At 48.9% G+C, this 57,671-nt stretch carries 48 protein-coding genes, 1 tRNA gene and 1 other RNA gene (2 of these 50 running past the window's edge); 17 read left to right on the forward strand and 33 right to left on the reverse strand.

Features of this window, described 5'->3' with window-relative positions; all coding sequences use genetic code 11:
* Positions 1–721, reverse strand: the 5' portion of a protein-coding gene (locus tag ACO05Z_RS17320; RefSeq protein ID WP_421903432.1) for an SLC13 family permease. Its footprint begins 470 nt before the window's first position; only the first 721 of its 1,191 coding nucleotides appear in the window; it begins with the start codon at positions 719–721; its stop codon lies beyond the left edge, outside the window.
* 202 nt (positions 722–923) lie between these two features.
* Here ACO05Z_RS17320 and dnaE point away from each other — a divergent pair, with 202 nt between their 5' ends.
* From dnaE to ACO05Z_RS17365, 9 genes are all read left to right on the forward strand, one after another.
* On the forward strand, positions 924–4,454 hold the full coding sequence (dnaE, locus tag ACO05Z_RS17325; RefSeq protein ID WP_421903433.1) for a DNA polymerase III subunit alpha: 3,531 nt from the start codon (positions 924–926) through the stop codon (positions 4,452–4,454).
* Between the two features lie 11 nt (positions 4,455–4,465).
* A complete protein-coding gene (queD, locus tag ACO05Z_RS17330; RefSeq protein ID WP_421903434.1) occupies positions 4,466–4,852 on the forward strand; it encodes a 6-carboxytetrahydropterin synthase QueD in 387 nt (128 codons plus the stop codon).
* Position 4,853: 1 nt separating this feature from the next.
* A complete protein-coding gene (gene dtd, locus ACO05Z_RS17335; RefSeq protein ID WP_421903435.1) occupies positions 4,854–5,321 on the forward strand; it encodes a D-aminoacyl-tRNA deacylase in 468 nt (155 codons plus the stop codon).
* A gap of 136 nt (positions 5,322–5,457) precedes the next feature.
* Entirely contained in the window at positions 5,458–5,886 is a 429-nt protein-coding gene (locus tag ACO05Z_RS17340; RefSeq protein ID WP_421903436.1) for an ATP-binding protein, read from the forward strand.
* Positions 5,871–6,200 carry an STAS domain-containing protein gene (locus tag ACO05Z_RS17345; RefSeq protein ID WP_421903437.1) on the forward strand — a complete coding sequence of 110 codons (330 nt, stop codon included), beginning with the start codon at positions 5,871–5,873 and terminating at the stop codon, positions 6,198–6,200. The genes ACO05Z_RS17340 and ACO05Z_RS17345 overlap by 16 nt, the downstream gene beginning before the upstream one ends.
* Positions 6,201–6,229: 29 nt before the next feature.
* On the forward strand, positions 6,230–7,342 hold the full coding sequence (locus tag ACO05Z_RS17350) for a FapA family protein (RefSeq protein ID WP_421903438.1): 1,113 nt from the start codon (positions 6,230–6,232) through the stop codon (positions 7,340–7,342).
* 7 nt (positions 7,343–7,349) lie between these two features.
* The gene (locus tag ACO05Z_RS17355) at positions 7,350–8,105 is read left to right on the forward strand and encodes a motility protein A (RefSeq protein ID WP_421903439.1); all 756 of its coding nucleotides are present in this window, start codon (positions 7,350–7,352) and stop codon (positions 8,103–8,105) included.
* 15 nt (positions 8,106–8,120) lie between these two features.
* Positions 8,121–8,867 (forward strand): OmpA family protein, encoded by a 747-nt coding sequence (locus ACO05Z_RS17360; protein WP_421903440.1) that lies wholly within the window; start codon positions 8,121–8,123, stop codon positions 8,865–8,867.
* Between the two features lie 9 nt (positions 8,868–8,876).
* Positions 8,877–10,547 carry a CgeB family protein gene (locus tag ACO05Z_RS17365; protein WP_421903441.1) on the forward strand — a complete coding sequence of 557 codons (1,671 nt, stop codon included), beginning with the start codon at positions 8,877–8,879 and terminating at the stop codon, positions 10,545–10,547.
* A gap of 68 nt (positions 10,548–10,615) precedes the next feature.
* Here the strand turns inward: ACO05Z_RS17365 and ACO05Z_RS17370 are convergent, their stop codons facing one another.
* The 10 genes from ACO05Z_RS17370 to rfaE2 form a co-directional block, all read right to left on the reverse strand.
* Entirely contained in the window at positions 10,616–10,825 is a 210-nt protein-coding gene (locus tag ACO05Z_RS17370; protein ID WP_421903442.1) for an FmdB family zinc ribbon protein, read from the reverse strand.
* A gap of 262 nt (positions 10,826–11,087) precedes the next feature.
* A complete protein-coding gene (locus ACO05Z_RS17375; protein ID WP_421903443.1) occupies positions 11,088–12,719 on the reverse strand; it encodes a CHASE4 domain-containing protein in 1,632 nt (543 codons plus the stop codon).
* A gap of 194 nt (positions 12,720–12,913) precedes the next feature.
* On the reverse strand, positions 12,914–14,371 hold the full coding sequence (gene cysS / locus ACO05Z_RS17380; RefSeq protein WP_421903444.1) for a cysteine--tRNA ligase: 1,458 nt from the start codon (positions 14,369–14,371) through the stop codon (positions 12,914–12,916).
* Between the two features lie 9 nt (positions 14,372–14,380).
* Complete coding sequence (locus ACO05Z_RS17385; protein WP_421903445.1) at positions 14,381–15,268, reverse strand: hypothetical protein; 888 nt, start codon at positions 15,266–15,268, stop codon at positions 14,381–14,383.
* Between the two features lie 9 nt (positions 15,269–15,277).
* A complete protein-coding gene (gene ispD, locus ACO05Z_RS17390; RefSeq protein ID WP_421903446.1) occupies positions 15,278–16,471 on the reverse strand; it encodes a 2-C-methyl-D-erythritol 4-phosphate cytidylyltransferase in 1,194 nt (397 codons plus the stop codon).
* 64 nt (positions 16,472–16,535) lie between these two features.
* Positions 16,536–16,901, reverse strand: an RNA gene (gene rnpB / locus ACO05Z_RS17395) — RNase P RNA component class A.
* Between the two features lie 64 nt (positions 16,902–16,965).
* A complete protein-coding gene (locus ACO05Z_RS17400; protein ID WP_421903448.1) occupies positions 16,966–17,721 on the reverse strand; it encodes a zinc ribbon domain-containing protein in 756 nt (251 codons plus the stop codon).
* 124 nt (positions 17,722–17,845) lie between these two features.
* Positions 17,846–18,655, reverse strand: a complete 810-nt coding sequence (locus tag ACO05Z_RS17405) for a Nif3-like dinuclear metal center hexameric protein (RefSeq protein WP_421903450.1) — start codon at positions 18,653–18,655, stop codon at positions 17,846–17,848.
* 210 nt (positions 18,656–18,865) lie between these two features.
* Positions 18,866–18,941, reverse strand: a tRNA-Ile gene (locus ACO05Z_RS17410).
* A 134-nt stretch (positions 18,942–19,075) separates the two neighbouring features.
* A complete protein-coding gene (gene rfaE2 / locus ACO05Z_RS17415) occupies positions 19,076–19,576 on the reverse strand; it encodes a D-glycero-beta-D-manno-heptose 1-phosphate adenylyltransferase (protein WP_421903451.1) in 501 nt (166 codons plus the stop codon).
* Between the two features lie 154 nt (positions 19,577–19,730).
* On the opposite strand from rfaE2, the gene ACO05Z_RS17420 reads away from it, so the two are divergent.
* A complete protein-coding gene (locus tag ACO05Z_RS17420; protein WP_421903452.1) occupies positions 19,731–20,381 on the forward strand; it encodes a CPBP family intramembrane glutamic endopeptidase in 651 nt (216 codons plus the stop codon).
* Positions 20,382–20,529: 148 nt separating this feature from the next.
* Here ACO05Z_RS17420 and ACO05Z_RS17425 read toward each other — a convergent pair whose 3' ends face one another.
* The 3 genes from ACO05Z_RS17425 to ACO05Z_RS17435 form a co-directional block, all read right to left on the reverse strand.
* Entirely contained in the window at positions 20,530–21,300 is a 771-nt protein-coding gene (locus ACO05Z_RS17425; protein ID WP_421903453.1) for a YkgJ family cysteine cluster protein, read from the reverse strand.
* 20 nt (positions 21,301–21,320) lie between these two features.
* Positions 21,321–22,979 (reverse strand): glycosyltransferase family 2 protein, encoded by a 1,659-nt coding sequence (locus tag ACO05Z_RS17430; RefSeq protein WP_421903454.1) that lies wholly within the window; start codon positions 22,977–22,979, stop codon positions 21,321–21,323.
* A 123-nt stretch (positions 22,980–23,102) separates the two neighbouring features.
* Positions 23,103–23,537, reverse strand: a complete 435-nt coding sequence (locus tag ACO05Z_RS17435; protein WP_421903455.1) for a PACE efflux transporter — start codon at positions 23,535–23,537, stop codon at positions 23,103–23,105.
* A gap of 98 nt (positions 23,538–23,635) precedes the next feature.
* Here ACO05Z_RS17435 and ACO05Z_RS17440 point away from each other — a divergent pair, with 98 nt between their 5' ends.
* Positions 23,636–24,532 (forward strand): LysR family transcriptional regulator, encoded by an 897-nt coding sequence (locus tag ACO05Z_RS17440; RefSeq protein WP_421903456.1) that lies wholly within the window; start codon positions 23,636–23,638, stop codon positions 24,530–24,532.
* A 4-nt stretch (positions 24,533–24,536) separates the two neighbouring features.
* Here the strand turns inward: ACO05Z_RS17440 and ACO05Z_RS17445 are convergent, their stop codons facing one another.
* From ACO05Z_RS17445 to ACO05Z_RS17460, 4 genes are all read right to left on the reverse strand, one after another.
* Positions 24,537–26,612, reverse strand: a complete 2,076-nt coding sequence (locus tag ACO05Z_RS17445; RefSeq protein ID WP_421903457.1) for a glycosyltransferase — start codon at positions 26,610–26,612, stop codon at positions 24,537–24,539.
* 76 nt (positions 26,613–26,688) lie between these two features.
* Positions 26,689–28,470, reverse strand: a complete 1,782-nt coding sequence (locus ACO05Z_RS17450; protein WP_421903458.1) for an amino acid ABC transporter permease — start codon at positions 28,468–28,470, stop codon at positions 26,689–26,691.
* Between the two features lie 82 nt (positions 28,471–28,552).
* On the reverse strand, positions 28,553–29,374 hold the full coding sequence (locus ACO05Z_RS17455; RefSeq protein WP_421903459.1) for a transporter substrate-binding domain-containing protein: 822 nt from the start codon (positions 29,372–29,374) through the stop codon (positions 28,553–28,555).
* A gap of 158 nt (positions 29,375–29,532) precedes the next feature.
* The gene (locus ACO05Z_RS17460; protein WP_421903460.1) at positions 29,533–30,261 is read right to left on the reverse strand and encodes an amino acid ABC transporter ATP-binding protein; all 729 of its coding nucleotides are present in this window, start codon (positions 30,259–30,261) and stop codon (positions 29,533–29,535) included.
* Between the two features lie 462 nt (positions 30,262–30,723).
* On the opposite strand from ACO05Z_RS17460, the gene ACO05Z_RS17465 reads away from it, so the two are divergent.
* A complete protein-coding gene (locus ACO05Z_RS17465; RefSeq protein WP_421903461.1) occupies positions 30,724–32,151 on the forward strand; it encodes a sigma-54 dependent transcriptional regulator in 1,428 nt (475 codons plus the stop codon).
* Positions 32,152–32,163: 12 nt separating this feature from the next.
* On the opposite strand, the gene ACO05Z_RS17470 is transcribed toward ACO05Z_RS17465, so the two are convergent.
* The 4 genes from ACO05Z_RS17470 to ACO05Z_RS17485 all read right to left on the reverse strand — a co-directional run bounded on the left by ACO05Z_RS17470 (position 32,164) and on the right by ACO05Z_RS17485 (position 36,415).
* Positions 32,164–32,526 (reverse strand): hypothetical protein, encoded by a 363-nt coding sequence (locus ACO05Z_RS17470; RefSeq protein WP_421903462.1) that lies wholly within the window; start codon positions 32,524–32,526, stop codon positions 32,164–32,166.
* A 116-nt stretch (positions 32,527–32,642) separates the two neighbouring features.
* The gene (locus tag ACO05Z_RS17475; protein WP_421903463.1) at positions 32,643–33,698 is read right to left on the reverse strand and encodes an ABC transporter ATP-binding protein; all 1,056 of its coding nucleotides are present in this window, start codon (positions 33,696–33,698) and stop codon (positions 32,643–32,645) included.
* A gap of 29 nt (positions 33,699–33,727) precedes the next feature.
* Entirely contained in the window at positions 33,728–35,443 is a 1,716-nt protein-coding gene (locus ACO05Z_RS17480) for an ABC transporter permease (protein WP_421903464.1), read from the reverse strand.
* Positions 35,444–35,446: 3 nt separating this feature from the next.
* The gene (locus ACO05Z_RS17485; RefSeq protein WP_421903465.1) at positions 35,447–36,415 is read right to left on the reverse strand and encodes an ABC transporter substrate-binding protein; all 969 of its coding nucleotides are present in this window, start codon (positions 36,413–36,415) and stop codon (positions 35,447–35,449) included.
* Between the two features lie 502 nt (positions 36,416–36,917).
* On the opposite strand from ACO05Z_RS17485, the gene ACO05Z_RS17490 reads away from it, so the two are divergent.
* Positions 36,918–38,720 (forward strand): methyl-accepting chemotaxis protein, encoded by a 1,803-nt coding sequence (locus tag ACO05Z_RS17490; RefSeq protein WP_421903466.1) that lies wholly within the window; start codon positions 36,918–36,920, stop codon positions 38,718–38,720.
* A gap of 72 nt (positions 38,721–38,792) precedes the next feature.
* Here ACO05Z_RS17490 and serS read toward each other — a convergent pair whose 3' ends face one another.
* Both serS and ACO05Z_RS17500 read right to left on the reverse strand, forming a co-directional pair.
* The gene (gene serS / locus ACO05Z_RS17495) at positions 38,793–40,070 is read right to left on the reverse strand and encodes a serine--tRNA ligase (protein WP_421903467.1); all 1,278 of its coding nucleotides are present in this window, start codon (positions 40,068–40,070) and stop codon (positions 38,793–38,795) included.
* A 115-nt stretch (positions 40,071–40,185) separates the two neighbouring features.
* Positions 40,186–40,593 carry a hypothetical protein gene (locus ACO05Z_RS17500; RefSeq protein ID WP_421903468.1) on the reverse strand — a complete coding sequence of 136 codons (408 nt, stop codon included), beginning with the start codon at positions 40,591–40,593 and terminating at the stop codon, positions 40,186–40,188.
* An 87-nt stretch (positions 40,594–40,680) separates the two neighbouring features.
* Here ACO05Z_RS17500 and ACO05Z_RS17505 point away from each other — a divergent pair, with 87 nt between their 5' ends.
* From ACO05Z_RS17505 to thpR, 3 genes are read left to right on the forward strand one after another with little or no spacing between them, the layout of a single operon-like run.
* On the forward strand, positions 40,681–41,160 hold the full coding sequence (locus ACO05Z_RS17505; protein ID WP_421903469.1) for a CinA family protein: 480 nt from the start codon (positions 40,681–40,683) through the stop codon (positions 41,158–41,160).
* A 6-nt stretch (positions 41,161–41,166) separates the two neighbouring features.
* A complete protein-coding gene (locus ACO05Z_RS17510) occupies positions 41,167–42,408 on the forward strand; it encodes a carbohydrate porin (RefSeq protein WP_421903470.1) in 1,242 nt (413 codons plus the stop codon).
* A gap of 23 nt (positions 42,409–42,431) precedes the next feature.
* Positions 42,432–42,989 (forward strand): RNA 2',3'-cyclic phosphodiesterase, encoded by a 558-nt coding sequence (gene thpR, locus ACO05Z_RS17515; RefSeq protein WP_421903471.1) that lies wholly within the window; start codon positions 42,432–42,434, stop codon positions 42,987–42,989.
* A gap of 37 nt (positions 42,990–43,026) precedes the next feature.
* Here the strand turns inward: thpR and ACO05Z_RS17520 are convergent, their stop codons facing one another.
* The 3 genes from ACO05Z_RS17520 to ACO05Z_RS17530 all read right to left on the reverse strand — a co-directional run bounded on the left by ACO05Z_RS17520 (position 43,027) and on the right by ACO05Z_RS17530 (position 47,965).
* Positions 43,027–44,373, reverse strand: coding sequence for a trypsin-like peptidase domain-containing protein (locus ACO05Z_RS17520; protein ID WP_421903472.1), 1,347 nt, complete (start codon positions 44,371–44,373; stop codon positions 43,027–43,029).
* Between the two features lie 308 nt (positions 44,374–44,681).
* A complete protein-coding gene (htpX, locus tag ACO05Z_RS17525; protein WP_421903473.1) occupies positions 44,682–45,530 on the reverse strand; it encodes a zinc metalloprotease HtpX in 849 nt (282 codons plus the stop codon).
* Between the two features lie 113 nt (positions 45,531–45,643).
* Positions 45,644–47,965, reverse strand: a complete 2,322-nt coding sequence (locus tag ACO05Z_RS17530; RefSeq protein WP_421903474.1) for a cache domain-containing protein — start codon at positions 47,963–47,965, stop codon at positions 45,644–45,646.
* 253 nt (positions 47,966–48,218) lie between these two features.
* Between ACO05Z_RS17530 and ACO05Z_RS17535 the strand changes: the two genes are divergently transcribed.
* Positions 48,219–52,754: a hypothetical protein gene (locus ACO05Z_RS17535; protein ID WP_421903475.1), complete on the forward strand. Its 4,536-nt coding sequence runs from the start codon at positions 48,219–48,221 to the stop codon at positions 52,752–52,754.
* A gap of 49 nt (positions 52,755–52,803) precedes the next feature.
* Here the strand turns inward: ACO05Z_RS17535 and ACO05Z_RS17540 are convergent, their stop codons facing one another.
* The 6 genes in view from ACO05Z_RS17540 to ACO05Z_RS17565 are tightly spaced (at most 38 nt apart) and all read right to left on the reverse strand, a layout consistent with a single transcriptional unit that may run on beyond the window.
* A complete protein-coding gene (locus tag ACO05Z_RS17540; protein ID WP_421903476.1) occupies positions 52,804–53,064 on the reverse strand; it encodes a hypothetical protein in 261 nt (86 codons plus the stop codon).
* Positions 53,061–53,306, reverse strand: coding sequence for a hypothetical protein (locus ACO05Z_RS17545; RefSeq protein WP_421903477.1), 246 nt, complete (start codon positions 53,304–53,306; stop codon positions 53,061–53,063). Before ACO05Z_RS17545 ends, ACO05Z_RS17540 begins: the two co-directional genes overlap by 4 nt.
* Before the next feature lie 30 nt (positions 53,307–53,336).
* Positions 53,337–54,674, reverse strand: coding sequence for a tetratricopeptide repeat protein (locus tag ACO05Z_RS17550; protein WP_421903478.1), 1,338 nt, complete (start codon positions 54,672–54,674; stop codon positions 53,337–53,339).
* Between the two features lie 38 nt (positions 54,675–54,712).
* Positions 54,713–55,465, reverse strand: coding sequence for an MBL fold metallo-hydrolase (locus ACO05Z_RS17555; protein ID WP_421903479.1), 753 nt, complete (start codon positions 55,463–55,465; stop codon positions 54,713–54,715).
* Between the two features lie 22 nt (positions 55,466–55,487).
* Positions 55,488–56,369, reverse strand: coding sequence for a signal peptide peptidase SppA (gene sppA, locus ACO05Z_RS17560; RefSeq protein WP_421903480.1), 882 nt, complete (start codon positions 56,367–56,369; stop codon positions 55,488–55,490).
* A protein-coding gene (locus ACO05Z_RS17565) for a 30S ribosomal protein S1 (RefSeq protein ID WP_319777994.1) crosses the window boundary here: on the reverse strand, positions 56,356–57,671 show its 3' portion. It continues 430 nt past the right edge of the window; only the last 1,316 of its 1,746 coding nucleotides appear in the window; its start codon lies beyond the right edge, outside the window — the gene reads right to left on this strand; the stop codon is at positions 56,356–56,358. Before ACO05Z_RS17565 ends, sppA begins: the two co-directional genes overlap by 14 nt.

Raw genomic sequence — 57,671 nt, forward strand, 5'->3', positions numbered from 1 at the left:
GTACCAAATCGCGCAGCCGCAACATCCCGCTTCCAAACACATAACCACAGAAAGCTAAACAAAAAGCCATTGCTGCCAACGGATCATACGCTCTATACGCAGGAAACATTTCAACCAGAATAGATACTCCACTCCAGAAGAGTGCAAACAAACCAAAGACATAAAACCCTTTCCGTTGCCTTGGCAGCAAGAGAGGGACCTTATTACCGTGAACGATTGCTTCTCCGTTAGAAGGAAGGGAAAAACGCAAAACGAACCACGCCAGTAACAACATAAGGACGACCAGCGGCAAGGCCCACTCAAACCAATTAAAAAAGGTAATGCTTTTGCGGCCGGCTATATCGAATAAATCAAGTGCTCCGATGAGCAGCAAGTTGGCAGGACTACCAATAAGCGAACCCATACCACCTATGTTTGCCCCATATATAATAGAAAGAGTCAGTGGTGTGGTCATGTATTCAAGCTTATCATCAAGCTTGCGGATTACCGGGATCATTGCCAGCACGGTAACGGCATTAGGGATAAACATGGACAGCAGCGCCGCTACCCCCATCAAGGCAAGCAGCAGATAATCAGCACGGCCCCGACTGAAATGTACAGCTCTAGCGGAAATATATTCAGGCAACGCCGCAGATGCGGTCACCCGGTATAGTATATACCCGGTGACGAAGAGTAGGATCAAAGGAAGCCTATCATATATATAAGTAACAGAGAGTTCCATGTTCAGTTCACTATTTTTGATTAATCATAAATTTTCTTGCACGGGAGTTCTGTTTCGTCAACGGTCCGGTAATCCGAAATATTTTGTATACTCTCAGCTGAAAAACAGTTTGTGAACCCTTTCCCGCCTATTGCGTTTGACCCTAAAAATAAATACTAACTTCCTTTATCCAGAATCTATTTCGCCATCAGGAATAATATATATGTCAGAATTTGTTCATCTGCACGTCCACACAGAATACAGTCTGCTGGATGGAGCCATCCGTATCAAAGACCTCTGCCAGCAGGCCAAGGACTTCGGCATGCCTGCGGTCGCCATCACTGACCACGGCTCCATGTTCGGTGCTGTTACCTTTTATATGACCGCCATGGATATGGGTATCAAGCCCATCATCGGCTGTGAGGTTTATGTTGCACATGGCGACATAGATGACGAGTTGGCCCACACGCGTAAAGATAAGAAAGGCCGCTACCACCTGGTATTGCTGGCAAAGAACCAGCAGGGCTACAAGAACATCATTAAACTCTGCTCCCTAGGTTTCCTTGAAGGTTTCCATTACAAACCGCGAGTCAGCAAGTACCTTCTCAATAAATACAGCGAAGGAATCATCGCGCTTTCAGCATGTCTTGCTGGTGAAGTTCCCCGCGCCCTGATGAATGAAGGTCTTGAGGCCGGGGTTGAGATGGCCAAGACCTACGAGTCTATTTTTCCCGGCAACTTCTATCTGGAAGTACAGGCCAACGGACTTCAGGAGCAGGAAGACCTCAACAACCTGATGTACAAATGTGCGGAACAAACCGGACTGCCACTGGTCGCCACCAACGACTGCCATTACCTGACCAAAGAAGACTACGAAGCCCACGATCTGCTCCTCTGTATCCAGACTCAGACCACCGTCGATGCTGAGAAGCGTTTCCGCATGGGTACTGACCAACTTTACTTCAAACCGCAGGAAGAGTTTGAAGAATATTTCTCCCATGTGCCGGAAGCCATCGCCAACACCCAGAAAATTGCCGAGATGTGCAACCTCGAGATTGAGCTGGGCAACTACTACTTTCCGGAATATGAACTCCCAGCGGGCATGACCATTGAGACCGAGTTTGTAAAACTCTGCAAGGAAGGTCTGCAAAAACGCATTGAAGCCGCCCCCTATGACATCGACGAGAAAGAATATTGGGAACGTCTTGATTACGAACTGGGCGTCATTAACGAAATGGGTTTCCCGGCATACTTCCTCATCGTTCAGGACTTCATTAACTGGGCCAAGGACAACAAGATTCCGGTTGGTCCGGGCCGTGGTTCGGCGGCGGGATCTATCGTTGCATGGGCATTGAGGATTACCAACCTCGACCCCATCCCTTACGACCTGCTCTTTGAAAGATTTCTTAACGTTGAACGTATCTCCATGCCTGATATCGATGTCGACTTCTGTGAACGCCGTCGTCTGGAAGTAGTTAAATACTGCTCCGATAAATACGGCTGGGATCACGTTGCCCAGATCACCACCTACGGAACCATGAAAACCAAGGCGGTTATCAAGGACGTAGGCCGCGCCATGGGCATGCACTTTTCCGAAACCGATCCCATCGCCAAGCTGGTTCCCGATGATCCGGCTGTCATTGCGCAGGGATTGGGGGTCAAAAAGGCCAAAATCACCGTTCCCAACGCGGTAGAAGCCATTCCCGAGCTTAGCAACATGGTTGCCACCGATCCCAAGATCGCCAAGCTTATGGATATCGCTACCCGTCTGGAAGGCATGTCACGCCATGCATCGACTCACGCAGCCGGGGTTGTTATCTCCGACAAGCCCATGACCCATTACCTGCCACTCTACAAAGGTAAAAAGGGCGAAATCGTAACCCAGTACGACATGAAAAAGGTCGAAAAAGTCGGCCTGATCAAATTCGACTTTCTGGGACTGCGCACCATGACCGTTATCGAGGACTGCCTCGATATCATCCGCTTGCAGGGCAAGGAAGCCCCGGATCTCGACACCCTCACCCTCGATGACCAGGACACTTTTGATATTTTCTGTAAAGGGGATACCGACGGGGTCTTTCAGGTTGAATCTTCGGGTATGCGTAAATACCTGCGCATGCTCCGCCCCAGTTGTTTTGAAGACATTATCGCGATGCTCGCCCTTTACCGTCCCGGCCCACTGGGTTCCGGTATGGTTGATGAGTTCATTAAACGTAAGCATGGCGAGATCGAGGTAACCTACCTCTGGCCAACCCTTGAGCCAAGCCTCAAGCCCACTTACGGAGTCATCGTCTATCAGGAACAGGTTATGGGCGCGGCAATGACCATCGCCAACTACTCACTTGGTGAGGGTGACCTGCTTCGTCGAGCCATGGGTAAGAAAATTCCTGAAGAAATGGCCAAGCACAGGGTACGCTTTGTTGACGGTGCCAGGGAAAACGAAATTCCAGAACAGACCGCCAACGACATCTTCGACCTCATGGAACAGTTTGCGGCCTATGGTTTTAACAAATCTCACTCCGCAGCATACGCACTAATTTCGTACTACACGGCGTACCTGAAAGCACATTTCCCGGTGGAATTCATGGCAGCACTCATGAGTACTGAAATGAACAACACCGAAAAGATCATCATGTATATTAACGCCTGCCGCGACATGGACGTTACTGTACGCCAGCCGGACATCAACCTCGGTGTAGCCCGCTTCTCGGTGTACGAAGGCGACATCATTTACGGTATGGCCGGGATCAAGAACGTTGGTGAGGAAGCGATTGATGAAATTGTCGAAGAACGCCAGAAAAACGGTAAATTCAAGGATTTCATTGACTTCATCACCCGCGTCAACCTGCGCCGGGTTACCAAACGCGTAATCGAATACCTAATCCGTGCCGGAGCCTTTGATTCCATGGGGCTGACCCGTTCCGGCCTCATCGCTTCGCTGGACAAAGCTGTTTCCTACGGCCAGAAAAAGACCAAGGAAAAGGAATCCGGCATGATCAACATGCTCGATATGCTCGGCGGTGGCGGCGGGGAAGCAGAAGAGCCGGCAGCAGTCAGCTTTGAAGAATTCAGCATGCCGGAAATGGAAGACAAGGAAATGCAACGCTTAGAAAAAGAAGCCCTCGGCTTCTACCTGACCTGCCATCCCCTGCTTTCATACCGGAATGAAATGAGCCGCCTCGGTTTGCAGACCATTGAAAACTGCCCGAACATGGCCCACGAAGCCACGGTTAAGCTGGGTGCCATCATCACCGGCTACAAAGAGATCATCACCAAGAAGTCCGGCAAGAAGATGGCCTTTGCCACCATTGAAGATATGACCGGGTCCGGGGAACTGATCATTTTCCCAAAGACCTATGAAGAAGTTCACCAATACCTCGGACAGGACATCCCCTTGCTGATCAAGGGCAAGGTTGATAACCCTCCCCCGGAAGAGGGACAGGAGGAGGCTCCTCCGGAATCCAAGGTTATGTGTGATGAAATTTCACCGCTGGAGAATGCACAGGCCGGATGTAACGAGGCAGTACCGCTTTCCGTGCACCATTCCCTGTGCTCCGAAGAAGGCATTGCGGAACTGAAAGCAATCCTTGCCGGATATCCCGGTTCTGCTCCGGTGACTCTACAGATGTTTTTAGCCGATTCCATCTGCACCTTACGCCTCGGGCACGGTTACAATATCAAGCCCAATGGGGATTTCTGGAAAGAATTCAACCAGTGGCGTAAGAACGGAAACGGCAAAGCAAGATTACAATAGGAGAAAAATATATGTCTAAGGGAAAATGGAGACTCAAAGTAAAGAACGATTTCAGTTCAGCACACCAGCTTCGCAATTACGGCGGCAAGTGCGAGAACATGCACGGCCACAACTTCGGTGTTGAGGTGGAGATTGAAGGCGATCATCTTGATCAGAAGGTTGAAATCCTCATGGACTTCAAGGCCCTTAAAAAAGAACTTTCCGCTGTTCTGGACTCTCTGGATCACAAACATTTGAACAGCCTGGAATATTTTGAACACCGCAACCCTTCCTCTGAAAACATTGCCCGTTATATTTACGAGGAAATGAAGAAGCGTGTTAATAGCGAACACGTCCGCATGGTCTTTGCTTCAGTTTCCGAGAAAGAAAGTTCCGTAGCAACATACTTCGAGGACTAGAATGAAACTGGTCATTCAGAGAACAAGCGGCGGAAAAGTTGAAGTAGAAGGGAAAGCCGTGGGCGAAATCGGCCCCGGCATTATGGTTCTGGCAGGCTTCGGTAAGGACGATACTGAAAAACTTCCTGAATCCAAAGTCTGGAACACGCTGATCGATAAAATGCTCGGCCTGCGCATCTTTGAAGATGAGGAAGGTCGCATGAACCGTTCTCTTGAAGATATTAGGGGAGATGTGCTGCTGGTATCCCAGTTCACCCTTTACGCATCTTGCAAAAAGGGCCGCAGACCTTCATTTACAGGTGCTGCCGCGCCGCAGTTAGCCAGCGACCTTTTTGATAAACTGGTTGCTGAAGTTAAGCAAAAAGCACCTGCTAAAGTAGCTACCGGACAGTTCGGAGCCATGATGAATGTAGATTTCGTCAACTGGGGTCCGGTCACAATCATACTGGATTCTGAGGATTTTATCTAAAATTTCGGGTTTTACCTTGACTTCCTTTGCGAAAAAGGGAGGATTAGGTATATTAAAAGTTATCCATTACGGCAGCCAGAAGTTGTAACGTCTGACGGAACAATAATTTACGTCTGACAGTAAACATGGAGCATTCATGCATCGCTTTGTGCTGGAAGCAATTCCGACTCCTGAAGAAAGCAGGGAAGTAGCCCGCAAGGCAATCATCATTCTTAAGGATTTTGTTGCGGATGAGAACCTCCTCCACGACATGGATCTTGTCCTTACAGAAGGCTGCTCCAATGTGGCTCGCCACGCCTATGACAAAGTCAAAAAATGCAACAGACTTGAACTAACTATCAAAATACAGCCCGGTGAGCAGATCATCTTTGAGATTGCAGACTGGGGCAAAGGACTCTGTTCAAAATCAATCGATTTTTCCATGCCCTCCCCGGAGGCTGTGGGAGGAAGGGGCATGTTCATCATGTCAGAACTAATGGATTCCTTTGAGTTAATTAAAGAAAACAGTAAAAACATAATAAAACTCACCCGCAAGTTAAAGGAAGATCAATGGCGGAAGAAGTAATAAAAATTCAAGATGGGATTCTGACCCTAAAATGTGGAAAAGAAGTCACCATTGAAACCATCTACGCATTCAAAGAACAGGTAGAGCATGACAGTGAATCTTCTGAAGTTGAAGCTGTTGTTGCCGACCTTTCTGAAGCGCGCTTTCTTGACAGTTCAGGGATCGGATTCCTTGTTTCGCTGAATTCAAGGCTTAAAAGCAATAACAAAAATATGTATCTTCTGCGTCCCAGTGAACAGATCTGCAAGACTCTTGAACTGGTAAGACTCATCTCTTTTTTCACTATCATTGAAGACGAAATGGAAATTCCCTAACCGTCCTGTGCTTTTACCGGAGCATCCGCATGCCCTGCCTCAAACACTATTTTGATCCTGACTTCGACTACACAGACCTTAAACCGGTAGAAAAAAACGACGGAAGCGTAGACTATTACAACATGGGCTACGTACAAAGCGTAATTGTCGGTCAGGTCCTTGCCCAATGGGAAGACCCCGGCGAAGACGGCAGCTGCCCTCTGGGACAACGTCATTACCCGGAAAAGAAATTCCCACGCGGCCCCAACACGAAAATCAATCCCGACAATACTGATCAGCTGATTGCAACCCGTAACGGCTATGTCTTTTATAATGAAGAAGGCTTGATCACTGTAAAAGAATTGCTCAACGTACGTGGAGATGTAAACCTTTCCACCGGAAACATATTTTTTGTCGGTGACATGGTTGTTCACGGCTCAATCAAATCCGGTTTGGATGTGAAAGCCAACAACATCAATGTCAAAGGGGTTATTGAACAGGCCAATGTACATGCTGCCGGATTCCTCAAATGTGATGGAGGCATAAAAGGCAACATCAAAGGACTGGTTGAATCCAAGCAAACACTGCGCACAAGTTTTTGTGAGAATGCAACTCTTGTAAGCAGCGGTAATATTATCATTGATAAAAACTGCATGCACACTACAGTGTACTGCGAAGGAAAGTTCGCGGTAAAGGGACGCTTTGCCGGCGGAAGGTGCTATAGCGACCAGATTGTATTCATCGGTGAACAACTTGGGGGCGGACTAAGTGCTGCTTCACAGGTCATTGTTGGCTACAACCCGCTGCTGCTCCTCCAGATCGACAAAATTTCTACTCAAATTTCTGTTTTGGAAAAGCAAGTAAAAGACCTGCAGAAAATTATGAGTAACGGCGCCTCAACCACTGCTGAATTCACTGCTAAAATTGAAAAATGCGAAATGAAAATTCGCTTTTTGAAGAACAAGAAAAAGCAGCTTTGGGGTAAAATCCAGCAAACTGAAAAACTGGAAAGTTGTAGAATTATGGTTCAGGGCATTGTAAAATCGGGAGTGGAAATCAGCATCGGTCCCGCATACATGCAGGTTGATGAACCTTTGGAAAATGTTTTTTTCTACTATGAAAACAACGAAATCAAAGTGGGCTCTCCCGCATTAAAGAAATAGAGCAAATATGGATATTGCAACTTTAATAGGAATTGTCGGCGGTTTCGGTCTTATCGGGGCAACCATTGTCATGGGTGGTAATGCAGCCGGTTTTGTGGACCCTCCATCAATGGTTGTTGTTTTCGGGGGGACATTTGCCTCCTGCTTCATCATGTTTCCCATGGGCGTTGTTCTCAAAGCGTTTAAAATCGCTTTAAAGGGCTTCTTTGCCAAATCCGAAGACCCCAAAATCATGATTGACCAAATCGTAGCTCTTGCTGAGACAGCACGCAAAGAGAGTCTTGTTGCACTTGAAAAAGTTGCCATAGACGACGAATATCTCAAAAAAGGGGTCATTCTGGTTGCCGACGGCACGGATGGAGACCTAGTCCGGGCCATTATGGAATTTGAAATTGACGCCATGAAAAAGCGACACTTTCAAGGACAGGCAGTCATGAAGGGTATGGGAGCCATGGCCCCGGCATTCGGAATGATCGGTACGCTGATCGGTCTGGTACAGATGCTTTCAAACCTCAGTGACCCTGACGCCATCGGCCCTGCAATGGCGGTGGCATTGCTGACCACTCTTTACGGCTCCATTCTGGCCAACGTCGTTTTCCTGCCCCTGGCCAAAAAGCTTGAAGAACGTTCCATTGAGGAAGCTTCATACATGGAAATCATGGTTGAAGGTGTTGTCGCCATCCAGAAAGGAGAACATCCCTCCATCGTAAAAGAAAAACTGCAGGCCTTCCTTGCACCCACCCTGCGTGACGCTGCGGCATAATTAAAGGGTCGCCCCATGGCTAAAGTAGTTATCATCAAACCGAAGAATAATGATCCGCCGCCGGAAGAAGGGCTTCCGCCGTGGATGGCTACATTCGCGGATATGGTAACCCTTCTGCTCTGTTTCTTTGTCCTGCTGCTCTCTTTTGCGAACAATGACCTTGAAAAATTTAAGGAATTGCTTGGTTCCCTTAAAGACGCCTTCGGGGTGAAAATTGAACGTAAGGAAGATGACCACCTTGCCCTGACCCCCTCCGACCTGAAGAGGAAGGAAGTCAAAATGGACAGCAACGACAAACGGTTGCTCGGTCTGGTCCTGCGCATCAAGGCTTTATTGGATGAAGATGATGCGACTCGCAAGTCTTCCGGGGTAAAAGCAGATCAGGATGGTGTTCTGGTTAATACAGACTCGGCTACTCTTTTTAAACCGGGATCTGCAACCCTAAGACCTGATGCCCATAAGGTGCTGGACAGGGTCGTCAGTATCCTAAAAGACCACAATTACAACCTTGTGGTCCGCGGACATACGGACAATTCGGAAATCCGCTCCAAAAAATTTCCCACCAACTGGGAGCTTTCCTCAGCAAGGGCCGCAAGCGCCCTGCGTTATATTGTGGAAAAAGGAGGGATAGCTCCTAAAAGACTTAAAGCTGTAGGCTATGCCGACACCCAACCGCTGGTGAAAAATGACTCTCCTGCCAATAAGCGCAAGAACAGGAGGCTTGAATTCTTCTATCATAAACCGGCCCGGGACTCGTGGTAGGTAATTTTAATGAGCACAAATTACATTGCAGAAGCCATCCGGGACGGAGATGTTCTTACTGATATCTGCATCACCGCAGACGGCAGAAAAAAACACATGTGGGGAAAATACGGATTGCGCCGGGAAACAGACCTTGCCGCGCAGCTGGATGAGAACAAAATTCCCCTCTTGGTCGGTTCCGGCATCGGCTTGGCCGCACAGGAACTTCTCAAACAAAATGACCGTCCCCTGCTCATCCTTGACTGTGAAACCGAGATTCTAGCTGCCAGCGGATTGGAAGAAGAACTCCGCAAGAATCCCAGAGTAATCTGGATCAATACCAGCTCCCCCCAAAATGCAGCAGCACATATCATGGAACTGGAATCCATTTCAGGAGAAAAAGTCCAGCTGCTCAAAAATCCTTTTTACCTGCGCCTATCCCCCTTATATGTCCAGACAGAAAAACTGCTCATCGAGCAGGAAGGCAAGCCTGTTGAATTTCCGGTCTGGCCCAAATTCCAGAATGAAAAGCCAAGAATTCTGCTGCTGACCAGCCAATACTTCCTCATGGGCGAGATCGTGGCCGCATGCCAGCGTCAGGGTGTGCCGCACATGTTCATAAACATGGACGCCAAAGAGATGGAACTGGAGCAATTCGTGGCCCGGGTTTCCACGGCCATCAACACCTTCAGGCCCGACTTCGTGCTCACGGTAAACCACCTTGGCGTAGATCAGGAAGGTGTACTCAACACCCTGCTCCATAAATTTCAATTGCCTCTAGCCTCGTGGTTTGTGGACAATCCCCTGCTAATCCTGCCCCTCTATCAAGCGCAGGCCAATGAAAATACCACTATCTTCACTTGGGATGCAGACCGCATGGACTCCCTGAAAGAAATGGGGTTCAGCAAGATTTTCCACCTGCCGCTGGGAACGGACCAGACCCGCTTCCTGCCTTCAAAGGGCTGCACGGAAGCTAAATGGGCACGGGATATATCTTTTGTGGGTAATTCCATGGTTCACAAGACAGCCAAAAGAATGGAAGTAGCCAGAATTTCTGGACTGCTGGCTGAAAAATATAAAGAAGTTGCCCATGCTTTCGGAGAGGGAGATGAACATTCAGTCGTAAATTTTCTGAAAGCCGACTACCCGGAGCTTGTTCCGGAATACGAAAATCTGGTCATTCCCCACCGCAAACTGGCCTTTGAAACTCTGGTCATCTGGCAGGCGACGCTTGAGTACCGTCTTTCCTGCGTAAAACAAACCCTAGATTTCAACCCCATGATCGTGGGCGATGACGGCTGGAAGCAACTGCTGACAAACGAATCAACATGGGAATACCACAGCGAGCTTTCCTACTACGATGACCTGCCCCGCTTTTATCCCTGCTCCAAGATCAACTTCAACTGCACCAGCCAGCAGATGAAAGGGGCGGTGAACCAGCGGGTCTTTGATGTCCCGGCCTGTAACGGATTCATCCTTACCGACCATCGCTATCAGATGGAAAGATTATTCGAACCGGGCAAGGAGATTGCTGTTTACAATTCATTGGAAGAAATTCCGCAGCTGATCGATAAATACCTGAATGACGAAGCTGCGCGCAAAGAAATAATCAAAGCCGCACGCAAAAGAATACTGGCAGAACACACCTACGACTGCCGGATCAAACACCTGATCAACTGTATGCGCCAAGCACATCAATAACAAAAGTCCCAGATTCGCTTGAATCTGGGACTTTTTTTCAATCTTCCGACCGGAAGAAATTATTAACCTCATGAAAAGCCTGAACTACCGCAGCCTCCGGATGGTGGAGCGGAAGGGACAGGATCGGAAAAAGAAGCTCCTGAGCTAAATGAAGAAAGGAGTTTTTCTGTCTCCGGGCTTTTGCATTCCGGGCATTTAGGATTCTCAGCACTGGATGAAAAAACCAGCTCTTCGAATTCATGCCCACACACGTTACATTTGTATTCATAGATGGGCATCTGCTAATTGCCTCCGCAACCGCCGTCTTTGTCGTTGGAGCCCCCACGGGGTCCCTTACCGATCTGTCACGGAGAAATTCCCATTTTGGGGATCACCACTTTCACGATGATGAAAACGATTGCGAATACTGCAATCAGACCGAGTAAATCTGACATGTAAACCTCACAGGTTATTTATCTACACTTCCTTACCAGTTAAATCCTATATTACCTGTGTCAATAACAGAGCTCAAGAATAATCACATCATCCGATGAATCAATATCAAACTTTGCCCAGATTCACATAAAAACGAAAAGTAGCTCCCTCTCCCACACTGCTGCACACAAAAATTTCCCCGCCCATCATTCCTACTAGCTTACGGGAAATGGGCAGACCAAGTCCCGTCCCTCCATACTTACGGGAAGTGGACGAATCCGCTTGAGTAAAACTTTCGAAAATATGGTTGATTTTATCTGCTGGAATTCCAATCCCTTCATCTTTCACCGCAAAAATAAGCTTACCGTCATCCCAATAAACAGACACAGCAATTGTGCCTTGGCTAGTAAATTTTACCGCGTTACTGATCAGATTATTCAAAACCTGCCTGAGTCTGGTGGCATCTCCTTCCACTTTCTCAGGTACGTCCTTATCAATATGACAAATAACCTTTAAACCTTTACGGGCGGCATCCACGGCAAAAATACCAACCACTCTTTCAAGCATCTCATGAAGCAGAAATTCATATTTCTCTATTTCCAAATGTCCGGCTTCTATTTTCGAAATTTCCAGAACATCATTGATTATCTCAAGCAGATTCTCCCCGGCAGTCCCGGCAATATCCAGAAAATCCTGCTGTTCCTCATCTATTTTTGTTTCTTTGAGCAACTCCACCATTCCAAGAATTGAATGCATGGGAGTCCTGATTTCATGACTCATGTTAGCCAAGAATTCAGTTTTCACCCTATTGGCGGTTTCGGCTTTAGTTTTTTCTTTCTGCAACAAGAGTAAAATTTCATTTATTGACTCAGACAAGTCACTGAGTTCATCATTCCCACTTAATCGAAGCGTCCTCTGCTCAGGGCCGATAAAATACTCCCCTCGCAACTGCCCCTGCAGGACCTTCACCCGGGAAACAAAATACCTGTTAAGCACAAAGGTAGCGCCTACACCAAGAAGCAAAAGTGCCACGCACATGAAAAACAGAAAAACCTTAAACATGGAACTTCCGATTTCATAGGCATCGCGATGCATGCCCAACCCCAAAAGCACCAGAGGTTTGCCGAAAACATCCCGCAGAACCATAAAACCGTTGAGTTTGTCATCACCGCTTTGTGGAGAATCGAAAAAAACGTCCTTGTCAGGAACATCTTTCAACTCCCTGAAAAAGAGATCCATCTGCAAAGCCTTACCCAGCTTGTCCAGCTGGCGGTCACCCAAATAGCGTCCCATGACCATGGTCCCAGCTGGAGCGCCATCCAACTTGCTGTTGAAAATTTTTTGGACACTGACCTGCATCAGCCTATGGTCAATTCTGGCCAACCCAGTTAAGCCTTCGCTTCCGCATTTACGGACTATCTCGTTTCCGTGCCTCCCCTTGGTAGTAAAGCTAAGTTCAATGTCATCTGTTCCTTCGGCAGAATGCGAAAAAAAATATTTTCCCTCATGGTCAAAAAACATAACCAAATCAAGATCAAGGTTGACCAAAATCTCCGGAGTCAAATTTGAAAGGACATACTGTTCGTTGAATTTTTTTACAAAATTATATGTATCATCCCACCATCCCCAGTCACGGCAAAGACGTTTCAAAGCTTGAGAGCTTTCATGCACGGCAAATTCAGCACGACTGAGATTCTCCTCAACGAGCACTTTTTCAACTTTGGATATAGCGCGACTGTTGAGCTTATAAACTAACAAAACACTGCTCACAAAGACCAGCAAGCAAATCAAAGAAACAATTAAATAGCTTTTACCCTTCAACCCAATTCGCATGTACACCTTCAAGAAAGAATAGATTTTCTTTTATCTTACTCCTTTAACAAAAAAAAAGAAACCGGATCGAAATCCGGTTTCTTAAAAATCATTAAGTTATATAAACTTAGAAACAAGAATTAAATAACGGACCAAACCGCTCCCTGCGGAGTATCCTTAACTTCAATACCGAGTTCAATCAGTTCGTCCCTGATTTCATCGGAACGGGCAAAGTCTTTATTCTTGCGTGCTTCCTGACGGGCTGTGACCAGCTCTTCAACTTTTGCCACTTCAATTCCCTTACGCTCAAGCATGCAGAGCTTCAATTCTTCAAGGAATTCCTTGGGATCACGGGTGAAAATGCCAAGCACTTCGCCCCATTTTTTCATATCCTCGAGGATACGGTTCCATGCATCACGCCCGCCCTCGGACTTGCGCCATGCTTTTTCTTCACCAATGCGTCCGGCGAGGCGGATCAAGGTGAACATGTGGCCCATTGCTCCGGCGGTGTTCATGTCATCTTCCATGGCCTCGGCCCAGCCTTTCTCGGCTTCTTCGATCTCAGCCATAACTTCTTCGGGCAGTGCAGCCTTGGACCACTTGGCTTTATTAAGTGCTTCCCCGGTCTGTTCCAGTGCAGAGTACACCCGGCGGATACCCTTTTCAGCTTCTTCGAGAGCTTCAAAAGAGAAATCGAGGGGGCTGCGATAATGCATGGTCAGCAGGAAATAGCGCAGGGTTTCAGGCATGAATTTATCCAGAATATCCCGAATGGTAAAAAAGTTTCCAAGGGACTTGGACATTTTTTCGGAATTAATCTGCACAAAACCGTTATGTACCCAGAAACGGGCCATTTCCTTTCCGGTGGCAGCTTCACTCTGGGCAATTTCATTTTCATGGTGCGGGAAGCTCAAGTCCTGTCCGCCGCCATGAATATCAAAGGGAAGCTCAAAGTATTTTTCACTCATGGCGGAACATTCAAGGTGCCAGCCGGGACGTCCCTGTCCCCAGGGACTTTCCCAGGAAGGTTCTCCGGGCTTAGCAGCTTTCCAGAGTGCGAAATCAAGAGGGTCCTGCTTTTCTTCACCGGGCTGGATGCGCGCGCCGGACTGCAGGTCTTCGATATTTCTGCCGGAAAGTTTTCCATAGTCATCAAAAGAACGGACCTTGAAATAAACATCGCCGGAAGGAGTTGCGTAAGCGTGGTCCTTTTCAATCAGAGTCTGGGTCAGCTCGATCATCTCAGGAATGTGCTCGGTACATTTAGGTTCGATGTCCGCACGCAGAATGTTCAGCTTGTCCATATCCACATAGAATTCACCGATAAATTTTTCGGCAAGCTCAGTGGAGGTAACCCCGGTTTCATTGGCCCGGTTGATGATCTTGTCATCAATATCAGTAAAGTTGCGTACAAAAGTAACATCGTAACCTTTAAAACGCAGGTAACGGACCAGAATATCGAAGACCACGGAAGAGCGGGCATGGCCGATGTGACAGAGGTCGTAAGCGGTGATACCGCAGGCGTAAAGATTAACTTTGTTGCCGTTTAAAGGTACGAACTCTTCCTTCTTCCGTTTGAGTGTATTGTAAAGGCGCATAGCCACTCCTTATTTTCGTGAATAAAAATTTGCCTCGACCGTAATCCCGTAAAGGTCAAGCAGTTCTTCAAAGCTGCGTCCCATAAAAACATAAAGCAGGGGCACAGGTTCGGCCGGTTCTACCCGGACAACCAGCCTCTCAGGATTCTCAATAAATTTAATAAGCTCGGCATAAAAATTCTCAGCATAGCCGTTTCCGAGACTTCTGGCCTCCTGCATTTCCAGTTGCAGGGATTCCCGCAGCCTGTCCCGGTAAGCATCAATCCCGAGCCCTTCACTCTCGGCGGAAAGAGCCACGACTTTATTCGTAAGGGACAGATCCTGCCAGACAAGAGAACCGTCAAGCATGCTGGTTCCGATAAATCCACCGATTCCCGGTCCCCGCAGGCTCACATCGCCGAGATTAAATCCCGCGCTGACCCGGCAAAGATCTGTTCCGTCAAAGTTTATCGACTTTACTGAGAGCCGTTTGGTTTCGTCTTCATAGCTGTAGTCGGCAAAGAGGTCAAAATCCAGCTTTTCATAGCCCATTTTTCGAAAATCACGGGCGAGAGTGCCAAGATTTATAAACTCCACCGGAACCGATACACCCTGAACCCTGCCCCGAAAAAAACGTGGCGGATTGTGTTCATGGTCAAATGAAACAACTTCCAGTTTGCGGACTGTGCAACTCGCACCGCTGATAAAACGGCAATCAAGTCCCCAGACATGCAAAGACTTGTCAAAAGGGTTAAGCAAAGCCCGCTCAAAATCCACCCGGACAAGATCAGCATGCCGGTCCACGGCTTCACGAACCTTGGCAGCGGAAAACTCCTCCAGCTTGAAATATCCTCCTCCAACAACCGCAAGCAGCAAAGCCAGAGTCAGGAATAATTTCAAAAAGGATTTTCCGCTCATGCCGAGACCTTAAATCTTTTTCAGGCCGGTTACCGCGGCCACGGCTTTAATGCCTTTCTTCTCACCGGTGAATCCAAGCTTTTCCTCGGTAGTAGCCTTCACATTGACCTGAGCCTTATCGAGCCCCATAACCGAAGCCACATTCTTGCGGATCAATTCACGGTGCGGGGAAAGCTTGGGAATCTGACTGATAACGGTCAGGTCCACATGAACTATTTCCACCCCGGCTTCTTCCGCCTTGGCCATGACCTCTTTTACGATAATCCCGCTGGACATATTTTCGCAGGCATCAGAAGTGTCCGGAAAATGGTGACCTATGTCGCCGCCACCGAAAAGTCCAAGGATAGCATCAGCCAAGGCATGAAGCAGTACATCACCGTCGGAATGGGCACTGATCTCCGGGCCGCCGGGGATGGGCACTCCGCCCAGCACCATGGGACGGCCATCTTTGACAAATTTATGGACATCGTAACCCCAGCCCACGCAGGGGATGGTCCGCTTATCATCTTCGATCTTTTTCAAATCTTCGGGGTTGGTCATCTTAATGTTGCCCTCTTCTCCCTCACAAATATGAACATCCTTTCCGGCCATTTCCACCATGGAGGCATCGTCGGTTACATCCCAGCCCTCTCCTTCCGCCTGCTTATGGGCAGCGTAAAGAGTAGGCACAGCAAACCCCTGCGGAGTCTGCACGGCTTTCAAGCGGGAGCGAACCAGAGTTTTTTCAACAACTCCCTCTTCCACTTCCTTGATGGTATCGGTCACATCAATTGCAGGAATGACAGCTTCATCGCCAGCCTGCAGGCGGTCAATAATACCGCTGACCATTTTCACCGAAACAAAAGGACGTGCGGAATCATGAACCAGCACATGGGTACACCCAGATGGAAGTTCATTCAAGCCGTTGAATACGGAATCCTGCCTGCGCTTACCTCCGGCAGTAACCTTGAAGCGCATGCCCAAAGAATCAGCACCGTCCAGCTTGGCTACAACCTCTTTCATCTCCTCAACCTGATCGGGGGGAAAGACAAAGATAATGCCGGAAACAGCCGGGGTATTGGAAAAAGTAATTGCGGAATGCCAGAAGAGCGGGAAGCCCTTCCATTCAAGGAATTGTTTTTTGACCCCGCCAACAGCATTCGCCAGACGGGTGCCGCTGCCTGCAGCCAGCAGAACAGCCCACACTTCACCGGATGTACTCATGATTAAATCCCTATAAAAAAAGGGGCAGCCCAAAGGCTGCCCCTTTTTAATCTATACAATATAAAAGAGGAGTCGGACTATAAGCCGGGTCCTGTATCCACCTTGCGGCAGATGATCATCATTCCTCTAGGATGCATGTTACCATACACCTCAAGCAACCTACCCGAAAGCTCGGCCGGGCCGGCCTCAAACACTTCCCTATTTGGTCTTGCTCCGGACGGGGTTTACCTGGCCGGATATGTCACCATACCCGCCGGTGGGCTCTTACTCCACCGTTTCACCCTTACTCCGGTGAATAAACACCGGGGCGGTCTGTTTTCTGTGGCACTTTCCCGGAATCACTTCCGCTGGGAGTTACCCAGCGTCCTGCCCTACGGAGCCCGGACTTTCCTCCCCGACATAAAATCGCGGCGATGATCCGTCCAACTCCTAAGATATCTAACTCTTTTCTATAAGAGTTAAGCCCCCGGCAACAAAACCGAAGGCATTAAATACTATTTTTCGTCTTTCTGGAGAGCCTTGGGCTTTGCAGCTTCAGGAATGTGCTCAATCCAGTAGATGAGACGCTGGCAGTTGGGGCAGCTCAGAATCTGCTTGCCTTCCTGCAGCACGTTGTATTCCTGCGGGGGAATCATGATGTGACAGCCAGCGCAGACAGCATCTTCCACAGGTACGATAACCGGATGGGAAAGACGGGAACGGATGAACTCGTAACGACCAAGAATGGGCTTGGGAACAACTTCACCGGCCTTGTTGCGGCGTTTAGTAAGTTTATCCAGTTCGCCGTTGGCAGCATCAAGCTTCTGCTTGAGTCCTGCACGCTTTTCGTCCAGCTCTTCGTCCAGTTCCTTGATCTTGCCGTCAATGTCAGCCATGAGTTCAGTCTGACGTTCGGTTTCTTCAAGAACGGTAATTTTTTCTTCTTCACGGAGTCTGTTCAGCTTTTCAAGGCTGTCCATCTCACGCATCATGGCGTGGTATTCCTTGGTGGTACCAACCAGCATCAGCTTGCTCTTGCTCTTTTTAACCTTAACGGAATCTTCTTCGATTTCGGTTTCGAGCTTTTTCTTCTGCTCAGCAAGCAGGTCAAGCTTTTCGGTCAGCTGCTGTTTGCGCTTTTCAAGGGATTCCTTGCGGGATTCAAGGGCAGCCACATCTTTGGGCGCCTGATCGATTTCCGCTTCAAGAAGGATGATTTCGTCGTCAACCTTCTGCAAAACAACAAGCTGTTCTATCTGTTTTTCATACATTATTGGGTCCCCTTTTGCGGACGGCCTTTGTAAGGGCCTCCGCCACATCGATGTTCGGAAACTTAAATACAGTCCCGTAAGGCCTCTACGGTCCTGTTAATTCTCTTTTGTCATGACAACCCGGTTAGGGTCTGCGTACGCCTTCCCCCTGCACATGATAGGCGAAGGGATTGCGTCCGCTGAAAAATTTCACTTCCACTTCCTTTCCGAGCTCTTCTCCGAGAAGAACGGAAAAACGGCGCATCATCTCCTCTTCCAGAGAAAAATGCCCCACATCAAGCACTGCGCCCACACTTTCCTGTGCGGGATGGTACTTCACATCCCCGGTAATAAATACATCCGCTCCAAGGCCGAAAGCCTTATCCATAAGCGAAGATCCAGAACCGGGACACATGGCTACACAACCGACCTTTTCAGGTTCCGGTCCGCACAGGGCTACAACCCCGCAACCGGAAAGCTGTGAAACACGCTCCACAAAATCTGCGAAAACAACCGGGCTGGAATACTCGCCGATACAACCGTATCCGAGTATATCACCGGCTTCGTTTTCCGCAACCTGATCCAGCACACGCAGATTCTCAAGTTCCAGCTCACGCCCGAGCCAGGAAACTGCACCCTTGAACTGCACATCCAAAGAGGTGTGCGAAGCAAAAAGGGTCACATCCGCGCAAAAAAACTGCTTCATTACATCATGAAACCAGTCCAGCTTTGCAGGAAGCTTTGCTTCAATGGCCAGCGGATGGTGGGTCAGTACAAACTGCGCGCCCCATTCAAGGGCCGAAGAAACAACCTGCGGTAACGGGTCTAGGGCCACTGCAACCTTGGTTACATCCCTTTCCGGTCCCGCGATTTGAACACCGCAATTATCCCACGGAGCGGCAAACCCCGAAGGAACAAGTGACTCGATCCTGCTGATAACTTCTGCTGTCTTCATAACGGCCACCATTTGCCCTGCGCATGGCTGCTCAATGCCGAACAGGGAAGATGTTCAATTATTTCCGCTCGTAATCAAATTCAACACATCAAAATACAATAAAATAATATGCTCCCGCAAGGGCTGTCCCCCGGGAGCACAACAGCTTTCAAATGCTAGAAAGCAGAAAGAATCTGGATTGTATTTTGATTTGTATCCATATGAAATAAGTGGTGGGCCAACCAGGATTCGAACCTGGGACCATCCGGTTATGAGCCGGGGGCTCTGCCAACTGAGCTATTGGCCCTTTTCGCCAAGCGAGTCGAGCTTAATAGCCCAACAAACATCGACTTGTCAAGAGCAAAACAAAACGCAATTCTTCAAACTAGATAATAACTTCTAGCATAAAAATAAAGCATTTAAAACCAAGGCCGATTCAGCCTATTCGATTTCATTTTCGCGGATATGACGAATTACCCCGGTGGTGGAGTATCCGGGAAGAAGCGGCAGGGACAACACTTCGCCGCCACGGCCCTCAACAATATCCCGGCCCACAATATTATTCACGGACCAGTCGCCGCCCTTGATCAGCACATCGGGCTGAACCTTATTGATCAGGTTGTACGGAGTGTCTTCGTCAAAAAAAATCACATAATCAATGCAGGCCAGCCCTGCGAGGACAAAAGCACGCTGCTGCTGCTTGGTAACCGGACGTTTTTCGCCTTTAATGGAACGTACGGACTTATCGCTGTTCAAGCCCAGCACCAGCAGATCCCCCTGCTCGCGGGCACGTGAAAGCAAGTCTACGTGTCCGGCATGCAAAATATCAAAACAGCCGTTGGTGAAAACAATCTTTTTCCCGCCAAAGCCCGCCTTGATCTTTGCAAATTCGTCCGCAGAGAGTATCTTGGGGCTATTCAATTCTATATTTAATTCAGACAACGTACTGTCTCCAATTTATTTGATGCGCTTCGCGCTTTTTGATGAAAAGAATTCTCTGGACTCTTCAAAAACTTTCAATTTGGCTTCGCCGCTCTAAACGCACAAACCGTCATAAATTTAATCAACAATCCGCTCTTGGCAAGGAGTAATCAGCGTGATCAACAACAAAACCACAATACTTTTTCTCGCTGCCCTGCCATTCTACCTCAATGACTTCAACAACATCTTTATTAAACACGAACTGCTCTGGCTGGCAATCGACTACGGAGCAAAGCTTTTCCCGCTGGGATTCCTGTTTTATCTGCTTAGAAAAGGAACTCTTTCCCGTGCGGACCTCGGCCTTGTCGCACTCCCATTAAATAAATTGATCCTTTGGACCCTTGGAATCACAGCTCTCGGCCTCTGTCTTGATGAACCGGGTTTTGCCCTCTGGTCCAAGCTGCTGCCGTCCCTGCGGCTTGGGTCAATTCCCATTGAAACAGACTCGCCGTTATACATACTGGACATGACCATTGGTCTCGCTCTTGTTGCCATATCTGAAGAAATAACCTTTCGCGGCCTAGCCTTCACAACGCTAAAAAACCGCAACTACTCCATCCCGAAAATTTTCACTATCTCCGCCCTAATATTCGGCATGATTCACTGGTCGCAAGGCCCTGTTGCGATCATGGCAACCATAATCACCGGATCAGGACTCATGATCTGCATGTATTGCACAGGATCAATCTACCCGACCATCATCGCGCATTACGTAATCAATTATCTGTCGTTTTCAGGGAAGGCTGTGGAATTTTGGGGATTGTAAAATAAAAGCCCGCAATATTTTCAAAACATTACGGGCTAATCAAGCACTATTTATAGCCATACGGCGAAACCTAACAAAAAGTTTAGGAGAGTCCAGAGAACCCTTTCCAAAGGGTTCTTTGGTCCCCGAAGGGCCGCCGGAGGCATTCTTATTTCTTAGGCGCTAAATTCTCGGAAGAACCGAGCACGATCAGCTCAACCCAGTCGAGGGCGAAGCTGAGGCATTCTTCTTCGTCGTTGAGGATAGCCTGCTGGCGCTCCTCGGAAATATCGAGACGGGAAAAGACGTTCATGTCCTTGATGAAATTGATGAAATTATCAACTTGGTAAAGGGCGAGAAAAGCCATGTTCAACTTGCGTTCATCAAGAACTACTCCGGCCTGACGGGCACGGTTCATGATACGCATGTAGCGGTCATTTACTTCGTTGTAAGGCTCAAGACCCTGATCTTTCAGCCATTCATCGCTGGTCCATGCTTTGTCTTCTTCAAAGCCACGACAGTGCGGTTCCTGCACGATGAAAAACTGTTCGATGGTTTCGCCGTTCTCGTCCATGCGGGAAGCACGACCGAGGGGATAAGTGCGGCAGGCACCGGGACGGTTTTCGTAGATGGAACACCCTTCTTCACGCACAAAAGGGCAGCTGCGCTTGGCATTGTCGAGCATGCGCAGCTTACACATGGGAAAACCGGTGCCGGGAGTGCGGGTGATGTCCGCGTGGTTGTGGATAAACTTTTTACTGTCGTGACCAAGGCCCTTACGCAGACGTAGCACGTCATAGGGAGTGAGCATGAGGTTGAGGTCACCGCAGCAGGCGTTGAAGCAACGCACTTCAGGATGGCAGGCAAAACCGAAGGTCTTACCGGATTCCAGCTCGGGCAGGTTGTTCAGAAAATCTTGGGTCTGATCGTGGTCGGACATGGCACTCTCCCTGTATTTGGCTATCCGGCCAGAACACCCTTCCGCACCAGATACTGCATCTTTTTCTCAAGATCGGACTGAAGAAGCCTTTCTTCATCAGCCATTATCTGCAGTATTTCGCTGCGCGGATGCATTGACTGCATCTTGTATTTGTTACCCAGCGCATTGCCTTCCTGTGCGGCATTGGTATGGCTGGCAAATCCGGTCCGCTTACGGTGCAGAATGCGCAAATGTCCCTGATAAACAGGAAATTCCCCTTTCAGGCAACTGCGCAGATCATGCTCCAAATCGTCATACTGCGAGGGAGAAAGGAACAGGGAAAAGCCCCCGTTGTCAAGCAGCTTCTGTGTTCTGAACAAATGGCAGCATCCGGTAACAGAACCGCAGGGACGTATAAAATCGAAATATCCGCTATCTAAAAGATGGAGATGCAGATCGGAACAACGGAACGGATTGGGTGCTATCTTGGTCAGGTCTACCTCCGGCCCCTCGCCTTCATCACCTACGGGCTGAATAATATGCAGGTCCACAGACTGCATGACTGAGGGAGCGGCATGATCCAAAACTTTGCAACCCCAGACCCCGGCCTCTGGGTAGGCCTCCACAGCCGCACCAAAACGGGAAATCCAGTCCGGCTCCACTTCCACATCGTCATCAAGGTAGACCGCAAAGGCGCACTCCATGACCTGCGGTTCTTTCATGAGCCAATTGCGGGCTGCGGCTGCCCCAACATTTACGGGCAGGTCAATACGCACCATCTGCTTACCAAACTCATATTGCCACTTGCTTATAACCTCGGCAGTTCCATCGGAGGAACCGTTATCGAGCATAAAAATTTTAGCCCCATGCAAGTCGGAACGGTGCAGGGAAGCAAGGGTGGCATCCAGCTCTTCAGCCTTGTTGAAACAGTAAAGCAAAATGGCCAGACTACCGGGCAAAGGGGAAGTCTTTTCATCCAGACCGCAAGCCATATCATATACACGCATGGCTTCAGACACCCGCCACGGCTGCGCATCAACAGCTCCTGCAAGGATTGATATAGCTGTTTCACGCTCACCAAGTTTCAGGGCTACTGACGCAGCAAGATGGGCCATATTATTCAGTCCGAAAACATCGGAAGCAGACATAAGCAAGGGAAATGCTTCAGCTGCATTGCCGCTCATGTAATGAAAATAGGCTTTAGAAGAATTAATTACCGGAAGAATCTCAGCCGGGAATTCCCCGGACAAAAGTTCCAAACCGAATTTGAAATCGGCAAAGGCCCCGGCATGGACCAATCCCTGCTGTATCCAGAAAAGATTGCCCGGTTCTTTTTCAAGGGAAGAAAGGATATATTTTTTAACTTTTTCAGTATCACGCTTACCGGCAATACGCATGAAATATGAAAGGTTCTCCGGCTGCTTCCAATAGGAAACAATTCCCTTCAGGCAGGAAGCTACAGAGGAAGGAAAAAGCGGAAGCAAACCTTCAACCTGAAGAAGTTGCGCTGCAATACTGCCATCCATAGGACTGGAGTTGTAAGCCGCCAGAAGCAATTCAACACCCAACTGCGGATCAGACTCAAGAGCATGTGCCCCGGCATCAAAAAGGTGCTTCGCACCTACAGAGCCCATCAAGAGCTTGCGGCGTACAGGTTCATGCATGTCGGACCAATAAGTATCGCTGTAGAGTTTGCCCATTTATATTCCCTTCTGATTAACGGATGGATTATTCCAAGCCACGTTAACCAAAAGGAATCCCCTCCACAACTCTTCTTATGAAAACAAAACGGGGCAGAGTTTATAAACTCTGCCCCGGTGATACTATTGAGCGGAAGCAACCGGGAAAGTCCGGTCGTAGATGATGTTAAAAAAGAAGGCATAAACCGGAACAGCCATGACAAACCCCAGATCAAACAACAAGGCCTGCATAAAGGAAAAGCCCAGCATATGCATCACCAAGGGCAAAGAGAACACAAGCAGACACAGCTCAAAGAGAACAGCGTGTAAGGCCCGTAGCTTGGTGCTCCTTTGATGGATTGGCCTGCCGAGCCGCAGCAGGACATGGTCAAAAGCAAGGTTGTAAAAATAGTTAACCACCATGGCAATGAGACTGAGACTTATGGTTATAGCCCCCATAGTGTGCAAAGGCTTGCCCAGCGCCACAGCGAGCAGCGGCCCCACCAACAGAACCAGAACTATTTCGAACAGGATACTATGGCGCAGCCTATCTTTTGGGGAACGTAATGTTGCTTGCATTTTTTTCTCCTTAATTGGGATGTCTAATTCCTCTTTTAATCTAAAATTTAGTTTGATAAAGATAGAATCAATCTTAAATCAAGATAGATGGAGCAAGCATGAGATTTTCCCTTGAGCATTTGGAGGCCTTTGTCACTGCGGCGGATGCAGGTTCATTCTCTGCGGCAGCACGCAGGCTGGGCAAGGTTCAAAGCCAGATAAGTACCGCAATTGCCAGTTTGGAAGATGACCTTGGGCTCACCCTCTTTGACCGTAGCGCTAAATATCCGCAGCTAACGAAAGAAGGGGAAGAACTGCTTTATAAATCACGGGAACTTTTGCGTCGCTCAGAAAATCTGCTCAAACATGCAGACCGTATTGCTTTCGGCGAGCAGACCATGCTCCGACTGGCGCTGGATGAGATCGTGCCCCAGCACATAACAGCACAGGTTTTAGATGAATTCGCGAAAGAATTCCCGAATATTGAACTGGAAATTCTCTGGGGGGCAGTGGGGGATATTCAGAAAAACGTCCGCTCCGGGCAGGCGGACGTAGGTGTGGACATTCCGGTAGACGACATCACATCATCCGGACTGTCCTTTAAAAAATTGTCCAACCTGGAGTTTTGCGCTGTAGTCGCACCTGAACACCCGCTGGCAGGCATAAATAAAATCAGCGAAGAAGAATTGTATCGCCACAGGCAGGCCTTGGGCATGAGTCAGCGTGGCACCCGGCTCCCGGATTCATTCAGGAGGTCCGAAAAGGTCTGGCAGTTTGAGGACAGCAGGCTGGCCCATCGACTGGCACTGACCGGAACAGTCTGGGCAGGCTTACCCCTTCACATGGCTAACGAGGACATTGCAAAAGGCAAACTGGTAGAACTGCCCATAAAACTGGCAGAAAACGAATTGGAAGGAATCTTCTACTACGTCTGGAGTACTGCACACGAGCTGACCCCGGCAGAACAATGGCTCTGCGAGACATTCGGCAAAAAACTGCGCGCAGCTATTTCCTGAGCACTTATTTCCTGATCAGACGGTCGATGTCCGGCAGAGCAGTCTGCGGCTTATCACCGGGAAGTGATGAGTAGACTTTGAGCAGCGCTTGCGCTTTAGCTGTGGAGGACATGAAAGAGCGCACGATCCTGCGGTTCAAGCGGCCCATTTCACTGCGCAATTCACTGTCTTCAATGAGCCGTTTCATGGACTTGGCAAGGGCCTCACTGTCTTCCACTTCGCAGAGCAGTCCGTTAACACCGTCACGGATAAGCTCAGCGGTTCCCCCGGCCTTTGTGCAAATGGCAGCCAGCCCGCACTCGAAAGCTTCAAGCAGGGTATTGGGCATGGATTCCTGCCGCGAGCTCATGACGTAGATGTGTGAGGATGCCAGCAATTTAACCACTTCCTCATGGGGGATGTAGCCGGGACACTCAATACGTTCCAAAGTAGAAGCTGAGGCAATATCACGGTAGGCGGAAAGGTCTTCCATACCCACAGCAATAAAACGCACTCCTTCACACTTATCCTGCGCCAGAAGACGGTCCACCGCCTTGATATACACGTCCGGTCCCTTGGCATGCCCCTCATTGCCCACGTAAATAATGGATGTCTCCGCAGAACGCTTCGGTTTACGCCCTCCGCCCACAAAAGAATTGTAGACCACCTGCGCCCGCTTGGGCAGCACAAAGTGCTTGAGCAGCACTTCACGGCTCTTGGCAGAGTTGCAGATATAGCCATTGCCGATGAGCGAAAAGAGCGGTGCCAGCGGATTGGGTTTGTAGATAACGCCGCGGTTAAAGAAAAGTTTGAACTTGCGGCCGCCGAGCAGAGAAAGCCCCTTGGCAATGCAGCCGATCTTGACCGCACGGTTGTGGTAGGTGTGGACCACATCCACCTGATGCTCTTCGATCACACTGGAAAGGAATCCGGCTGCGGTAAGCATGTTCTTGAAATCGTCCAGAATGACCACTTCCACACCCATCTCTTCCAATTCCGGAATAAGCTTGGAATCGGGACGAAGCACTGCAACCACGCCAACTCCAGCCTGAAGCATGGCCCGCGCGCTGTTGATCAGCTGCCTGCTGCCTCCGGAAAGCTTCTCGGTATCGGTAATATAAAGCACCTTGCCGATATCATTGCGCTTGGTGAAAAATTTGAAGCAAAGCATGGCTGAGGCTTCATTGGAATACATATGCAGACGCTGCTTAATCCATGCGGCATCCTTGCTGGTGCCCACCCCGATGCGGTTGATGCGCATGGGATCAGTGCCGAGCATATTGGCGGAACGTTCAAGAGTGAAGGTTCCGCAGAACCCGGCCGCGGCTGCCTCCTTCATACCGAGATTATCAAAATCCCCCCACGGCCAGCAAAAGAACTGACGACGCGAACCGTTGATCTTCTTAATCTTGTCGAGACAGCGCTTGAAATCATCGCGAATGAATTCACGTCTTTCATCATCAGAACGACGCTTGAAGGTTACCTTTCCTTTACGGAACTGAGGCCAGTAACCATTGTAGGCAAAGGCACTGCCGTAATCATAAGTAGGCAGCTCAGAATTAAATTTGCGGTAAACTCCCCACGTAGACCAATGGGAATCAGCGGAAAAATTGCCCTTGAAACGAAAATCCTTAAAACAACCCTGATGACGGCAGGTATGGGCGTAAACTTCCATACCCCTGTCATGGACCAGAGATTTAAGTTCCGCCTCATTCATGAACTGGGAATTGTCGTTTTCAGAAAGAGCCTTGATAAAGGATTCACGCATAGAAAGCATCTGCGGAACATCTGCCCTGTTTCTGATCTTGCCCTGCCCGATAAAATCACTGACCGCAAAAAAGACCCCGGTCATACCCCGCTCTTCAAGCATGGGAACCACGTTGATCCAGTTGCTGATGTGGCAATCATCAAAGGTGAGCACCACATACTTATCGTCAATGGGCTTGCGACCCATGCAGATTTCATAAAGATGATCGGCGGTGATGGTCTTGAAGCCCATCTCCAGCATCATATCAAGATGGGAAGCAAAGGTGGCGGGGGAATGACCGTCCTCTTCACAGACGGCATGGTAGCAAAAAACAGGAACACTCTTACCGAGCATGAGACAACTCCGAAACGCTTCTATTCAACTACCCTCCCCCTGTAAAATCAAATTTAAACAGGGGGAGGGAGATCAATTACATCTGCAGACGGAAGGTCTCGGTTGAAAGCTTCCGTTCGAGTCGTCTTGCCACGAGACTCATCAGGTAGCAACAAATAAAGTACAAAAATGCTACGGTAGTATAAATTTCAAAGGGATAGATCATGAGCCTGTTGTTCAGTCCCTGAGCAACAAAAGTCAGCTCCAGAACACCGATAACAAAGGCCAGAGAGGTATCTTTAAAGATAGCAATAAACTGTCCGACAATAGCCGGAAGCATCTGCTTCAATGCCTGCGGAAGGATAACCTTGCGCATGGCCTGCCAGTAAGTCAGGCCGGTGGAGACTGCTGCCTCGAACTGTCCGGGAGGCAGGTTCTGGATACCGGAACGGACAATCTCAGCCAGATATGCCCCGGTAAAAACGGTCAAGGCAATGGTCGCTGACCAGAATACGTTCAAGAACTGCCCGGTCAGAATCGGAATAAAAAAGTAAATCCAGAAAATGACCATAATCAGCGGGTTACCACGAATAAGTTCAATGTACAGAGTGGACGGGATCAGAAAGAGCTTATTCTTGGAAGTACGACCGATACCCACAACCAGCCCGATGAAGAAGCTGACCGAAATAGCGATCACCGACATGATGATGGAGAAAGAAAGACCACCAAGTCCCCAGAGGATTTCATTGGGATCGCCTTCGGGAAATCTCCACCAGAGCAGGGTTCCAATGTTGTCGCGGATAACCTCAAAATTAAATTTGGATACGCCGTAAAGGGCGGAAACAAGCAGGAAAGCCAGACAGGCCAGAAAGGTTCCCTTCCAGACGAGTCCGAGAACCTTGGACAGTTTAGCCAGAAAAGCCTTGCGTGCGGCCTGAGCCTTGGAAAGGCTGAAATCGTCCTGACGTCTACGTTTAAAACGGCGGTGCATTTTTGCCAAAAAAGAAAACGGAGCTTCGAAAGGCCAAAAAAGCAGGTGTGCAAACTTATGGCCTAAAGTGCGGTCCTTGACCGGAACGATCTGCAGTTTCCAGTTCACCAGAGTCAGGATTCCGGCAATGGTCAGGGAGAGGGAAAGATAAATTACGGTAGCAGCAGTTGTGGCCTCAAAACCTTTAAAGGTCATGCCCTCGATCTGCTGTGAGGCCCAACACAGTTCCGGCACACCAACAACCATTGCCAGAGAGGAGTTCTTCATATTGTTCAGAAACTCACTGCCCAGCGGCGGGATGATGGCCCGGAAAGCCAGCGGAAGGATAATTTTGGTCAGGGTCTGAAACGGAGTCAGCCCGGAAGAGTAAGCAGCTTCCAGCAATCCTTTCGGGATGGACTGGATACCGGCACGGATAACCTCGGCCATAAAGGAACTGGTGTAGATACCAAGCCCGACGGTAGCGGAGAGCATTTCGAAATTCTGATCAAAGAGAAAATTGCGGATTCCTTCAGGTAACCCCATGGGCAGCGCAAAATACCAGAAGAAGAGCTGCACCAGCAGCGGGGTGTTTCTGAAAAATTCAACGTAACAGGTACAGAAATAGTAAACCGGCTTGAATTGGGAAAGCCTGCCCAGACCAAAAAGGATACCGAGGCCCAGCGCAATGGCCGAACTCATGAGTGAGATGCTGATGGTCAGGTTCAAACCGGTGACGAGCATGCCGCCCAGCACTTCGCCGTATGAGGGGTCTTCTTTGTAAAGAACAGACCAGTCAAATTTGTAACCGAAGTCGAAGACCCAGCCAAAGTAGTAGACCAGTATAGCGGTCACAGTGGCAAGGCATAGATACTGAACCCAAGTTTTTTCCAGATAACGGTTGATCATTGCAGAAACTTTCTCTTTGTCTTCAATTTATAAGGTGGCGGGGTCAGGGGAGACCCCGCCTGTCTAGCAAATCAAATGAAGCCTAAGGCCACATTTCAATTTTTTCGGTAAGGGGGAAGTAGTACTTGGTGTCAGGACCGTACCACTTGTTGTAGATCTTTTCGTAGGTACCGTCTTTCCACATATCCTGCAGTGCGAAGTTAACTGCGTCACGGAGCTTGGAATCATCTTCAACCAGACCGATGCCGTAGGGCTCGTTGGAGAAGAAGTCACCAACCAGTTCGTATTTACCGGGAACCTGTGCAGCGTAGCCGAGCAGGATGGTGGAGTCGGTGGACCATGCATCTACGCGACCCATCTGCAGAGCCTGAAAGCACTCAGATTCTTTCTGGTAGGAGATAACTTTGGGAGCAGCGTCGCCAAGGCTCTTGAGCAGGTTTTTAACGTTCAGCTCAGAGGTGGTACCCTGCATAACTGCAACTCTTTTGCCTACGAAATCCTTGAGGGTGGAGAACTTGCCTTTGGGAGCAAGCATCTTCTGGCCGTCAAAGAAGTAAGTAATGGAAAAATCGATGGATTTATCGCGGGAGCGCTTGTGAGTCATGTTGGAAACGGAAGCGTCAATACGGCCCTGCTGGAGGAAACCGATACGGGTTTTGTTGTTAACGGGAACCTGATCGATTTTAACGCCCAAGCGTTTTGCGATTTCATTAGCGATATCAACGTCAAAGCCAACCCATTCTTTCTTGGCGTTGTAGAATGCACCGGGGATGGAGTCAGTCATGATACCGACACGGATAACCTTGTCTTTCATGATTCTGTCATAGGTGGCACCTGCAAAAGCAGTTGCAGCGAAAGCCATAACCAGAGCGGCTGCGAGAGCCAAAGTCATAAACCTTTTCATTCTTTCCTCCTGCGTGGAAATAGACAAAGAGTATACAAAAGAGCGATCCCCGACACCGGAAACCGCGAGCTTCCTGATACTGGACCTGCAAAAACTAATTTACAGGCAATTACCTCACCTCACTATTTACACCCATCATAAATATGATGGGGAAATCCCTAATGTGAAAGAATCTTGCTCAAGAAGAGCTTGGAACGTTCATGCTGCGGGTTGTGGAAGAATTCATCGGGGGTGTTTTCCTCAATGAGAGTTCCCTCATCCATGAAGATAACCCTATCCGCAACCTCGCGGGCAAAGCCCATTTCGTGGGTTACGCAGACCATGGTCATACCTTCACGGGCCAGAGCCTTCATTACGTCCAGAACCTCGTTGATCATTTCCGGGTCAAGGGCGGAGGTAGGCTCGTCAAATAGCATGATGTTCGGACGCATAGCCAAACCGCGGGCAATTGCCACGCGCTGCTGCTGTCCGCCGGAAAGCTGGGAAGGATAATCCCCGGCCTTGTCCGGAATATTGACCTTGGAAAGAAGCTCCATAGCCAAATCTTCGGCATCCTTGCGTTTCATATTCCGAACCATGGTCGGAGCGAGGATGATATTTTCCAAAACCGTCATATGCGGATAAAGATTGAAGGACTGAAAGACAAATCCGATCTCCGCCCGCAGCAGGGGCAGGTTGACCCTCGAACCGTTCACATCCATATCTTCTACAATTATTTCACCTTCCTGAATGGGTTCAAGACGGTTAATACAGCGGATCATGGTACTCTTACCAGAACCGGAAGGACCGCAGACAACAACCACTTCGCCTTTTTTAATATGAAGGTTGAGATCCCTCAAGGCGTGGTAGTCACCGTAGTATTTATTGACATTGTTAAATTTTATCACTTTTGTACAAATCCCGTAAAAAATTGTTCTTAGCTCGAAAAAAACGGGTACCAAATGGAACAAAATTCGGCAAGCCCATCTCATTTTTGGATGAACTCTTGTTTTTTTAGCGTTTCGCGAATTATCTATCTTGGGAAAAATCATTTTTGTTAAAAACAGGCCTGTTTTTTCCTGCAAAAACCAACTCCACACAATATTGTTGATTTCGTAAATCGAAATTATTTTTAACTTTCTTGCGTTTTGATCATAAATTTTCCTTTCTAATCAATATGAAAGAAAGCTCCCAAACACGCAGCACAGAACTTAAACGGTCATGATTCAAAAGGATTTCACATGTTTTTAACATAAACCCTCCCGAAAAAAGGGATATTTTGCAAACTTTTACAGAATTTACCTTAATTTATCGCCCTTAATAATATATATGTAGTTGAAAAGGTTCTCACTTAGATATATGGAATCTACATGCCTGAGAGTACATTACTATTCATAGCCGAACCCCAATCCGTGACCTCGGTGTTTTCCCCGCTCAAAGAAGCGGGTTTTCAAGCCGGACTAGCCGACAACCTTGCCGGGGCCATCAATTTCATCAAAAAGTCAAAACCGTGTCTGATTTTTACCAGACCGGTCATGCAGGGCTATTCTGCTCAGGCGCTTCTGGCCGAAGCCGTAAATATTGAAGATTTCCCTCCGGTAGTGGTCTTTTCCCGCAACGGCTCCGCTGACGAAGCCCAGAAATTCATGGAACTAGGCGCACGAGATTATTGGCTGGAACCGCTTTCATGGGAAAAGATCAAACTGATGCTTCCTGATGAAAAGCCCTCATCCATGCCCTCAGCTGAACAGCTCAGTGCTCCGGATAAACCGGCCGCACCAGAGCAGAAAGGCACTCAGGGCCGCTACCAGATCATAGGACAGCACCCGGCCATGGCCCGCGTTCTGGGCCTTGCCAAGCAGGTTGCCAAGTCCAAAGCTACCGTACTAATTTCCGGTGAATCAGGCACAGGTAAAGAAATGTTCGCCCGCTTCCTGCACCACCATTCGGACCGCAACGATAAACCTTTCGTAGCCATCAACTGCGCTGCACTGCCCGAACATCTGTTGGAATCAGAACTTTTCGGACATGAGAAAGGCGCATTTACAGGGGCCATCAACCGCAAACTCGGTAAATTTGAGCTGGCTTCCGGAGGAACCATCCTCCTTGATGAAATCACAGAAATGGAACTCGGCTTACAGGCCAAGCTGCTCAGGGTTTTACAGGAAGGTGAAATCGACCGCGTCGGCGGTGTGGAAACCGTAAAAGTTGATGTACGCGTATTGGCAACCACCAACCGGGCAATTGAGGAAACTGTAAAGGAAGGCAAATTCAGGCAGGATCTTTTCTACCGCTTGAACGTCATCCCGCTCAAGCTCCCGGCACTCTCCCAGCGTGGTGAAGATATCCTGCTGCTGGCAAAATTTTTCGTTAACAAATACTGCACTGAATACGGGTTGAGCTCGCTGGCTTTTTCCGAGGAAGCAACAAAATGGCTACTGGGTTACGAATGGCCCGGTAACGTCCGCGAACTCCAGAATCTCATGGAAAGAGCAGTACTGCTCGCCGGAGCCGGTCCCATTGAATCCAAGCATTTCCTCAATGATCCTGATGCATGGATGCCGGATGAAGCTCACACCGAAGGCGCTGCTCCTGCTGAAGAACAAGCTACAGCCGCAGACGGAGTTGCTGCTGAATTCGCAGTCATGCCCATTTCTGAAATGGAGAAAAAGCTTATCATCAAGAGCCTCGACCAGACTTCGGGCAACCGGACCAAGGCTGCCGAACTGCTGGGCATATCAGTACGCACCCTGCGCAACAAGCTCAATGACTACAAAAAACAGGGACTGGATCTTTAGAAAGTCGCAAAACTAGCGACATCCTTTCTTACAATTCTCATAAGCAATATGGCATTGCTTCGGGCTTCTTTTTGTTATCAAACACTGGCGGTTTTGTGAGGCACATTGCGAAATACACCTGCCACGCTGGTAGCCGGTCATGGCGTTGGCCGCAGTGCCTGCCGCCGGCAATGTATTCTCCCCGACCAAAGGCGGCATACACTGACTCTCACACCTTTCAATTGCATCCTTAAGTCGCTCGGGATCACCGGCTTCAATGGCCGGTTGCAGACATTTCTCCATGCACTCACCTGAACGATCTTCAGCACACAATGCAGTGGAAGCCAATCCGCAAACTAAAGCCAACAAGATTAAAAACATTACACATTTTTTCATAAATTCCCCTCGCAAATAGTATTTAGCACTCAATCTAATACATCCGCGTGGATTTCGCAAAAAAAAGAGCAGCCTGAACGCAAGCTGCTCTTTTTAAATCAATAACACCATAAATATTAAGCTATAAACCACCCGTCAGTTATCTCGACCTGCAACTTCTCACCGCTCTCCATATGCGCAAATCCGGGTAAACAAAGATTTACGGGCTCGGAAAGCTCTCCGAGACAATCCACCTGCAATTCCACATGGGTCTGCCCGCCGGTATAAATACTACGTTTGGCTGTACATGAAAGTCCTTTATCACCCAGCCTGACCCAGCCGCATTTAAGCGCACAAAAGCCCTTCTGCCCTACTCCGGCCCCACCATGGCGTGCGGTAAAACAATAGTCGTCAATGTAAAGCTCACATTCTCCGGCTCCTGCATTTCCAACCTCAACCGGAAGAACCGATCCATTGCCCACAAATCGGGCCACCCCCACAGTTACAGGACAGTCATAGAGTTCCTGCGGAGTTGAAAACTGCACAATATGCCCATGATCCATGACCGCGATACGATCCGCAATTGCCATGGCCTCAGACTGATCGTGAGTGACAAAAAGCATGGTCGCTTTGGTCTTTTCGTGAAAGGCTTTAAATTCCATGAGCATGGATTCACGCAGGTGTACATCAAGGTTTGCCAGCGGTTCGTCCAGCAACACCACATCCGGGGCCATGATCAAACAACGGGCCAAGGCCACCCGCTGGCGCTGCCCTCCGGAAAGATCTGCCGGATTACGGTCACCCATGCCCGAAAGGCCTACAGACTCAAGGGCATCGCGCACAGCCAGTTTAAGAGCCTGTCCGTTCTTGCCCTTGATTTTCAGGGGATAGCCGATGTTCTCAGCCACATTCATATGCGGCCAGAGAGCGTAGGACTGAAAAACCACCCCCACATTACGATTCTCCGGGCTGACATGGGTTGTACCGGAAGAAAAGAGATTTTCTCCGGCCCGAACCAGGCCGGAATCAACCTCCTCAAACCCAGCTAGAACCCGCAACAAAGTGGTCTTGCCGCAACCGGATGCACCAAGCACGGAAACCAGCTCCCCGTCATTGATATTCAGAGAAACGTGGTCAAGGGCCATTGTTTCGCCATAACTCTTCACAATATTTTCAATTACAACTTCAGCCATTTAGTCTTCCGCAAATAGTAAAATTTTCATCAGCCCTGCCATGGAATCACGCCCTTGGGTGCCTTGCGTCCAAGAAAAGAAAGTACGGTCATCAAAAGCAGGATAGCCGCGATGACCAAGATAGATACTGCCGAAGCAAGCACGGCATTGCCGCTCTCATCAAGATTAAAAATAACCACGCCCAATGTTTCTGAACCGGAAGTCCAAAGCAGCACCGAAACAGTCAGTTCATTGAAGGCGGCAAGAAAAATGAACAACCCTCCGGTGGCAGCAGCAGGCATGATCAAAGGTACGATGATATCCTTCATGCGCCGGAAAAATCCGGCCCCGCACATCTGGGCAGCTTCTTCCAACACCCGGTCGGTCTGAGTAAAACCGCCGATTACTGGCCGCAATCCCATAGGCAGGAAACGGGCCAGATAAGCCACAAGAATGATCCAGACCGTGCCATAAATACTGACTCCGAAGATGGGCTTGAGGAAAAGTAGAATGCAGCCGATAGCCAGCACTACTCCGGGAAGAGCGTACGGCAACTCCATAAGTGGGCTCATAAACCGGAGCAAAGAGTTCTTTTGCCAGACCAGAAAATATCCCAAAGGGATACCGACCAGACAGAGAATCAGCGCCGCTCCTCCGGCAAGCGAGAAGCTGTTGATGAAAGCCCTTGTGGTGGCGTCATGCTTGAAAAGCACATTGGCGTAGTTGGAAAAAGTCATGGTTTCAGCGTTTAACTCCACACCAAAGGAAGGAATCAGTGAAGAGAAAAACAAGGCGCACAAAGGAACAACCAGTACCAACAGAATAACCAGCCAACTTGCTGATTCAGCCAGAGGGCGGAATTTACCAAGGCGGTATTTGAGTAATTCAGAAGGAGCCCCCACCAAGCGGTAGTCTCTACGATTAAGCATATAGGACTGGAGCAGGATGCCGAACAAGGCAAGCATGCTGATCAGTACCGAAAGGGATGCCGCCTCAGCAATGACTTCAGGGCCGAACATGGCCAGCCGCTGATATATTAATGTGGTCAACACTGTGTACCCGGCGGGGATACCCAGCATGGCCGGAATACCGAAGTTACCGATACAGGAGACAAAAGCAAGTGCCATCCCGGCAGTCAAGGCCGGAGTCATCAAGGGTAATACAATATCGCGCAACACCCGTTCGTTGCCCGCACCACAGACCCGCGCGGCCTCGACCATTTCACGGGGCATGGCCGAGAGTCCGGCTTTAAGGGAAAGAAATATAAGCGGAGCCTGCTGGATTCCCAAAAGCAGGATTATCCCGAACGGAGAATACATTGGATGAGGCGTTCCCGGAGCCGGAGCAATGCCCAGACAGTTCAGCAATACACTTGAAGGTCCGAAAAGCTGAATCCACGACAGGGCCGTAATCTGCGGGGGGATCATCATAGGCATCATGAAACAAAAAGTCAGTGCCTTACGAAAACGAATGTCAGTTAATCCCACCAGCAAGCCCATGGCAGAACCGAGCAGAGTTGCCAGCATGGTGGCGCAGCCCCCTACAAAAAGGGTATGCCGGAAAGCCTTCCACGTACCCGATTCATCCATAATCCCGCGCAAGATCTCAAGACTGAATGTTCCATCAGGAACCACAGACTCCAACAACAAACGAATGGTGGGCATCAAGGAAAGGATGCACACCGAAATAAATACCGGGAGAAAAATTGCGAGGCCGCTATCCCGGGCCGGGAGAACCCCGGCCCGCACGGCTTTATTTAAAAACATTGATTAACCGCCGAAAACATTAACGAATTTTCTTTTACTCTTTTTATCCTGAGCAAGAGCCTTAGAAGTATCGAGGTCCATAAGCTTTATCTTTGCGGGAAAGCCCTCAGGCGGGGTGATGCCAGTTTTGGCAGGCATGAATCCCTGAGCCGAAGCAAGCTTCTGACCCTCGTCAGAAAGCAGGAAGTCTACAAATTTTTTCGCGCCTTCGGGATTCTTGGCAGTGGAAAGGATAGCCACAGGCTCAGTTACCGCACTGGCACCTTCTTCAGGGATGATAAAGGTTACCGGGGAACCTTTGAGTTTGTTGCGGATGGGCAGATAATCAATACAGAAACCGTACAGCTTTTCACCGCTGGCAACAGCCTTAAAGGTACCGCCGTTACCTTTACTGTTTACGGCACCATTCTCAGCCAGCTTTTTGTATGCATCCCAACCGAGATCAGAATTTTGAGTCAGGGTATGCATGTGCACAGCAGCAGCACCGGAGTAAAGGGGGCTGGGCATGATAACAAGGTTCTTGGCCTCGGGACGCTCAAGATCTTTGATGGATTTAGGTTTGAAAGGCGCTTTGTCGTTATATACGATTCCGGTACTGATGATCTTTGTGCTGAAGTAGTTGCCGTCCTTATCGTAAAGGTTCGTATCGTAACCTTTAACCGGGGCAGCCTGATACGCCATGAGACGGCCTTCTTTCTTCAGACCTTCCATGGTCACCATATCCGCAATAAGCACAACATCAGGACGGGGATTACCTGCTGCAAATTCAGCTCGCAATTTATTCATCAGCGCGGTAGTTCCTGTTCTGGTCCATTCTACATCAATGCCGGGATTTGCTTTTTTAAAAGTTTCTACGGTCTGCTGGGCATCCTGCTCAAGCTGAGAAGTATAAATTACTAGTTTTTCACCTGCATGTACAAAAGAACAAACGCAAAATACGGCAACAAGGGCCATCAGTACGATTTTCTTCATCACTCACTCCTGAAACTGAATTTTAAAATAAATAAAAATGCATCTCATCTAGATCAGAATTTCCAACAGCGAGTGTCACGATATAGAACCATTACTGAAACATCAATGTGTCATTTTGATAATAAAAACAATAAAACAATTCAGACCTCACAAATCGGAAATAGAAAAAAACTATTCATCCAAGGACTGTTTTCCTCTATTTCAAAACATTTTTTTCTTAGAAATAAGCTTAGGCCATTAATGTTCATTCTCGTTACACAATCCAAACATTTATTAACATTATGTCATATAAAGGTATGATGTCTTTCATCTTATAGATGTTACTCTCAAACCAGAGCTTAATTGTAGCCGCTGGAATTATTTCACGACTATAGGTTGATATTGATAACCTTTTGCAATACTATTAAGTCTAACAAGCTAACTTCTCTTTGCGATATCCCTCCAAAAGAATTCTTCCAATCGAAAGAGATCAGACCCACTCATTACATTAGGGAGAGGAAAAGTGACCAAACTTTCCATTCGCGGCAAACTTGCCGCTCTTTTCTGCATTGCAATTTTCACCTCGCTGATCACCATAGGACTCAGCGCATATTCTTCATATGAACTCACAGAACTTGAGGCTCAAAAGGCACAGGAAATAATGCTCGATGGCCAGAAGGAAAAACTCAAATCCGCAGTATCATCAATGGCAGCGGCTCTTTCCGGCGCAGTTGCAAACTTAGGAGACGAGCAGGAGCAGCTTAAGCTGATGCGTACCATGATCAAGGACGCATTCTATGAAGATGATTCCTCCGGCTACTACTTTATCTACAAAGACACGGTTAACGTTGCCCATCCGGTAAAGCCCTCACTGCATGGCAAGGACCTCGATAATCTTGTAGGCAAGGACGGCATTTATTCCGTAAGGGAACTGGCCCGCGCAGCCCGCAACGGCGGAGACTTCGTACATTTCACATGGGATAAGCCCGGATATGATAAACCCATGCCCAAGCTCGGCTACGCAGCAATGATTCCGGGCACCGACTTCTGGATCGGAACAGGAGTATACATCGACAACATCAAACGTCAGGCGGCAGTCATCAGGACTGAAATGGAAAAACAGAACTTCACTGCCATCCTGATCCAAAGCGGAATTTCCGCCGGCCTTTTCCTGCTCATTCTCCTTCCGGCAGGAATCATCATGGGTAAAGGAATCATCAAGCCCATCATTGAAATCAAGGAAGAAGCCCGCAAAATAGCATCCGGCAACTTTGATACCAACCTGACCGTCACCAGTAAGGATGAAATTGGCGAACTGCAGGTCGCTCTTTCCGAAATGGCTGATTCCTTACAGGAAAATATTACTGAAATTACCCGCAAAGAGCAGGAAGCCGCATACAAAGCAGAAGAAGCTCTACGGGCAAGCGCTGAGGCCAAAGCCGCCAACGATCTGGCCGGAACCAAGGCCGCAGAACTTCTCGAAGCCGCTATTCAACTTGATAATGTAGTTGATTCCGTATCTGCCGCATCCGAAAACCTGATGGTACAGATTGAACAATCCAGCGCCGGAGCCACTGAACAGGCCAGCCGCGTTGAAGAGACTGCCAGCGCCATGGAAGAGATGAACGCTACAGTGATGGAAGTGGCCCGAAACGCTGCCAGTGCAGCTGATGATGTAGACAAAGCCCGCAATATGGCCGAAGAAGGCGCAAAAGTTGTTTTCCGCGCAGTAGGCGGTATCGAAACAGTGTCCACCCAATCCAAAGTCCTCATGGAAGACATGACTACCCTCGGCAATCAGGCTGAAGGCATCGGCGAAGTCATCAATGTAATTAACGATATTGCAGACCAGACCAACCTGCTGGCGCTCAACGCTGCTATTGAAGCGGCACGGGCCGGGGAAGCTGGCCGGGGATTCGCTGTTGTTGCGGATGAAGTGCGTAAACTGGCTGAAAAAACAATGGCCGCTACCAACGATGTTTCCAATGCAGTGAAGAGTATTCAGGACGAAGCACGCAAGAACATCGATAACACAGTGAAATCTGTAGAGACAATCACCGAGGTAACCGAACTTGCTACCGCTTCCGGTGAGTCACTGCGAGAAATAGTGACACTGGTCAATGCTGCTACCGCACAGGTGCAGTCTATTGCCACCGCAGCTGACCAGCAGAGTGCCGCCAGTGACGAAATCAACCGCTCTATCACCGGAATCAGCGAGATTTCCATAGAAACCTCTGATGCCATGACCCTGTCCAGAAACGTAGTCAGCGACCTTTCCGTCCAGATCAAAACCCTGAACAGTATGACCGAGCGCATGAAGGGTTAAAACCCACCCCGCTTAGACAAAAAAAGGGCAGCCCGTTTCCGGGCTGCCCTTCGCAATTATATCCAGTTGTAATTACTCTGCGGTAATAGCTTCCAAGCCACCCATGTAAGGACGCAGTACTTCAGGAATGACGATGGAGCCGTCTTTCTGCTGGTAGTTTTCAACCACAGCAACAAAAGTACGTCCCACTGCGAGGCCGGAGCCATTCAATGTGTGTACGAATTGTTTTTTCTTGCTGTCCTTGGGCTGGAACTTGATGTTGGCACGGCGGGCCTGAAAGTCCACGCAGTTGGAGCAGGAAGAAATCTCGCGGTATTTATCCTGTCCGGGCAGCCATACTTCAATATCGTAAGTCTTGGCGGAACCGAAGCCCATATCACCGGTGCACAAGGTGATAACCCGGTAATGCAGGCCGAGACGCTTGAGAATTTCCTCAGCGTGTCCGGTCATTTTTTCGAGATCATCGAAAGACTTGTCCGGATGGGCAAAACGAACCATCTCCACTTTATGGAACTGATGTTGACGGATCAGACCTTTAGTGTCTTTACCGTAGGAACCTGCTTCGGAACGGAAGCATGGAGTCGGTGCGCAGTATGCAATGGAAAGCTCATCTTCGCTGAGCACTTCATCACGGTGCAGGTTGGTCAGCGGGACTTCCGCAGTGGGGATCATGTAGTATTCCCAGTTCTTCAGCTTGAAGAGATCTTCTTCAAACTTGGGAAGCTGGCCGGTTCCGAACAGGGAATCGCGGTTAACGATGTACGGGGGGATGACCTCGGTGTAACCATGATCCATGGTCTGAACATCAACCATGAACTGAGTCAGAGCACGCTCCAGACGTGCACCCCATTTTTTGAGCACAGCAAAACGCGCTCCGGTGAGCTTGGCTGCACGTTCGAAATCAACACCACCCAGTTCCACTGCCAGATCCCAATGTTCACGGGGAGTAAAATCAAACTCAGGTTTCTCACCCCAGTGACGGATTACCGGGTTGTCATCCTCGGTTTTACCGAAAGGAACGGACTCGTCAGGCATATTTGGAACGGAACTGAGCCATTCACGCTCTGCAGTTTCAATATCTTTGAGGTCTTCATCAAGGGCTTTGATTTTGCCTGAGACTTCACCCATGCGAGCGATGATCTCGGAGGCGTCGCCCCCTTCCCTCTTTATCTTTGCAATCTCGCCGGAGGTGGAGTTACGCTCGGCCTTGAGGGATTCCACTTCCTGCAGCAGGGACTTACGGCGGGAATCCAGATCGCTGAATTCATTAACATCAAGTTTAGAACCTCTTTTTTCGAGGCTTTCGCGAACTACATCCAGATTGTTCTGTACAAATTTCAAATCGAGCATTTCATTCTCCTAATATCATCATATATAAAAAGGCTCGTCTCAAGCCGCTGCCATGCTAGTATCGAATCTAAGCGCACTAATAAAGGGGATTCTTGCATCAATTTGCATAAAAATACTACAAATCATCAATTCCCATGCGCTTGTTGCCATAGACGCAGGCGATATTGGCATAAATTCCAATCAGTAACAGCAAAGCCATGAGGCTCTCCAGCCAGCAGGACCAGAAAACATATACCACGCTGGCGAACATACCGAAACCCTGTAACCCTTTTTTCCAGCTCCACGGTAATTCCAGCCAGTTGCGCTCATACTCAAGAAGTTTATCAACAATTGTAAAAGGCGGTGTCGGCTCAGGCAATTCGAGCATGGAAACTCCGATTCCGACAATAAAAGCCAATCCAAGGACTATGGACTTAGTCCACAAAGCCATAAGCAAAACACACAAGGAACCGAGCATAATGATCCAGTTCCAGTGTTTCTGATGCCTTTTCCAGACAAGGTCGCTGATATTCCTGAAGGCCATGGCGGAAGAGTATCATTTCACTTTACAGTAAACAATATGTTGCATCTGCCTCTTTAAATATTGCTTAAATCGGTATAACGTACCTGCATGATTGAAAGCATTGTACCATCTATTGGAAAAATTCTTGTTGAAAAAGGCTGGACCATGTCCACCGCAGAATCCTGCACCGGAGGCCTTGTGGCCGCTACCCTGACCGACTTCTCCGGCAGTTCTGCATGGTTCTCCGGGGCCGTGGTCGCATACTCCAATGAAGTAAAAATGTCCCAGCTGCACGTTCCCGAACAAGACATTATTGACCACGGCGCTGTCAGCGAACCTGTAGTCCGGGCCATGGCTGAGGGAGTCTGCAAGACCCTCAATGTGGAAGTGGGCGTATCCCTCTCCGGTATTGCCGGTCCCACAGGCGGAACTCCGGACAAACCAGTGGGTACAGTCTGGATGGGCTGGCATGTAAATGGAAAGACCTATGCCGAAAAATTCCTCTTCAGCGGTGACCGCAAGAGTGTGAAAGATCAAAGCCTGCAAACTGTACTGGAAAAACTGCACCAGCTTTTGAAAGAGAGTTAATCCCCAATGAAAAAAACGCTGTTCCTGATCATCCTTCTTGTTCTCTGCTGCACGACAAACGGACTCTGCCGCGACTCCCTGCGCAAAACCCTAAATCTGCATGGGCAAGAAGAAGAGCATCAATCTGTATTATTGAAGGATTTCCAAGATGCTTGGGATGAAATGCAGAATGCCACCGGACCTTTGACCATCGAAGGCGATGTGCTTGGTTACCTTCAGGCTTACGGAAGCAGCAAAATTGACGGGGAAACACAAAGTGGAAATGAATACGGAGCCTTTAAAGCCCGGGTCAGACTGCATTGGGCACCTATTGAGGACGGCAAATTCTTCTTTCAGGTTCAGGGCGGCGTTTCAGATATACACAGCAATCCTTCCAGCCGTGAAATGGTGCTTTCGCCCTTGAACTCGCAGGCCTCGCGCACAAGTCCCGGCGGGGAGGCATCCATTTCAGATGTGCTCTACACCCAGCACTTTGCAGACAAGAAAATGTTTGTAACTCTCGGCTGGACTGATCCTGAATCCTTCATTGATGAAAACCGCTTTGCAGGTAACGGGCGCACCCAGTTCATAAACACCATCTTCAACAACGAGCCGATCTTTGACGGAATTGATGCCAACCTGCCCATCATAGCAGTAGGATTCAACCCGGAAGAACAATTCAAACTCACCATGCTTGCCCAGTCGTCAACTTATGCAGGACGCCCCGACGATGAACGCAAAGGTGATTTTGAAGATATAGCTGACAGCCCGCTCATCGGCGGACAGCTGACATATTCACCCAGCTTTGGTAAACTGAAAGGTAATTACCGCATCTTCGGTTGGACCAATACTTATGGCCAGCCGCGCATTGATGGAAGTGAAGAATCAATCAACTGGGGTATCGCCTTTAACATGGATCAGGACCTGACCGAAAACTTCGGAATCTTCGCCAGACTGGGTAAAGGTAACGGCGCGGTGAACGATATTACATGGTCATGGTCGACAGGTACCCACTGGCAAGGCCCGATCCCCGGACGAGAACAGGATGTCTGGGGTGTTGCCGCAGGTGGTGTGCAAGGCAACAAACACACCAACAATAAGGACATGGAGTTCCATTACGAGACCTACTATCAGGTCAAGCTGACCGACAACTTTTCAATTGTCCCGGACCTGACCTACGTAAACAACTCCAACGGGAACAGTAATAACGATGATATATTGTTCGGAATGTTGAAATTCTTCTTCACTTTTTCCACACCCGGTTCATAAACACCTTAACAGGTTGGGATAATATGAAAAAGATACGCACATTTATTGCACACTCTGTGCCGGAGGAATGGAAAGAAATAATCGGAGAAACTTCCGCCAGCCTGCGCGAAGGGCTGGAATCAAGAATTGCGTGGGTAAAGCCTGAAAACATGCATTTCACCCTGAAATTTCTAGGCAGTATTGAGGAAGACAAACTTGCCGAGGTGCAGGGAGTACTGAAAAAAATCCCGGTTGTAAACTTTAAAATTTCAACAGCAGGAGCAGGCTTTTTCCCGGCTCAGGAAAAGCCACATGTGATCTGGCTAGGGATAGCAGATGGAGCCAAAGAATTCTGCTCCACCGCTGCAACTATTGAGTCGGAAATGGGCAAGCTGGGCTTTGAAGAAAAAGGCAAATCCTGCCATGCCCATCTCACCCTCGGGAGGGTTAAGAAAATATCCCCGAAAGACAACTGGACTGCACTCTCAGAAAAGATAAACGAAATAGAGTTGCCCGAAGCGCAAATAAACGGCTTCACGCTCTACAAAAGTGTGCTCACGCCGGACGGGCCAATTTATTCTGTACTTGAAGAATATAAGTAAAAAGCTGGGTAATCCAATTGGATTACCCAGCTTTTTTTTAGCTATTCAACTTCACATAATAAAAATTACGCCCGCGCTGAACCTTGAGCATTACCTTATGATTCATGCGGTAGCGCAGGAAAGAATCAAGGAAATCCTTTTGCGAGTCCACCCGGTGGTTGCCGATCTGGTGGATCTTATCACCGGGTTGCAGGCCAAGCTTTGCGGATGCGCTGTTCTTGCGCACCTTGCTGACCAGCATGCCGCGCCCGCGTGAATCCTTATCCACAACCATGCCCCAGCGGGACCAAGCCTGCGCCCGGACCTGCCGCGATTCAAGAGATTGCGGACGGACTACAATGTTGCGCACCTTGCCATTATGGAGAACTTCAAGATCAACATCCTCACTGCGGGTCTGTACCCTAAGCAGCCCCAGATATCCGGCCTTGTCCTCAACTTCGATGCCATTAATCTTCAGGATAATATCACCGGGTTTCAAGCCGGCATAGGCTGCCGGGGTGTCCTTATGGACATCAGTAACCAGCATCCCGTAAACACGGGACAAGCCGAAATAGCTGGCCGAGCCTTGATCAAGGTCCTGACCGCTCAGCCCCAGCCAGACCGGGGAGACCTTACCGGATTCGAGCAGTTCCTTAACCACCCGCTTGGCCCGGTTAATGGGAATGGCAAAGCCGATGCCCTCAGCTCGGGCTTGAATAAAAGAGTTAATGCCGATCAAGTCACCCATGATATTCAGCAGCGGACCGCCGCTGTTACCGGGGTTAATAGCGGCATCGGTCTGTATAAAATCCGTGTACGCGCCCTCTTTTGACTTAACAGTACGCTTGAGAGCGGAAACCACCCCGGTGGTCACCGTGTGGGTATAACCAAAGGGGTTACCGATAGCGATAACCGTCTCACCTATATAAATATCCGACGAATCGCCCATGGCGACCTGCGGCAGATTTCCCGCGCCCTTGATTTTTAGCACGGCAATGTCGAAATCCGCGTCAGAACCTACAATCTCGGCAGGATATTCCTCGCCGTTGATCATCCTGACCTTAATATCACTCCCGCCGGAAAGCACGTGGGCATTGGTCAGCACCAGCCCGCGGCGGCCGTTAATGATCACCCCGGACCCGGTAGACTGCGAACGGTATTTGCGCTTCTGGGTCGGGAAGTTATCAAAAAACATATCAAAGCCCTGCCCCCCGAACATCTGCCCGAAAGGAGACACACCACGCTCCACAATGCGGGTGACACTGATATTTACAACTGCCGGAGCTGTCTTCTGCACCGCCCGCACCACAGGTGTCACGCGCAGGGAATCATCTCTTGCCGCAAAAGACGGCTGGGCGATAACAACTGCCAGTAAAGCAAAGAGAAGTATTTTAAACCGAGGCATGGGAAATCCATTTTTGATGCGCTTCGCGCTTTATATTAAAAAGATTTCGCCTCTGGCGGCTTAAACCCTTTTGCAAAAGGGTTTAAGAATCCCAAAAACTTTTATCAGGACTTCGCCGAATAATTATCTTAGGTCGTCCTAACGAATTAGATGCGAAGCATACTAAAAGTTTTTGAAAGGGATGGGGTCTGGGGAAGGCCTGTAGCCGTTAACAAGAAGCTTTGCTTCGAGTTTTACGGATACTGAGAGCAGAGATGAAAACTTTTGCAAAAGTTTTCCCTTCCCCAGCCGCCGGAGACATCAATAAATTATCTTCCAGCCATGGACATGAGTCTGGCAATGCGGTCCTCGGTAGAGGGATGGGTGCTGAACCAGTTAGCCATGTTTCCGCCGCTGAAGGGGTTAACAATAAACATATTCTCAGTGGCCGGATTGGCATCCATGGGGATATTGCGTGCATTTGCGTCCAGCTTGTAAAGCGCGGAAGCAAGAGCCTTGGGATCGCTGGAAATCTGCGCTCCGGTGGAATCGGCAAGATATTCGCGGGAACGGGAGATAGCCATCTGAATCAGGGAAGCGGCAATAGGTGCGAGGATCGCCACAAGAATCGCGGCAAAGGGGTTGGTTCCGCCTTCCTCGTCATCACCGCCGAATCCGAAAATTGCTGCCCACTGCATCATGTTGGCAATCATCATAATCGCCCCGGCCAGAACTGCAGCAACAGACTGAATGAGAATATCGCGGTTGGCGATATGGCCGATCTCATGAGCGATAACACCGCGCAGTTCTTCAGGAGTCAGGATACGCATGATCCCGCTGGTCACTGCAACAACCGCATTTTCAGGGTTACGCCCGGTGGCGAATGCGTTAGGGGCATCCTGATCAACCACGTAAAGGCGCGGGGTGGGAATTCCGGCATTGGCGGCCAGTTCCTCGACCATAGCGTGTACCTGCGGTGCATCGTTGGGGGAAAGCTGGCGAGCTTTATACATGGAAAGAACGATTTTATCGGAATACCAGTAGCTACCCACGTTCATGAACATGGCAAGCCCAAAGGCAATGACAAGCCCGGTCCGTCCCCCCATCAATCCCCCGAGAAAGAGAATGATAGCCGTAAGCGCGGCGAGCAGGAAAAAAGTCTTGATCTGACTGGTCATATTAAAATCTCCTGTTTTTTTATCTTGATAGAAAAATACCGCACCGAAAACGATGCGGTATATGAAAGATATGGTTTAATACCATTCAGTCAAGAGCTCGTAAATCAATAAAATCAGTCTTCAACAATGGTATCCTTGGGCAGGACAATAGTAAAAGCTGTTCCCTGACCTTCAACACTGGAGCAGTTGATTGTGCCGCCCAACCGAGTATGGACCAGATTGTAGACAATGCTCATTCCCAAACCTGTTCCACCTGCCCCACGCTTGGTGGTGAAGAAAGGTTCGAAAATTTTATTTACATTGGCCTCACTCATTCCCCGTCCATCGTCAGTGTAGCGAATAATAATACCGTCATCGGAAACCTCTACTCCGATATCGATATTTCCAGCCTCAACACCCTCAAATCCGTGGAGCAAGGTGTTTATGATCAGGTTGGAAAAAATCTGCATAAACGCACCGGGGTAGGTATTCAAAATCAGGTCATCGGCGCAATTAACATTAATCTTGTGCTGAGTCCGCTTGTACTTAGAACGCAGGCTGAGCAGAATTTCGTCTATGTATTCACGGAAATTGATGGTTCTCTTCTGGCCTGAAGCCTGATCCGCAGCCACCTGCTTGAAGGTACCGATAAGCTCAGCAGCCCGGTGCAGGTTGAGCATGCTGGACTTGGTAGCCTCCCGCGCAATGGATATGAACTTATCAAAATCAGACTTGCGCAACTGACCGGATTCAAGTTTCTTCGAGATCTCGGCCAGTTTCTCTTCCATAAAACTGATACTGGTTACACTGATTCCCACCGGAGTGTTGATCTCATGGGCAACTCCGGCCACAAGGTCACCGAGAGCTGCCATTTTCTCAGATTGGATAAGCTGGTTCTGGGCATTTTCAAGCCGCGCCACGGAACTGCGCAGTTCAGCGGTCCGTTCCTCGACCTTTTGCTCAAGATCACGGTTCAACGTACTCAACTGATCCTGAACCGAACGCAATTCAGAGATATCCCTACCCTCGGCAAGCAGGAAAAGAATTTTACCCCGGGCATCAAAGGCAGGCTTCAAAGAAAAATCCACGTATCGGGTCCCGTCTTCAGAAGTCTTAGTCCTTACTTCCCTGCGAATAATATGACCGTTTGCAGCATTTTTAATATCTTCTTTCAGGCTTTGCATAAGTGAAGGCGGATTCTGCCACCACGGCCCCTCCCAGAAAGGACGGTCCAGCACATCCTCAGCAGCAACATTTCTAATATCAAGGGCTGCCTTGTTCACTTCCCTGAGGTTACCCTCCAGATCAACCACCCCCATAAACTGAAGAGACTGGCTGAAGACGCCTCTGAACATGGCTTCACTCAGGGCTATCTGTTCCTGTGCTTCCTTAAGCTCAGTAACATTATGCCCTTCGGCAATGAGAAAAAGGACCTTGCCGTTGTCATCGACCACCGGCTTTGCGGAGAAGTCAACATATATGCTTCCGCCATCTTTTTTTTCATGCTTAAAAATTCCCTTTCCTACCCCGCCGAATGAAGCGACCTGAATCAATTCTTTAAGTTCTCGCTGGGCAGCAAGAGAATCGTCCCACCACGGGGTTTCCCATAAATAATGCCCGACAACCTTATCGTTTTCGTGCCCGACATAATCCTGTGAAGCCTGATTGGCCAGTAACAAAACCCCTTCGGGACTGAGTACACCCATGAATTGCTGGCTGTGATTGAATATTCCCTTAAAAAGAGCCTCACTTTCCTGAATATCCTTCCCGGCTCTTCTGCTCTGGGCGATGGTATAAAAGGAAAGCAGCGAGATCAGCCCCAGAATCCCAATGGTCATCATAATCAATTCACGATTACGGGCGGCTGCTTCAGACTCAATATCATCAAAATACAACCCGGTGCCCACTATCCACTTCCATGGATAAAATCTCTGCACATAGGAAATTTTAGGAACGATCTTATTCGGCTGATCCTGCCACTGCCAATGGTAATCCACATATCCGACGCCATCCTTTTCCGTGGCATTAACCATCTCGACAATAAGCAGCTTACCCTTGAAATCAGCAAACTTGGACATATCCCGGCCATCCAGCTCCGGCATATATGGATGCATGACCATTTTGGCATCAAAATCATTAATCCAGAAATAGTCCTTGCCGTCAGGACCAAAGCGCATCAGTCCGATTATTTCGGCCCCTCTCCTGCGTGCTTCATCCGAGGAGATAATTCCTTTGACCTCCTGATCCCGCAGATGTTCAAGAACTCCGATGGCAACCTGAGTCATATGTTTCAAGGATTCTTTACGCTGGACAAGCAGGGCGTCCCGCACCGCAGGCATGTGAATGGCAAAGATAACAATGATAAAAAGCAATAAAGATGCAACCGTAGGGACGGCAACCCTTAACCAGACAGGACTTCTGCGCCCTATTCCTTTGCTTTTTTCAAAAACACCCATGCATTTCTCCAGACCGTGCGAGGAATTGATATTAGTTCTGCAAAGTTAAGTGTACACTATATGAAGGACAGAATACAACTTCTAAATTCAACGAAGAAACAACAGAGTGCATACCCACTTCGACACTCCGTAATTATTCCCGATATTGCTTGCCCGTGTTTCATTTTTATTTTAATAATATATCTTCTTTACTAATCATTTTTTAAGATAAATAAATTTTCCAAAGAACACATAAACATAAATAAAAATTGTAATGCCTGTTGAACAAAACAACCTTCAAGAAATCGGAGTAGTTACCGGAGTATCCGGTGAAGCATATGCTCAAACAGATTCCGGAACACGTGCCCTTGAACCGGGAAGCCCAATCTATCAGGGTGAAGAACTAGTCACCGGAGGAAACGGTAATGTTGAGGTACGCTTTGTTGATGACACCCTGATTTCACAGGGTGCCAACTCCCGTATTGCCCTTGATGATTATGTTTATGATCCCGACGGCGGGGATTCCAGTTTTCTGGGTGAGATTGCCGAAGGTACCTTCCGTACAGTTACAGGTAAAATTGCCGAACAGAACCCGGACCGCTTCAAGCTAGGCTCGCCGCTGGCAACCATCGGTATCCGCGGCACCATCATCCTCAGTAAAGTAACCACAGAGGGTGAAAAGCATGGTGTTGAGCAACTCCATGCCGGTAAAGCCATGCTCCTGCAGAGTAAAGCCACAGGACAAGTACAACAGCTTCTTTCCGGGCAGATGTCTGATGTCAACAAATCAGGTTTGCTCGGTCCTGCCCGCCCTCTTTCCACGCAGGAACTGAAATCCTTCCGCGACATAGCCAAAGCCAACATCCGGCAGGAACAGGAAATTCAGCAGCAGCGCGAAGACGAAGAAGAGCAGGATGACCAGAACGACGAACAAAATGACGAGCAGCAGGAAGAGCAGCAAGGCGAACAGGGGCAGGAAGAGCAAAACGATGAACAGCAGGGAGAACAGGGCGAACAACAAGGAGACCCACCGGGAGAACTCCCCGGTGATGTAACTCCCGGTGGTGGCGACCTACTCGGACCTGGTGGAGTTTTGCCCGGTGGAGAAGTTGATGGCGGTCAGCAAGGCCAACTCTTAACTCAAAAGGAACAAGAGCAAACTGAAGACAAGGATCAAAAAGAAGAGCCCGAAAAAAAAGACGAGGAGCCACCGAAAAAAGAAGACGATGACAAAAAACATGGTGGAAAGGAAGGGGATGACGGTAATGATATTCTCGATCTCCTCGGAAATAACGATGACACAGGAGACACCGGAGATTCCGACGATTCAGGCGACTCCGGATCAAATCCGCACGATATCCACGACAGCGGATATTTTGAAGGGACAAACGATGCTGACACCCTAACCGGCTCCAGTTCTAAAGACACCGTCAAAGGCCTTGGCGGCAACGACACTCTTTACGGGGAATCAGGTGACGACAAACTTTTCGGTGGAGAAGGCAACGACACCCTATACGGTGGCGCGGGCGAAGACATGCTCAACGGCGGCGCTGGGAGCAACTACCTTGACGGCGGTGGTGCTGCTGACGAAGTCGACTTTGCATCTTTTGACGGACAAGAGCACGGCGTTACCGTAGACCTCAACAATAAAAACGACGCTGGCGAAGTAGCTGTCAGCACTGACGGTGGGCACGATGTGCTGGTCAATATTGAAGGTGTCATCGGGACCGCTCATCAAGACACTCTTATCGGGGATGATGGAGTTAACAGATTCGAGCCGGGACTGAACGCAGAATACGTCAGTGGAGACACTTCCACATACGAAACAGTAAGCGGCGGAACTGGTGCGGAACTGGACTGGGTACAGTTTGAGAAACTGGATAGTAAATATTACATCGATGCAAACTTAGCCAGCGGTGAGATTGAAATATTAGACTCCACCCGCAGCGAAAACAAAGATGTAAACAACATCCAGTTGGAAAGAATTGAAAATGTGCTTGGATCTTCAGGGAATGACCATATCTATGGAAGCAGCGGCGAAAACATCATAAAAGGCGGAGCAGGGAACGACTCGCTTTCCGGCATCCGCGGAGATGACACAATTTTCGGAGAGGCCGGAAACGACTCCATTGATGGCGGAGACGATGCAGACTCCCTCTCTGGTGGAGAAGGCAATGACTCTATTTCCGGCGGTGCAGGTAATGACAGTATCGACGGCGGATCCGGTGCGGACTTTATAGCAGCAGGCTCTGGAGCAGACATCATCGATGGCGGCGAAGGAGTAGACTCCCTGAGCTACAACGAATTCAGCAGCGACAACACAATGACCGTCACTATGACTGGAGCCGGAAAAGGAACAGCCCAAATAAACTTGCTCCCTGATACGGATACTTTTGAAAACATAGAAAAAATAATCGGCACCAGAACCCATGACACCTTCAACGGTAGCAACTACGCAGACACCTTTGACGGTAATCAAGGCTCGGACAATCTCTACGGCCATGGCGGCGCAGACGTAATCGAAGGCGGTGCCGGCGGCGACAACATCGAGGGTGGCGACGGGAACGACCTGCTCTCCGGTGGTGCCGGGGCTGATACAATTCATGGGGATGCTGACAACGATTCTATCTCAGGCGGAAGCGGCGACGACACCATTTACGGTGGAGACGGAAACGACTTCATTCAAGGCGGAGCAGGGAACAATCACCTATACGGTGGTACTGAGTCCTCTTCTGCAATGGGACAGGACACCCTCACTTATGCTGGCTCCGACAATGTCACCATTGATATGCAGCTTGGAAAAGCATTCCACGAAACATCAGAAGACTCATACACTGACCACTTTTATCATTTTTCCACTTTCGTAGGGTCTGACGGGGGAGATGTTTTCACGGGTGCCAGCGAAGATGACACCTTTGTAGGCGGCAAAGGTGACGACACCTTCTTTGGTGAAGATGGTATCAACTTATTTGTAGGCGGAGAAGGCACCGATAAAATTTCCTTCGCCAATGCCGACTCCCCAGTCACCGTCAAAGTTGCTGACGGTACAGCAACCCATTCAAGCGGGCATGACACCTTCAGCCAGGTAGAATCATTTGAAGGTTCAGGCCACGGTGACACTTTCTATGGCAGCGACAACGACGAAACATTTTCCGGCGGTGGTGGGGATGATAACGTTTACGCTGGAACAGGCAATGATACCTTGATCGGCGGTGCGGGAACCAACCACCTTGACGGTCAGGGTGGCACCATGGACTTCGTGTCCTTTATCAATGCCTCATCCGGCGTAGATGTAACCCTTAGCGGCTCCACCGAAGTGACTGTGAGCACAGGAATAGGCACTGATAAAATCAAAAACATTGAAGGGATCATCGGCTCCATACACGATGACATCCTTGAAGGTGACGGTGAAGCCAATTACTTCAAGCCGGGGCTGAACTCAAAATATATCTCAGACGGAATTTATGAAACTGTAAGAGGTGGCGGTGGTTCGGACTGGATCCAGTTTGATGACCTTTCCAGCCAATTTTACGTTGTCGCTGAAATGAACAGCAACCATGTTTACATCAAAGACGCCAGCAATTCAGACACTACAGTAAACAAGGTTATGCTGACCAGCATTGAAAACCTGCTTGGCACATCGGGTAATGATACTATAACCGGTTCCACTGTCGCCAATACACTGAACGGTGCAGCCGGGGACGACAGCATATCCGGCGGAGACGGAGATGATGTTCTTTATGGCGGAACAGGAAATGACAATCTCGCAGGGGGAAAAGGCGACAACACACTGGACGGCGGCGAAGGATATGACCGTATAGAGTATTCAGCTTCGACCAGTGGCGTAACCTTTAATCTCAATACTTCCACCAGCTCTGTTACCCACTCAGACGGAACTGATGACATCAGCAATATCGAAATATTCCAGGGTTCCGATCATGATGACATTTTCAATGGCAGTTCCAGCAATGAAACCTTTATCGGCGGTATGGGTAACGATTCCATCATCGGTGGCGAGGGCCTTGACACCCTTGATTATCGGGACAAAGCCAGCCCGGTAACAATTATTACTGATACCGGAGACGGAACAGGTACAGCTACACGCAACCCCGGCACCGCAGAAACAGACACGTTCAAAGAGATCGAACATTTCATCGGCTCTTCATGCGATGACTATTTCACCGGCTCAGATACCTCTGAAACATTTGAAGGCGGGGAAGGTACGGACAGCATTGACGGTGGTGGCGGAACAGATTTTATCAGCTTTGCAGGCCTTACCGGTGGCTCAGGGGTTACTATTGACTTAGCGAACAACGCGACAGGAAACACTTGTACTGTCAGTGGAGCCGGAAACGATAACTTCATAAATATTGAAGGTGTCATCGGATCACAATACGCTGATACCATCACAGCCAGCTCTACCGGAGCTTCCACCATCCATGGCGGCGGGGGAGCTGATACAATCAATCTCGTGGCTGATGATGAAACATCCACGAAACTTGTCTACACATCTCTCAGCGAAGGTGGAGACACAGTTTACAATTTTCAGAACTACGATAACGTTTCAGCCAACAGTGACAAGTTCTGCTTCAGCGGTTCAGACTTTGACAGCTCTGCAGGTTTCGCAACCTATTCCAGCGGTGCATACACCGGCAACGCAGATGCAGGGACAACAGACGCCTACTTTGTCTTCGATAACGACAACCAGCTTTGGTATGACTCCAACGGTGATAGTGCCGGAGGAGCGACCTTGATTGCCAGCCTGTCCAGCGGTGATCCAGTCACAGCTGATGACATCAGTTTTACTTAGAAAAAACAAAAAGCGCCCTATCCTCATGTGAAGATAGGGCGCTTAACTTTTAGCCATTTAAATTCTTTTCGCCGCCTTTCATCTGCGCATCCACGACCATACTTTCATAAGTGGTGATCTGGTTCTTGACCCTGCGCAACTTAATTAAAGCTTTCTTCTGCTCCTTCATGGCTCTTGCATGACGGCTGCGCAGACTGGCCTCCTCAGCCTTGAAAGCTTTAATCGTATCCTTGTGCCAACTGGTGATCATCCTGTTTATGACCAGTGCAGAAAGCATAATAGCTGCACAAATGCCTAGCATAAAAATCATTTTTCATTCCTCGCATCATTCAAACTACTCTTCAGGTCATCAAGACTTCTGGTGGCATCTGCAATTTCGCGGTTAATCTGCACTGTACCTTTTTTCAACCTGCCGACCTTGAACTCCACTTCATCGCGCAAGTTTTCAATTTGGATTCTCCGTTGGCCGATATTTCCGCTAACATTCATATAGCGACCATAAAGAATCATAAAGATGAGAAATCCAAAAACAAGTGCGATTAGAAAATACATGAAAAATCCTGATAAAACTGAAGATTCTAACTAGGTCTGCTGCGGTTCGCTCTTTTGGAGCAAAGCTTTCAACTTGGCATCATCAGGGAATTCCGTAAGAGCTTCCCCTAGGACCACGCGGGCTTCGTCATTCATACCGACCTTGATGAAAATTCCGGCAATATTCCGGGCCACGGACGCTGCACTTTTATGGATCATTCCATCCGAACGCACCGCACGCTTAAAATATTTGGCACATTTGGCGTATTCCTTGCCATCACTGTAGGCCAGACCGATGTTATAAAACAGTCCCGGCTCATTGGGAGCAACCCTGAGTGCCGCCTGATAGTTCTCCACAGCCTGCATCCACTTACCCTGTTTACGCAGGGCTATACCCAGACGGTTGTAGGTCTCCAGATCATCAGCACTCAGGCTTGAAGATTTAACGGATAACAGCTTGGAATAATATTTCTCGGCCTTTTCCGGGGCCACATCAAAAAGGGATTCAGCAATGCCGCTCATGACCTGTGAAAGGTAGTTGTGCGCCTCTTTCACTGCACAGCGCACAGCCTGATCAAAATATGTTTCCGCATCATCAAGCTCTTCCCGCTCCAGATGAACGCGACCGATCTCACACTTACGCTCGGTATTGAGCGGGCTGATGGAATCAAGCTTCTTCAAGTAATGCAGATACTGGTCGTTATCATTACCCTTATAGAACTCAGCCAGTTTCTTGATCGGCTCCATGAAGACCTTGGACTGCTCATGGGCCTTTAGATATGACTTCAAAGCCTCATCGCGCTGGCCCATGCCGGACTGGGCATCACCCTGCAGCATCAAGGCGGCAGGACTGTCCGGCTTGATCTCAAGAATCTTGGCACTGACCAACAGAACCTTATCCAGTTCACCGTTACGTAAAAAGGTTTTACCCGCTTCAACCAACTGGGCAAGCTTGCCCTGCGGCTTGATGGTAAAGGCCAGTTTCTGGACCAGACTGTCCACGGAGACAGGTTTGGTAATGATATTGTTGGCTCCCAGTTCATGGAGGAAAATCAATTCTTCCTGACTGGTCTCATCAGTAAGAACTACCACTTTGATTTCAGGAAATAACCTACGGATATTCAAAATAAAATCAGCCGTTGGCCTGCCCTTGAGCAGCCTTTCCACAAATACCAATACCGGCTGGTTGGCACCGACTTTATCCTTGATTTCAGATAGACAAGGAGCCTGCTCCTGAAAATAAGCCAGACAATCCCGGCGGATTGCCAAAATTTTATGCAGAGTTCCGCGCAACAACTTATAAAATGAAGGCTCATCACTGAGCAGGACAGTAAAACCGGCCTGTTCTTCATAAAATTCACGTACTATCTGATCATATTTCGTTGCCACTTTAGCCTCACAGCAATGCAATAATATGGCCGACTCAATTAAAGTTCGACACTAAACCCTTCTTCAGGCAATAAAATTTCACACTCATCAACCTGTGCCAGCATATTCATAATCTGGTCACTACGGCAGGTTCGCACAAAAGGTTCCAAATGCACAAGTGCTACTTTACCCATTCCTGCTAAAGTTGCAAAATCAATACATTCTACAACGCTGGAATGACCTTTGATCGTTTCATCCAGTCCGTAGGATTCGAGTATGCCCAGATCCGCATTGCGTCCAATGCATCGACAGTCCTCGGTTATCCTTCCGTCTCCACTATAAAAAACGGCTTTCCCGGCACGCTCAATCCGCAATCCCTGAGCAGATTCCGAATGGTCCATCACACATGTTCGCAAATTGAACCCGACGACACTCTTCGCATCGCCGGGACTGAATTCATGAAAGACGACACCAAAAGCAAGCTTGGCCCGCATGGTAGGATAGGCAAGGTCTATAACCTGAGTAAACTTGTCCTCAATTCCTGACGGTCCGCAAACATGGAATTCCCTTGAACGCCCTGCTGTAAGAAAGGAACCAAAGAGAAAGGGCAAACCGAAGAAATGATCACCATGGAAATGGGAAACCCAGACCGCATCAAGCATGGACGGGTCTTGCAGAGTACGCATGCATTCGTGTCCGGCATTAAAGCCGCAATCCAGCAGGAAGTTCCGCCCTTCGGCTTCTAGCAGAACGGAAACATTGCTCTGCCCGGCATCAAATGCAGACCCCACGCCCAGAAAAGTGCACTTCATAAATACTGCCGCCCTATCCGCATCAGTAAGAAAAGATCAGCCCGTCCCCGGTAGCGGAACCTTCCGGAGTAATCCCCAGATAGCCAAGGATTTCCTTGATCAACGGTTTTTTCTCTTCCGGCCCTTCAATGACATTCACATCACCCTCAATATTACAGAGAGCCTTAAGCACGGTGACAGACTCCTCAAACCCGCCAATGCGGTCCACTAACCCAAGCTCCTTGGCTTCACGTCCGGTGATGGCCCGTCCGTCAGCAATCTTCTCCACCTGCTCACGATCCAGCTTACGAGCTGACGCAACATCGTCAATAAACTGGTTATGCATATCCATAATTAGATTGGTCAGGTATTCACGCTGTTCCGGAGTCAGTTCGGAAAAAGGCGAACCAGCGGCCTTCATCTTCCCGCTGGTGATGATGATCGGTTTAACCCCGACCTTTTCCATAAGCTGATGGAAGTTGGCATACTCGGCCTTGACCCCGATAGAGCCGGTGATGGAACCTGAACTGGCCATGATCTTGGTTGCCGGAGCGGCCGCGTAGTAGCCGCCTGAAGCCGCCACAGTGCCGAAAGAGGCCACAATAGGCTTAACCTCGGCAAGCCGCTTCACAGCATGATAGAGTTCCTGTGAGGGCGCAATTGTCCCGCCCGGGGAATTAACCCGCAACAGAACACCCTTCACTGAATCGTCCCGGCGCAAGTCACGCAGAAATTTTACCGTAGGCAATGAATTGATGATGGTTCCCTGCACATTGACCACCCCTATCTTTCCGGCACTGAACAAGTCCACTTTTCCATGAAAAAAGGCTGCGGCTCCCCATAGGAGAGCCACAGCCATTAATAGCAGACTGAAACCGAATAGAAACGGATGTCTGACAGAGAAACCGTTCTTAGGATTCTTCATCCTCAGTCTCTGCAGCAGCTGCATCAGCTGCGTCAGCAAGTTTCTGCTTCAGCAGTTCGCCCAGAGTGTTACCGCTGTCGGCAGGACCGGAACGGAATTCTTTGGGCTGACGTTTTTCAGTGTCTTCCTTGAGCTGCTTGATGGAGAGGCCGAGACGACGCTCATCAGCAGATACGTGGATGACTTTAGCCTGAATGGTAACGCCTTCTTTGAACATCTCGGAGGGGTTCTTAATCTTCTTGTGGGAGATTTCAGAAACGTGAACGAGACCTTCAATACCTTCTTCAACTTCTACGAAGAGGCCGAAGTCGGTGATGTTGGTAACGAGACCTTCAAGGGTGCAGCCAACGGGGTACTTAGTGGGTACCTGAGACCAGGGGTCTTCGGAAAGCTGTTTAACACCGAGGGTGAATTTCTCGTTTTCTTTATCAACGGTGAGGACTTTAGCCTGTACGGAGTCACCCACTGCGTATACTTCTGAAGGATGGCGAACCTTACGGGTCCAAGAGATGTCGGACACGTGGATCAGGCCGTCAATGCCGTCTTCGATGCCGATGAACACGCCGAATTCGGTGATGTTCTTGATCTGGCCTTCGAGGATGGTACCTTCGGGGAATTTCTCAGCAACAACATCCCAGGGGTTAGGCTTAACCTGTTTCATACCGAGGGAGATGCGCTTCTTGTCGGGATCTACACCCAGAACAACTACGTCGACTTCATCGCCAACGCGAACCATCTGGGAGGGGTGACGCAGCTTGCGGGTCCAGGACATTTCAGAAATGTGAACCAGACCTTCAACGCCGGCTTCCAGCTCAACGAATGCACCGTAGTCAGCGAGGTTGGTAACCTTACCGGTGTACTTGGCACCTTCGGGGTATTTGCCGGAGATGTCTTCCCACGGATCGGGAACGAGCTGCTTGAGGCCGAGAGAAACTTTCTGGCCTTCTTTGTCGAAGTTAAGAACTTTCAGTTCGAGCTCATCACCGAGTGCGACCATTTCCTTGGGATGCTTGATGCGCTTCCAGGACATGTCTGTGATATGCAGAAGACCGTCGAGACCGCCGAGGTCAATGAATACACCGTATTCGGTGATGTTCTTGACTTTACCTTTAACGGTCTGCTCTTCTTCGAGAGTTTCGAGCAGCTGGGAACGCATTTCGTTGCGCTGTTCTTCGAGAAGAACGCGGCGAGAAACGATAACGTTGCTGCGACGACGGTTGATTTTGAGGATCTTGAATTCGTAAGTCTGATCAACGAGAGCGTCCATATCAGGAACGGGACGGAGATCGACGTGAGAACCGG

The sequence above is a fragment of the Maridesulfovibrio sp. genome (assembly GCF_965230075.1).
Taxonomy (GTDB): domain Bacteria; phylum Desulfobacterota; class Desulfovibrionia; order Desulfovibrionales; family Desulfovibrionaceae; genus Maridesulfovibrio.

Coding starts and splice junctions, on each gene's coding strand:
- ACO05Z_RS17530 (WP_421903474.1), bottom strand. CDS start 47,965: ATGGGTGTTTTTGAAAAAAGCAAAGGAATAGGGCGCAGAAGTCCTGTC.
- ACO05Z_RS17545 (WP_421903477.1), bottom strand. CDS start 53,306: ATGTATTTTCTAATCGCACTTGTTTTTGGATTTCTCATCTTTATGATT.
- ACO05Z_RS17535 (WP_421903475.1), top strand. CDS start 48,219: ATGCCTGTTGAACAAAACAACCTTCAAGAAATCGGAGTAGTTACCGGA.
- ACO05Z_RS17370 (WP_421903442.1), bottom strand. CDS start 10,825: ATGCCCATCTATGAATACAAATGTAACGTGTGTGGGCATGAATTCGAA.
- cysS (WP_421903444.1), bottom strand. CDS start 14,371: ATGCGCCTTTACAATACACTCAAACGGAAGAAGGAAGAGTTCGTACCT.
- ACO05Z_RS17440 (WP_421903456.1), top strand. CDS start 23,636: ATGAGATTTTCCCTTGAGCATTTGGAGGCCTTTGTCACTGCGGCGGAT.
- ACO05Z_RS17520 (WP_421903472.1), bottom strand. CDS start 44,373: ATGCCTCGGTTTAAAATACTTCTCTTTGCTTTACTGGCAGTTGTTATC.
- ACO05Z_RS17445 (WP_421903457.1), bottom strand. CDS start 26,612: ATGCTCGGTAAGAGTGTTCCTGTTTTTTGCTACCATGCCGTCTGTGAA.
- htpX (WP_421903473.1), bottom strand. CDS start 45,530: ATGACCAGTCAGATCAAGACTTTTTTCCTGCTCGCCGCGCTTACGGCT.
- ACO05Z_RS17355 (WP_421903439.1), top strand. CDS start 7,350: ATGGATATTGCAACTTTAATAGGAATTGTCGGCGGTTTCGGTCTTATC.
- ACO05Z_RS17430 (WP_421903454.1), bottom strand. CDS start 22,979: ATGGGCAAACTCTACAGCGATACTTATTGGTCCGACATGCATGAACCT.
- ACO05Z_RS17435 (WP_421903455.1), bottom strand. CDS start 23,537: ATGCAAGCAACATTACGTTCCCCAAAAGATAGGCTGCGCCATAGTATC.
- ACO05Z_RS17345 (WP_421903437.1), top strand. CDS start 5,871: ATGGCGGAAGAAGTAATAAAAATTCAAGATGGGATTCTGACCCTAAAA.
- ACO05Z_RS17555 (WP_421903479.1), bottom strand. CDS start 55,465: ATGAAGTGCACTTTTCTGGGCGTGGGGTCTGCATTTGATGCCGGGCAG.
- sppA (WP_421903480.1), bottom strand. CDS start 56,369: ATGAAGAATCCTAAGAACGGTTTCTCTGTCAGACATCCGTTTCTATTC.
- ACO05Z_RS17505 (WP_421903469.1), top strand. CDS start 40,681: ATGATTGAAAGCATTGTACCATCTATTGGAAAAATTCTTGTTGAAAAA.
- ACO05Z_RS17450 (WP_421903458.1), bottom strand. CDS start 28,470: ATGATCAACCGTTATCTGGAAAAAACTTGGGTTCAGTATCTATGCCTT.
- ACO05Z_RS17365 (WP_421903441.1), top strand. CDS start 8,877: ATGAGCACAAATTACATTGCAGAAGCCATCCGGGACGGAGATGTTCTT.
- ACO05Z_RS17400 (WP_421903448.1), bottom strand. CDS start 17,721: ATGTATGAAAAACAGATAGAACAGCTTGTTGTTTTGCAGAAGGTTGAC.
- dnaE (WP_421903433.1), top strand. CDS start 924: ATGTCAGAATTTGTTCATCTGCACGTCCACACAGAATACAGTCTGCTG.
- ispD (WP_421903446.1), bottom strand. CDS start 16,471: ATGAGTACATCCGGTGAAGTGTGGGCTGTTCTGCTGGCTGCAGGCAGC.
- ACO05Z_RS17465 (WP_421903461.1), top strand. CDS start 30,724: ATGCCTGAGAGTACATTACTATTCATAGCCGAACCCCAATCCGTGACC.
- ACO05Z_RS17485 (WP_421903465.1), bottom strand. CDS start 36,415: ATGAAGAAAATCGTACTGATGGCCCTTGTTGCCGTATTTTGCGTTTGT.
- ACO05Z_RS17500 (WP_421903468.1), bottom strand. CDS start 40,593: ATGGCCTTCAGGAATATCAGCGACCTTGTCTGGAAAAGGCATCAGAAA.
- dtd (WP_421903435.1), top strand. CDS start 4,854: ATGAAACTGGTCATTCAGAGAACAAGCGGCGGAAAAGTTGAAGTAGAA.
- ACO05Z_RS17480 (WP_421903464.1), bottom strand. CDS start 35,443: ATGTTTTTAAATAAAGCCGTGCGGGCCGGGGTTCTCCCGGCCCGGGAT.
- ACO05Z_RS17425 (WP_421903453.1), bottom strand. CDS start 21,300: ATGTCCGACCACGATCAGACCCAAGATTTTCTGAACAACCTGCCCGAG.
- ACO05Z_RS17340 (WP_421903436.1), top strand. CDS start 5,458: ATGCATCGCTTTGTGCTGGAAGCAATTCCGACTCCTGAAGAAAGCAGG.
- serS (WP_421903467.1), bottom strand. CDS start 40,070: ATGCTCGATTTGAAATTTGTACAGAACAATCTGGATGTAGTTCGCGAA.
- ACO05Z_RS17360 (WP_421903440.1), top strand. CDS start 8,121: ATGGCTAAAGTAGTTATCATCAAACCGAAGAATAATGATCCGCCGCCG.
- ACO05Z_RS17475 (WP_421903463.1), bottom strand. CDS start 33,698: ATGGCTGAAGTTGTAATTGAAAATATTGTGAAGAGTTATGGCGAAACA.
- ACO05Z_RS17455 (WP_421903459.1), bottom strand. CDS start 29,374: ATGAAAAGGTTTATGACTTTGGCTCTCGCAGCCGCTCTGGTTATGGCT.
- thpR (WP_421903471.1), top strand. CDS start 42,432: ATGAAAAAGATACGCACATTTATTGCACACTCTGTGCCGGAGGAATGG.
- ACO05Z_RS17350 (WP_421903438.1), top strand. CDS start 6,230: ATGCCCTGCCTCAAACACTATTTTGATCCTGACTTCGACTACACAGAC.
- ACO05Z_RS17470 (WP_421903462.1), bottom strand. CDS start 32,526: ATGAAAAAATGTGTAATGTTTTTAATCTTGTTGGCTTTAGTTTGCGGA.
- ACO05Z_RS17510 (WP_421903470.1), top strand. CDS start 41,167: ATGAAAAAAACGCTGTTCCTGATCATCCTTCTTGTTCTCTGCTGCACG.
- queD (WP_421903434.1), top strand. CDS start 4,466: ATGTCTAAGGGAAAATGGAGACTCAAAGTAAAGAACGATTTCAGTTCA.
- ACO05Z_RS17405 (WP_421903450.1), bottom strand. CDS start 18,655: ATGAAGACAGCAGAAGTTATCAGCAGGATCGAGTCACTTGTTCCTTCG.
- ACO05Z_RS17385 (WP_421903445.1), bottom strand. CDS start 15,268: ATGAGCGGAAAATCCTTTTTGAAATTATTCCTGACTCTGGCTTTGCTG.
- ACO05Z_RS17540 (WP_421903476.1), bottom strand. CDS start 53,064: ATGATTTTTATGCTAGGCATTTGTGCAGCTATTATGCTTTCTGCACTG.